General features: G+C 60.8%; 39 protein-coding genes and 3 pseudogenes (1 of these 42 running past the window's edge). 27 read left to right on the top strand and 15 right to left on the bottom strand.

Annotated features, from left to right (window positions below):
* Nucleotides 1–5: 5 nt before the first annotated feature.
* Nucleotides 6–164 carry a hypothetical protein gene (locus ABIC75_RS22120; RefSeq protein ID WP_354016131.1) on the top strand — a complete coding sequence of 53 codons (159 nt, stop codon included), beginning with the start codon at nucleotides 6–8 and terminating at the stop codon, nucleotides 162–164.
* Nucleotides 165–971: 807 nt separating this feature from the next.
* Here the strand turns inward: ABIC75_RS22120 and ABIC75_RS22125 are convergent.
* The 7 genes from ABIC75_RS22125 to ABIC75_RS22155 all read right to left on the bottom strand — a co-directional run bounded on the left by ABIC75_RS22125 (nucleotide 972) and on the right by ABIC75_RS22155 (nucleotide 8034).
* On the bottom strand, nucleotides 972–1487 hold the full coding sequence (locus ABIC75_RS22125; protein ID WP_354016064.1) for a fimbrial protein: 516 nt from the start codon (nucleotides 1485–1487) through the stop codon (nucleotides 972–974).
* Between the two features lie 93 nt (nucleotides 1488–1580).
* Nucleotides 1581–2105: a fimbrial protein gene (locus ABIC75_RS22130; protein ID WP_354016065.1), complete on the bottom strand. Its 525-nt coding sequence runs from the start codon at nucleotides 2103–2105 to the stop codon at nucleotides 1581–1583.
* Between the two features lie 10 nt (nucleotides 2106–2115).
* Nucleotides 2116–2592, bottom strand: coding sequence for a fimbrial protein (locus ABIC75_RS22135; protein WP_354016066.1), 477 nt, complete (start codon nucleotides 2590–2592; stop codon nucleotides 2116–2118).
* Nucleotides 2593–2623: 31 nt separating this feature from the next.
* A complete protein-coding gene (locus ABIC75_RS22140) occupies nucleotides 2624–3757 on the bottom strand; it encodes a fimbrial protein (protein ID WP_354016067.1) in 1134 nt (377 codons plus the stop codon).
* Nucleotides 3757–6549, bottom strand: coding sequence for a fimbria/pilus outer membrane usher protein (locus ABIC75_RS22145; RefSeq protein ID WP_354016068.1), 2793 nt, complete (start codon nucleotides 6547–6549; stop codon nucleotides 3757–3759). The genes ABIC75_RS22140 and ABIC75_RS22145 overlap by 1 nt, the downstream gene beginning before the upstream one ends.
* A gap of 89 nt (nucleotides 6550–6638) precedes the next feature.
* The gene (locus ABIC75_RS22150; protein ID WP_354016069.1) at nucleotides 6639–7388 is read right to left on the bottom strand and encodes a fimbrial biogenesis chaperone; all 750 of its coding nucleotides are present in this window, start codon (nucleotides 7386–7388) and stop codon (nucleotides 6639–6641) included.
* Nucleotides 7389–7461: 73 nt separating this feature from the next.
* Nucleotides 7462–8034 carry a fimbrial protein gene (locus ABIC75_RS22155; RefSeq protein ID WP_354016070.1) on the bottom strand — a complete coding sequence of 191 codons (573 nt, stop codon included), beginning with the start codon at nucleotides 8032–8034 and terminating at the stop codon, nucleotides 7462–7464.
* Nucleotides 8035–8403: 369 nt separating this feature from the next.
* Here ABIC75_RS22155 and ABIC75_RS22160 point away from each other — a divergent pair.
* Nucleotides 8404–9044 (top strand): annotated as a pseudogene (locus ABIC75_RS22160) (transposase); the annotation flags it as partial.
* A 303-nt stretch (nucleotides 9045–9347) separates the two neighbouring features.
* Here the strand turns inward: ABIC75_RS22160 and ABIC75_RS22165 are convergent.
* From ABIC75_RS22165 to ABIC75_RS22175, 3 genes and pseudogenes are all read right to left on the bottom strand, one after another.
* Nucleotides 9348–15530 carry an autotransporter outer membrane beta-barrel domain-containing protein gene (locus ABIC75_RS22165; RefSeq protein WP_354016071.1) on the bottom strand — a complete coding sequence of 2061 codons (6183 nt, stop codon included), beginning with the start codon at nucleotides 15528–15530 and terminating at the stop codon, nucleotides 9348–9350.
* Between the two features lie 193 nt (nucleotides 15531–15723).
* Nucleotides 15724–16095, bottom strand: a complete 372-nt coding sequence (locus ABIC75_RS22170) for a hypothetical protein (RefSeq protein ID WP_354016072.1) — start codon at nucleotides 16093–16095, stop codon at nucleotides 15724–15726.
* Between the two features lie 607 nt (nucleotides 16096–16702).
* Nucleotides 16703–16954: pseudogene (locus ABIC75_RS22175) on the bottom strand (transposase); the annotation flags it as partial.
* A 287-nt stretch (nucleotides 16955–17241) separates the two neighbouring features.
* On the opposite strand from ABIC75_RS22175, the gene ABIC75_RS22180 reads away from it, so the two are divergent.
* Nucleotides 17242–19185, top strand: coding sequence for a hypothetical protein (locus ABIC75_RS22180; RefSeq protein WP_354016074.1), 1944 nt, complete (start codon nucleotides 17242–17244; stop codon nucleotides 19183–19185).
* Between the two features lie 384 nt (nucleotides 19186–19569).
* Here the strand turns inward: ABIC75_RS22180 and tssM are convergent, their stop codons facing one another.
* From tssM to tssH, 5 genes are read right to left on the bottom strand one after another with little or no spacing between them, the layout of a single operon-like run.
* The gene (tssM, locus tag ABIC75_RS22185; protein WP_354016075.1) at nucleotides 19570–23262 is read right to left on the bottom strand and encodes a type VI secretion system membrane subunit TssM; all 3693 of its coding nucleotides are present in this window, start codon (nucleotides 23260–23262) and stop codon (nucleotides 19570–19572) included.
* Nucleotides 23259–24725 carry a type VI secretion system protein TssA gene (tssA, locus tag ABIC75_RS22190; protein ID WP_354016076.1) on the bottom strand — a complete coding sequence of 489 codons (1467 nt, stop codon included), beginning with the start codon at nucleotides 24723–24725 and terminating at the stop codon, nucleotides 23259–23261. Before tssA ends, tssM begins: the two co-directional genes overlap by 4 nt.
* Entirely contained in the window at nucleotides 24722–25420 is a 699-nt protein-coding gene (vasI, locus tag ABIC75_RS22195; protein ID WP_354016077.1) for a type VI secretion system-associated protein VasI, read from the bottom strand. Before vasI ends, tssA begins: the two co-directional genes overlap by 4 nt.
* The gene (locus ABIC75_RS22200; RefSeq protein WP_354016078.1) at nucleotides 25417–26976 is read right to left on the bottom strand and encodes a sigma-54 interaction domain-containing protein; all 1560 of its coding nucleotides are present in this window, start codon (nucleotides 26974–26976) and stop codon (nucleotides 25417–25419) included. The genes vasI and ABIC75_RS22200 overlap by 4 nt, the downstream gene beginning before the upstream one ends.
* Nucleotides 26977–26985: 9 nt before the next feature.
* Nucleotides 26986–29580, bottom strand: coding sequence for a type VI secretion system ATPase TssH (gene tssH / locus ABIC75_RS22205; RefSeq protein WP_354016079.1), 2595 nt, complete (start codon nucleotides 29578–29580; stop codon nucleotides 26986–26988).
* A gap of 467 nt (nucleotides 29581–30047) precedes the next feature.
* On the opposite strand from tssH, the gene tssB reads away from it, so the two are divergent.
* The 24 genes and pseudogenes from tssB to ABIC75_RS22325 form a co-directional block, all read left to right on the top strand.
* On the top strand, nucleotides 30048–30557 hold the full coding sequence (gene tssB / locus ABIC75_RS22210) for a type VI secretion system contractile sheath small subunit (RefSeq protein WP_354016080.1): 510 nt from the start codon (nucleotides 30048–30050) through the stop codon (nucleotides 30555–30557).
* A 64-nt stretch (nucleotides 30558–30621) separates the two neighbouring features.
* The gene (tssC, locus tag ABIC75_RS22215) at nucleotides 30622–32103 is read left to right on the top strand and encodes a type VI secretion system contractile sheath large subunit (RefSeq protein WP_354016081.1); all 1482 of its coding nucleotides are present in this window, start codon (nucleotides 30622–30624) and stop codon (nucleotides 32101–32103) included.
* A 12-nt stretch (nucleotides 32104–32115) separates the two neighbouring features.
* Nucleotides 32116–32544, top strand: coding sequence for a type VI secretion system baseplate subunit TssE (gene tssE / locus ABIC75_RS22220; protein ID WP_354016082.1), 429 nt, complete (start codon nucleotides 32116–32118; stop codon nucleotides 32542–32544).
* A gap of 21 nt (nucleotides 32545–32565) precedes the next feature.
* Nucleotides 32566–34335 carry a type VI secretion system baseplate subunit TssF gene (gene tssF, locus ABIC75_RS22225; protein WP_354016083.1) on the top strand — a complete coding sequence of 590 codons (1770 nt, stop codon included), beginning with the start codon at nucleotides 32566–32568 and terminating at the stop codon, nucleotides 34333–34335.
* A 5-nt stretch (nucleotides 34336–34340) separates the two neighbouring features.
* On the top strand, nucleotides 34341–35318 hold the full coding sequence (tssG, locus tag ABIC75_RS22230) for a type VI secretion system baseplate subunit TssG (RefSeq protein WP_354016084.1): 978 nt from the start codon (nucleotides 34341–34343) through the stop codon (nucleotides 35316–35318).
* Nucleotides 35315–36664: a type VI secretion system-associated FHA domain protein TagH gene (tagH, locus tag ABIC75_RS22235; protein WP_354016085.1), complete on the top strand. Its 1350-nt coding sequence runs from the start codon at nucleotides 35315–35317 to the stop codon at nucleotides 36662–36664. Before tssG ends, tagH begins: the two co-directional genes overlap by 4 nt.
* 35 nt (nucleotides 36665–36699) lie before the next feature.
* Nucleotides 36700–37779, top strand: a complete 1080-nt coding sequence (gene tssJ / locus ABIC75_RS22240) for a type VI secretion system lipoprotein TssJ (protein WP_354016086.1) — start codon at nucleotides 36700–36702, stop codon at nucleotides 37777–37779.
* Nucleotides 37776–39113 (top strand): type VI secretion system baseplate subunit TssK, encoded by a 1338-nt coding sequence (gene tssK / locus ABIC75_RS22245; RefSeq protein WP_354016087.1) that lies wholly within the window; start codon nucleotides 37776–37778, stop codon nucleotides 39111–39113. Before tssJ ends, tssK begins: the two co-directional genes overlap by 4 nt.
* 1 nt (nucleotide 39114) lies before the next feature.
* A complete protein-coding gene (icmH, locus tag ABIC75_RS22250) occupies nucleotides 39115–39939 on the top strand; it encodes a type IVB secretion system protein IcmH/DotU (RefSeq protein WP_354016088.1) in 825 nt (274 codons plus the stop codon).
* Nucleotides 39940–40298: 359 nt separating this feature from the next.
* Entirely contained in the window at nucleotides 40299–40817 is a 519-nt protein-coding gene (locus ABIC75_RS22255) for an Hcp family type VI secretion system effector (RefSeq protein WP_354016089.1), read from the top strand.
* A 96-nt stretch (nucleotides 40818–40913) separates the two neighbouring features.
* Nucleotides 40914–42998, top strand: coding sequence for a type VI secretion system Vgr family protein (locus tag ABIC75_RS22260; RefSeq protein ID WP_354016090.1), 2085 nt, complete (start codon nucleotides 40914–40916; stop codon nucleotides 42996–42998).
* Nucleotides 42995–43936 (top strand): hypothetical protein, encoded by a 942-nt coding sequence (locus ABIC75_RS22265; RefSeq protein ID WP_354016091.1) that lies wholly within the window; start codon nucleotides 42995–42997, stop codon nucleotides 43934–43936. Before ABIC75_RS22260 ends, ABIC75_RS22265 begins: the two co-directional genes overlap by 4 nt.
* The gene (locus ABIC75_RS22270; protein ID WP_354016092.1) at nucleotides 43933–47151 is read left to right on the top strand and encodes a T6SS effector BTH_I2691 family protein; all 3219 of its coding nucleotides are present in this window, start codon (nucleotides 43933–43935) and stop codon (nucleotides 47149–47151) included. Before ABIC75_RS22265 ends, ABIC75_RS22270 begins: the two co-directional genes overlap by 4 nt.
* The gene (locus ABIC75_RS22275; protein WP_354016093.1) at nucleotides 47151–47954 is read left to right on the top strand and encodes a DUF6708 domain-containing protein; all 804 of its coding nucleotides are present in this window, start codon (nucleotides 47151–47153) and stop codon (nucleotides 47952–47954) included. The genes ABIC75_RS22270 and ABIC75_RS22275 overlap by 1 nt, the downstream gene beginning before the upstream one ends.
* 80 nt (nucleotides 47955–48034) lie before the next feature.
* Complete coding sequence (locus tag ABIC75_RS22280; protein WP_354016094.1) at nucleotides 48035–48829, top strand: DUF6708 domain-containing protein; 795 nt, start codon at nucleotides 48035–48037, stop codon at nucleotides 48827–48829.
* A gap of 18 nt (nucleotides 48830–48847) precedes the next feature.
* Nucleotides 48848–49045, top strand: a complete 198-nt coding sequence (locus tag ABIC75_RS22285) for a hypothetical protein (RefSeq protein ID WP_354016095.1) — start codon at nucleotides 48848–48850, stop codon at nucleotides 49043–49045.
* Nucleotides 49045–49851: a DUF6708 domain-containing protein gene (locus ABIC75_RS22290; protein ID WP_354016096.1), complete on the top strand. Its 807-nt coding sequence runs from the start codon at nucleotides 49045–49047 to the stop codon at nucleotides 49849–49851. The genes ABIC75_RS22285 and ABIC75_RS22290 overlap by 1 nt, the downstream gene beginning before the upstream one ends.
* A gap of 129 nt (nucleotides 49852–49980) precedes the next feature.
* The gene (locus tag ABIC75_RS22295; RefSeq protein ID WP_354016097.1) at nucleotides 49981–50235 is read left to right on the top strand and encodes a PAAR domain-containing protein; all 255 of its coding nucleotides are present in this window, start codon (nucleotides 49981–49983) and stop codon (nucleotides 50233–50235) included.
* A gap of 31 nt (nucleotides 50236–50266) precedes the next feature.
* Complete coding sequence (locus tag ABIC75_RS22300) at nucleotides 50267–51778, top strand: type VI secretion system Vgr family protein (protein ID WP_354016098.1); 1512 nt, start codon at nucleotides 50267–50269, stop codon at nucleotides 51776–51778.
* Complete coding sequence (locus ABIC75_RS22305; protein WP_354016099.1) at nucleotides 51775–52722, top strand: DUF4123 domain-containing protein; 948 nt, start codon at nucleotides 51775–51777, stop codon at nucleotides 52720–52722. The genes ABIC75_RS22300 and ABIC75_RS22305 overlap by 4 nt, the downstream gene beginning before the upstream one ends.
* Before the next feature lie 8 nt (nucleotides 52723–52730).
* Entirely contained in the window at nucleotides 52731–55706 is a 2976-nt protein-coding gene (locus ABIC75_RS22310; protein ID WP_354016100.1) for a T6SS effector BTH_I2691 family protein, read from the top strand.
* A 15-nt stretch (nucleotides 55707–55721) separates the two neighbouring features.
* Nucleotides 55722–56684: a hypothetical protein gene (locus ABIC75_RS22315; protein WP_354016101.1), complete on the top strand. Its 963-nt coding sequence runs from the start codon at nucleotides 55722–55724 to the stop codon at nucleotides 56682–56684.
* A gap of 219 nt (nucleotides 56685–56903) precedes the next feature.
* Nucleotides 56904–57116 (top strand): annotated as a pseudogene (locus ABIC75_RS22320) (PAAR domain-containing protein); the annotation flags it as partial.
* Between the two features lie 14 nt (nucleotides 57117–57130).
* On the top strand, nucleotides 57131–57671 hold the beginning of the coding sequence (locus ABIC75_RS22325; protein ID WP_354016134.1) for a hypothetical protein. Its footprint extends 1535 nt past the window's final position; only the first 541 of its 2076 coding nucleotides appear in the window; its start codon is at nucleotides 57131–57133; its stop codon lies beyond the right edge, outside the window.

Below are 57671 nucleotides of genomic sequence, written 5' to 3' on the forward strand. Positions count from 1 at the left end.
ACGAGATTGCCCAGGGGCTGGGCATTTCCGTACGCACGGTGGAATCGCATCGGCACGCACTGATGACCCTGTTCCAGGCGCACAGCACGATCACCTTGCTGCGCGAAGCCGAACGGCGAGGGATGCTTCCGCTTCAGCCCGCGTGGCACCGAGGGGGAGCGTGAACAAGGCATCGCCATCAAGCTGCCGTTGGTCGCGCATCCACCTAAGCAGTACCCAGATCCCAGATGCCTTTCGGGATAACGCCTCGCCGGAAGCATACGTGGATCAGTCAAAAGTTACGGGACGCAGTCATCCGGACGGGAATTCACACATGACGAGAACGATTCCATTGGTGGACCAGCAGGGGCGCGCCTTTGAAGCCCGCATCGACATCCGTCATGAGAATTACGGTGTGGCTTGGAGCGCACGCTGCTGGGATAGCGGTTATCCCGTTGGCATGGTCACCGGCCAATCCGCCTCGGAGGCCGAGGTGGATACTGACGTGAGGGCAAGCGTTAGGGCCGCGGGCATCCATGGCCTTCGCAGGGACCACTAGGGATGCGCCCGCTCGCATAGACACCTGATGGTGTCTATGGAGGATCGGAAAATCTATGACCAACGAGTGTTTCATCGACCAGCTGAGGGGCGAAGCGGTCAAGCAGGTCAGCGAGCGTGGCTACCTCGCGGCCGAGGTGGCCGAATGGCGCGGTGTGCATGAGTCGGCACGGTAACTGCCGGAATGACTCCGTGGCGGAGACGTTCTTCCGCCGCCGATGGCGTGAGCGCGTGGTCGCGTCTATAACGTTCGCGAGGAGGCGCGCAGCGACATGCTCTGTTCGACTACATCGAGGCTTTCTACAGCCGGCAACGCCGCCAGGGACATCTGGCCGGCCTCGCGCCAATGGTGCTCGAGGCGGCCAAATCAACATCCAGCAGCTAACCGCCGACAGCAGCGAGAGCAGTCCACAACACCTCGGCGGAACGCGATGTCACTGGTAGCTCATCGTCACCACGGCCGCCGACTCGACCGTGCCCACGGTCACTAAGGTGCCTGCTGGGTGCCAGTAGGCCACCCTGAGTGGCAAGGTCGCCAGGGTTCCACTAACAGGCACCGTTCGCGCACTGTTTACGCCGTTGGCTCCAATCGTTTGGCCATCTGCCGATTGCAGCTCGATCGCCATGCCGGTGGCGGTCCCTGTGTTTTGGTAGCGCAGCGGATCGCTGATATCTGGCGTACCGCTGAACGTGAACGTTGCCTTCGAAAGGTCGGCCGTACACTGGGACACGGTCAACTGGAACGGCTTGAAACCCACGGCGCCGCTGGCTGGAACAGCCGTTAACGGGATGGGATCGAGAACGACCACGCTGTCAACGTCTGAAATGGACCACTGACAGGTACCGGAAACAATCTGGCCGGATAAATTGAAGGCGGTCTGCGCATGCAGGCCGCCGCACAGACTACTGAAAGCGAATGACGCGGCCAGTAGCCAATAAGGGGGCTTCATCGTGAGGCATTCCTGATTCAGTGATGGCCGTCGTTAGCGGTGGTCTCAAACATGTGGTCAACCAACGGCGCGAGGCCTGCCCCGCGCGCTCGATCAGTTGTAAGTGAATTGCGCGGTAATCGGCGTCTGCATCTTGCCTGGTGTTACCGACGCCGACGTCTGATAGAACCGGGCCTTGATGTAGTACGTATTGCCGACAGTGGCCAGCGTCCAGTTGGTCATGCCGGTATTGGGCACCAGGCGAGCCGGTGTGCCTGATGCCGTGGAAAGGTCGATGGCCACACCGGAGATATTGCCTTGGCCCGACACGGGAATTGCCTTGAAGAGTTGACTATTCGTCGCATCGGGGGTGCCATTGAACACCATGTGGATGGTGTTGATGTCCGCAGTACAGCCCGAGGCCGCCACGGGAATGTCGCTGGTCCACGGTGCGGTGTAGCCCATGCCGGTAAACGTCCATGCGCCGTAGGTGCCCAGGTCGGTATCCGGAATGGTGAAGCTGCACGTGCCCTGCTGGATAGTACCGGTGACATTGAAGGTCACCGACTGGGCGCCTACCGCCGATGCCATCGCGAGCAGTCCGGCGGCCATCCCGCCTTTGATGAGATTCGTCTTCATGCTGGCCGACTCAGTTGTAGGTAAATTGAACGGTGATAGGCGTCTTCGTCACCCCAGGTGTTACTGCCGACGTCTGCGAAAATCGAGCACTAATAGGGTAGGAGGTGGAACCGACACCCAACTGCCAGTCGATCGTCCCGTTTGGCGTGATGCGTGCCGTACCAGTCGAGAGCTCAATAGCGACGCCGGCAATATTGCCCTGACCGGCTACCGGCACCACCTTGAACAGCTGATTGTTCGTACTATCCGGCGTGCCGGTGAATTTCATATGGATGGTAGTGATGTCCGGTGTGCAGTTTGGTGCCGCCACGGTGCTCCAGACCCAGTATGTCTGGTAGCTGCCGGTAAAGGCCGCGGCTGGATACGTACCCAGATCAATATCCGGGATTGAGACTGCGCATGTACTGGTCACGAATTGGCCGGTAAAACGGATGGTCAGGTCGGATGCCCGGCCGCTCGCCATCGAACCAGCCAGCAGCACGGCCACACAGAAGCGTCGAAGAGTCATCGCGGCAGGCTCAAAGATAGGTCAGCGTGACGGTAGCCTGGCCATTGGCCTGGCCAGCAGTCGGCGTGCTCGTTGTCTGGTAATAGCGCGCCTGCAGGGTGAGTTGACGGTTGCTCCCAGTGGTCGAAGAAAGATTGGACAAAGACGATGGAGCGATTTTTGTGTTGTATTGAAGCGGATTGCCTTTGCCGTCGCCCATCTGAATGCCGATACCCGTCGCGCCGCCCGACTGAAGAGCCATCACGCCCGGGCTGCCCGACACAATGGACGTCGTCGGCGTCACGGAGTACTGAATCGAGTTGTTTGCCAACGAGTACCTAGTGGTGGTGGTCGGCGTGGTGGTCGTGTTAACGAACTGCCAACTCTGGCCAAAGAATGCCGGGCAGTTGTTCAGTGCGATGGGGACATTGATCCACTGGCCGATGGGGCCCACGCCCTTGAGTTCGGTCGTGTAATGCGTACCCAGGTCTACGGTCACGTCCGGCGTCGTGCAGGTGCCTGCCACGACGACGAGTGAGCCCGTGGCCGCCGCCGTGAATACCGGGGTGAAGTTGCCTGAAGATAGGCCTTGCTGAACCGTGGGAATCGATGTTGGGGTCAACGGGCCTGCGCCAAGGGGGCCGCTGGTCCTGACGAAACTGACCTCGACGGACTGCACAGTACTACCACCGTTGCCCCCAACTGGGCTGAAAGTATAGGTGCTGGCAGACGCGAAGGTTCCGGGATCGAAATTCGACTTGGGAAGGCCAAAAGGGCCACCGGCATTAGCTGACCAAAAATAAACGCCTATTCCAGAAACGCTGGTTTTATATAGCTTGGCCCCCAGTGGTGGCGTCCAGGAGCTATCTACGTTGAGCGTTCCGCCCAAATTGAATTGCCAGCTGTAGGCACCGGCACCACAGTTAAGTTGCATGGTTGGGTCGGCCCGATAGGACGCGCGATAGAGCTCGGTGCCTACAGGTACGTCCCGCCCGACCGTTATGGTGCCGGTCAAAGAAATAGAGCCATTGGTCGGAGTGGCTGGAGTGATGCGCGTACAATTCGCCCACACTGGCGCCGCGCCGACTATGAAGAGCCACAGCAGCAAGCCAAGTCTGGTGACAATGCCTCGGCGGCGAGGGTGTGATGCGATTTTAAAGGTCATTAGGATGCTCCTCGCACACGCGGCTCCGGGCCGCCAAGAGCGATTGACGGAAAGAACGCGGTACCGCCGTAGGCCCGCAGGGGCGACTGGCGATGCCATAGCGCGGACGTATGCGACGGCGCTTGATCGGTCGGCGCGGCGCTGATGCCGCCGGGCTGGCAAGGCGCCTGCAGATTTTCGTAGTCGTCCGACTTGGCCGGCTTCCTCGGCAGGTTGACCTGGATGCGGCAGCTGTCTGCCGGATCGTCACTCCAGCGCACGGTCACCACCCCCGATTGCGTGAGCCCGTTGACAAACAGACGGCCGGCCTGACCGGCGACACCGATGTTATTGCCTTGTTCGTCGAACACCTCCGCGCCGAACGGAACGGGACGGCCATCATGCAGGGCTGTATCGATAATCAGGGCACGCCCACTGACGGTGTCGTAATTCACCCGTACCACGGTGCCCGCACGCGGTGCGATGTCGTGGGAGGTGCTCTTGAACGTCACCCCGGCACCGGCGCCCTTGGGGTCGAGGGTGATGGTATTGAGTTCGTAAGGCGTCAGGTAAGGCACCAGCGCGTAACCATTGGTATCCACCGTGGCCCCCTGTGAGTTCTGCACCGTCGCGCCACGCGCCCCCGGTGCGTAGACGAGCCCCACGGTATCGCCCAGCGGCGGACCCCATGTGGCACCATCGCGGTGGAACACCACGCCACCCGACATGCCCCCGCCCAGCTGACGGTAGCCGGTGCCGTCGTTGAAGCCGCCGGCGAAGCGCGCAAAGCTGGCGTTGTACTGACCATTGAGGCTGACGGCGCTGTTGCCGTCGCCATGGGATAGCGAGGCGCCGTAATTGAAGCGGTTACTGTCACCGGCGGTGCCCGACAGCGACATCTGTTCGTTGGCGCCAGCCTGTTGCGAGTGGCTGTACAACGCATTGAGCGTCGGTGAATGCGCTGCCTTGCTCAGCGGCATGGTCATGCTGAAGAAAATGCGTGTGTCGCGCTGGGTCAGGCTGTTGTTTGGCAATAGGCCCGTCGTCTGGCCAGGAATGCTATTGAGCAGGCCGCCCACCGTGGACTGTTGCACGCTGTCACGGGTACGTTGAGCCGACAGGCTATAGCTGATATCACGCCACTGGTTGCTGTAGCCGGCGGAGAAATCGACCTGCCTACCCCGGTAATTCCAAAAGTTTCGCGCAGAACCGGTGATGAAAAGCTGGCCCGCGTGACTGCCCAGCGTCTGATTGACACTCAGATCAAGCCGGCTCTTGTCACGCTGCACGAAATTGGGACCGAACCCGCGCGCGGCCGCGTCACGCATGGCCACAGCACTCTGCAAGTCCACATAGCCACTGGTGGAATAGCGGTAGGCGGACACTGCGAAATTGGTCCCCGTATCGATGATGTTCTTGTTGTAGCCCAGGCGTGCGCTGATACCTTGGCTAGCAGACTGGCCTGGTGTCGAATTACGAGCCTGCGTGATGTCGGCAGAAAACGCACCGATGTCGGTATTGAATGCACTGCCGATCAAGGCAGCGCGGTACCCCGTAGCCAACGTCGCACCGCCATAAGCGGTGATCAAATTTGTGAGGCCGCGCTGATAGGTGCCCTGGACAACCCTGGGCTGATCGATGAAGTTGAGTTCATCGACTTTGCCCGCCGTGATACTCCAGCGCGATAGACCCGGGCGCAGCGACTGCGTCACCGCGGAGTAGGGAACGGAGAACTCCTTGATGCGGCCATCGGCTTCGGTCACGACGACGCTGAGATCACCGCCGTACCCGGTGGGATAGAGATCATCGATGACGAATGGACCGGGCGCCACATTGGCCTCATAGATGACGTAGCCACGCTGACGAATGGTGACCTTGGCATTGGTATCGGCCAAGCCGTGCACGATGGGCGCATAGCCGCGTAGCGACTGCGGCAGCATACGGTCGTCGCTGTACACGCGCGCGCCACGCACGCGCACGCTGTCGAACAGATCGCCTGGCGTAAACGTGTCACCCACCACCATCTGGGCGCGCCACGACAGGATGTCGTGCTGCGCATAGGTGGAAGCATTTTGATAATGGCTGTGGCCATCGCCGCTAACTGACAGGGAGCTAAGCTGATAGGCATGCCACGAGCCAAGATTGAGGCTGGCATTGAGGCCAAGGTAGCCGGTAGTCTGGGTGCTGCCATGGTTTTGCGTGCTATAGGCGTTGGCGTTGTAGCCGACGACCACGGCATTGATGCCCGGGTCCCATTGCGAGGGGTCCACATAGCCGCGCGCGGAACGCTGCAGATAGATCTGCGGCACCGACAACGACAAACTCTGGGTGGCGGCGTCGAAATCGACAGTGGCACCCGGGATGTAATCGCCAAGCGTGCCGCAGAACTTTCCATCGGGAAGGGGCTTTTTCGCCGGATTTGCTGCTAGGTCGGCAATTACCTTCTGCAGATCGATACCGTAGCGCTTGAGCGCAGCCGCGTCGAAACAGGGTTGCGAGTTGTCTGCGCCCGGTACGCTGGCGTACACGATGTCATCGTGCGCACGCCATTGTTTGTTCACGGTGATATCGCCACGGTACACACCCGGTGCGACATAGCCGCTCTTTTCAAAACGGGACAGATCGACCTTCGGCGCCATGCCGCTCGGAAAAAAACCAGCATCGAAACCGACGACGCCGTTTGATGGATCGGCCGATGGTGCGGCGGCATGCGCCCGCCCTGCCAGCAAGGCGGCAATCAACAGGCCCAGCAAATGGGGGCGAGGACACTCGAAAGCATTGCGTGACTTCGGTTTGGCGGGGCGCAAAGACATCCAGTCGATCTCTTAATAACGTATAGCGTGGCCTACCTCCCCTTGAGGCGAGTGAAGGACGAATAGAAGCCGGGACACGAGTGCGGGGCTCAGCCCGAGAGGGGCACTACCATCGGGGATAGCGCGCCGTAGTCGGTAATGACAGAGAACTCCACCTTGACATCGCCCGAGGGGCGCGCTGTGACATCCTTCAAAGGGAACGTGGTGGTGCCGCCAGGCGCCACCATGCCACCGCCCTGATCACCCATGCTCGTTTCGCCCGACTTGATGCCGACATGGGCAAAGTTCACGTAATAGGGCGTGGGGTTATTGACCTGGAGCGATAGACTCTTGCTATTGGCGTTGGGCAACAATTTCCAGGCAAGCTTGCCGGGTGCCGTTGCGACATCCCCCGGCAGACCGGCAGGACGGAAAAACAGCTTAATGCGCGTACGGAACGCAAACTGCAGCAGGTTGCGATCGTCACCGGGAGCTGGTGAGGGAGGCACTTCGAGCACATTGACCCAAAACAGACTTTCCTTGTCGGTGGGTAGCGGCTCTTTCATGTACAGAACGCGTACCGCCTGGCTTTTGCCTTGATCCAGGCGGAAGATCGGCGGCGTAATGGTAAAGGGGACTTTAGTCGTGTCAGGCGTCGACCTCTCGTCGCCGTTATCTAGCCATATCTGCACGAGCGCAGGCTTGGAGCCCTCATTCGAGAGCTTGACGGTGACTTCCTTTTCCTGGGCGGGATAGACCACACGCGTGCCGCCGATGACCACGCTGGCCTCGCTGCGCGCGGCGAAAACCCCGGCGACGGCAAACAAGCCTGCCATGGCATAGCGCAGTACGTTAGACATATAACACCTCGGAAGAATTCAGAGGCCCCAACGCCGGAAGCCGGCGCTGGGGCCTGATGATGCAGTAGCTAGATCAGTTGTAGGTCACGGCATAGACGACGCTGGTGTCCACCAGGCCCGGGGTCGCCGCGGCGGTGGCAAAGTACTGCGCACTCAGGTCAATGGTGGCCGTGTTGTTGACGATAGCCGGGCTCTGCACAGCGTTCGCCGGATCGTTCAGGACGATGGCGGTGCCTGTATTGTCGAGCACCTGCACCTGAGTGTTGCCGGCCTGGCCCACCAGGGCGTTCTTCAAGTTACCGGTGGTCGGGTCGACCTGCGGGCTGGAAGGCAGGAACGACATCGTCGCGACCTTGCCGTCCTGGCACGAGCCCTGGTTCGGACCACCAACGATGATCTGGAACGGCTTTTTGCCCGTCATGGAGCCGGCGCTCGGCAGCGCACTCACGGGAACCGGATCCAGGGCCACAATGAAATTGCCCTGGCCACCGTCAGTGCCCGCACCGCCGGTGATGGTGCAGGTTTCATCGGTCACCGCACCGGTGAAACGGATGGTACCGCCGTTCGAAGCCGGAGCCGCTGCGGCGGAGCCGGCAACGAGACCCAGGACAACGGCAAACGTGGACACAAGCTTGTTCTGCTTCATTTATTAAGTTCCTTCAGGAGTATTTTGATGCCCACCAATCGTGGCGAGGGAGCCTCACTATCGGCGTTATTGCATCAACCAATGGCGAGGGATGGGCGCGAAAGGCATTTCGACGACCAGAGCGTATGCTCAATCTCCTTTTGCAATTTAGGATCGGAGAAGCAATGGCGATATAGGACTCGACTCAATATTCGAAGGAATTTTTGAGCAGCGCGTTATGCAGCGACAAATGAGCCTAAGCGACGAGTTTTCACCGGAAAATAAACCTGAAAGAAGACCGGCATTCCAAGCTGATATGTCGCTTTCCCGTCATCTCACTTCACGCATAACTTGAGGTCTCCGGGCAAACCAGCGCCAAGGAGACCTATGATGTGCAAGAGCAAATTCACTTGAGAGCCAGAACGGTACGACGCTTAAACAGCGCTGAAGGCGGCCGGCACGTCAAGGAGGTATGCCGCGAGCTCGGCATTGCGGAGGCGACGTGCTACGCGTTGAAGTTCAAGCACGGCGGCATGCAAGCCTCAGGCGTGCAGCGGTTGCGCCGCATTGAAGCGGGCCACGCCAAGCTCAAGCGGATGTATGCCGAACTGGCGATGGAAAACCATGCACTGAAGGATCTCATCCCAAAGACGCTCTCGACCCGGCGCATAAGCGCCCCCCTGCCGCGGTTGATGAGTCAACACGGCTGGAGTCAGTGTCGGGCTTGCATGGCGATCGGCATGTCCCGATCGATGGTGCGTTATCGACGGCGAGCGGATCGAGACGACGAAGTCATCGCGCCTCTGTCAAGTTAGCTGAGTGCTTTTCCCGAGCGCGGTTTCGACAAGCTAGCGGATTCGACGCCGTGGCCTGGCGTGAAATCACATCAGGGTGTGGCGCGTGTATTGCGGATGCAGCTCAATCGACACCGGCCTGGCAAGAAGCGCGTGCCGAATCGACACCTTCGGCAATGGGTCGCCGACGAGCAGATCAACGACAGCTGGTCGATCGACTTCATGTCCGATGCGTTAGCTATCGCCGCGGCGTGCTCGATAGGTACATGTTTCGCATCCTCAACGAGGTGCACGAGCACATAGAACCGTGATTAGCCGGCTATAACCGCGAGATTCCCCACGACAGCTTCGTGGACGCACGCCCGCCGAATTTCGCAAGAGGTGTGCCGCGTGACCGGATGAAGGCTGGCGCATCTGGTGCACCCCTAACAGGGAACACGATGCACGGCGCAGCATGATTCGCTAGCCATTGACTATCTATAAAAATAATTGCTGCTCATATATATGAGGATGGGCAGAATTAGCCCGAATGTATTCCGGTCACCAGACGACTTTGACACCGGCCCGGCCACCGAAGCGATGGCCATTGTTGCCGTCGATCCCCTGATTGTAGTCAGCGGATATGAAGACCGACGTATTACGGGCCACTTTCGCCGACACGCCCAAGCCGAATTGCGCCCAGGAACCGCCCAGGTCCGTATCCATGGCCACGGCATCCAACCCGTCGAGCGCGGAGAATGTCGTGGTCGCCTTCGCATCGAACCCATGCCAGACATTGACTCGCGCCCAGGTGCTCAGCGTGTGGTCATCGTCCATCGTCCAGTTCCGCGTTGCTCGGGCGCCCACCCGGCCATACAGCGCGTTGGAGTCGTCGTACATCACCCGGCCGAAGCTATCGGCATCATTGCCCAGGCTGATACGTTGATAGACCAGTTGCGCCTGTGGCTCGATCACCCAATCGAGCCCCAAGGGGACCGGGTAGCCGCCTTCGATCGAGCCCGCGAAACCCCAGCCACTCGGATTGAGGGTTTGTCCGAGATCCGACCTGGCCCGGATCTGGCCATAACGTGTGCCCTGCACTACCGCATCAGCATACCAACCTGACGCGCCCTTGCGGGTCCAATAAGCTCCCAGCGAATAGCCATCCATCGAGACCGTGCCCGCATCCCCGCCGAGCACCGCCTGGACGGTGCTGTTGGTGTGTCCGAACGCTACATAGAAACCGGCGATGTCACGCGTACCGCTGTCATTCTGGGTCCGGTACAGATCGACGCCGCTCTGGAACCCCACCGTGTCGGCGTCATAGGACGGGCCGTGATCAACAAAGGCAGCGAAGCGTCCCAGGGCACCGCCATAGTCGTAGCGGACGTTGCCGGTCGATCCGAATATTCGACCCCATCCCGCCTTTGCAGGTTCGGCCAGACCGGCATCGGCGAAATCCTCGCCATTGCGATCATGATACGTGCCGAGCATCGCCAGTCCTAGACTGTTGACCAGTGCAGGTACTGCCATGTCCAGCGGGACCTCGACACGGTAATCCGGACGATCCACCTCGGGTACTTCCGGTGGCACGACCGGCGGCGGTTCGGTCGGCGGTACGATCGGAGGCTCCACGGGAAGGTCGACCGTGTTGCGCAGATACCAGTTCTGATCGTTGGGATTGCCGCCGACCGCGGGATCGCCGCCTTGCTTCAGCAGGTATTCGTAGGCGCCCACGGCGACTCGGTTGCCAAGGACGAAGGAACCCGCCGCAGTGGTCGCGCCATTGAGCGTGCTCACCACTTGGATACCGTCGTCCACTATCAGCGCGCCATCGCCCTGATAGTGGACCGTCAGCGTTGTGAGGCCCGACGCGCGGGCAGCACCTTGCCTGCCATCGACAACCAGCATGTCCGAGCCTGTATTGAGCACCGTGTCGATGATCAGCTGTCCGTTCTGGCCCACATAGTTGCCGACGATGGTCAGCCGATCTATCGCGCCCGAGGCGCCGTTGGTCAAATCGATGATGCCCGCGTTGTTCACGTTGGCCGGGGCGTTTGCCTGGGTCGACTGGATCATCGGGAACACGCCGGCACCGGCGTTCAGTCGACTGGTGGCATCGACGTTGACGGTCGATCCGCCCAGGCTCAGGTTATCGGCAAGGGCGAAATTCGTGCCCTTGTTCAAGTTGATGATTTCCCAACTTGGCCCGAGGTTCACTCCTTTCACCAGGTTGTCCGCGGCAAACGAACCTCCCCTGTAGGTGATGCCTTCCAGCGTCAACGCATCGCCCGCACCGGTGCCGCCGTCCAAGTGATAGGTGCCCGAGAGATCAACACCCGCGACCCTCAGGCTGTTACTGCCGCCATTACCCATCTCGATGCTGCCGTTGAGGCTGCCGCCGGTCCAGACGGCGGTGTTGGAGCCGCCCACCGCCTGGACGACGCCGGTGACGGCACCGCCCGCGAGATTGATCGCGTCGCTGCCGGCACTGCCGAGGATGGCGGTGCGCGTGACGTCGGGTGCGATGATCGTACCCTGGTTGGTGAAGCTCGTGCCGGTGCCATTGGCGAGGTCCACGACCGGCGCGACCGTGCTCGATGACGTCAGCACGCCGGTGTTGAGACTACTGCTCGCGGTGCCGGCGACCAGCGCGGCGCCGGCAGCAGCATCGTTCATGTGCACACTGGCGGCTGTCGTTACCGCGCCGCTGGTGCGGGCCATGATGCCCGTGGCGCCTGCCGCATTGCCGTTGATGATGTAGCCTGCGCCGAGGTCAAGGTTTCCGGTCGTGGCAGCCCCGGCCGCCGTCTGGAAGGCAAAACCGGTACCCGCACCCGAGGCGTTCACCGTCACGGTGGATGCCGGATCGAGCGACGTCGCCGTGCGGATACCGGCCCCGCTGCCTACATTGATCGTGGTGTTGGCAAGCGTGATCGCGGCGATCTCCGCCGCGTTCTCGATGCCGTTGCCGGCACCCAGGCTGGTCAGCGTCGCGCCGGTAGCGTTTAGACCGGTCGCGCCAGAGCCGACGAGGACCGTGTGCGCCGTGCCATTGGACACCAACGCACCACCCAGAACCCCGCCGCCGCCATCGTGCACATGTAGCGCCGCGACACCGTCGCTAGCCGTCAGGGTCGCGCTGTTGCGGACGAGGGAGTTGACGCCTTCCATGTCGATGCCGGTGCCGTTGGCCACGGTGATGGCTGCCTGGTTGTTCAGCACCCCACCCGACAGGACACGCACGCCGATAGCGCCCGCGCCCGTCATGGCGATCGCGCCCTGATTCACGAGAGTGGCCTGGTTCTGGCTGATGAAGGCTAGCGCACCCGGACCGGTCAACGTCATAGCGGCTTGATTGGTTAGCGTGGTCGCCGGATCTAACGCGCCGACCGCCGCGCCGGTCAGGTCATGTTTCTGGCCATCCGCCATACCGACCACGGCGTTGGCGCCCGGCAGTGTCACCGCCGTGCCGGCTGCGATGCTGCCCGTGGCGCCACCTTCGACGATGAGACCACGCGCGCCGGCGCCCGCGATGTTCAAAGCGCTGCCGTCCAGGGTCGCCCGGGCGCCGGGACCGGTCGAAACCACCGCCGCCGCCCCCTGCCCCGAGGCCGTGAGCGCCGTGGAAGTCGTCAGCGTCGCACCGTCCTCGATGCGAAACAGCGTGGCGCGTGTGGCACTTGCGTCGAGTGCCGTGGCGGAGCTGGCGACTGCAGAGCTTGCGCCTAGCGCGTGGAAGGCGATCTGGTCGGTGTTGCCGAACACCGGCGTGGCCGTGCCAGCGACCGTCACCAGTCCGCCGCCCAGCGCCTCCGCACCGATCGCACCCACGCCGGTAAGGTTCAGTGTCGAGCCCGTCTGCATGTTGGCCGTCGCCAGCGGCCCCTGCGCCACCACGCCACGTGTACGGTCGGCCGTGCTTCCGCCGTTCACGGTGATGGTGCCGCTGTTGTTGAGGGTGGTGGCCAACCCACCGGCAGGCCCATTTGCATCGATACCGATGCCACCATTGGTGATCGAGATAGCAGCCGTGTTACTCCCTGTCGCGCCCGTCTCCACCAGGATGCCGGTGGTGTGAGCGCCCGTGAAGGTGAGGTTGCCGGAGTTGGTCAGCTTGCCTTGGTTGCGCGCGATGTAACCGGTGACATTGTCTAGCGCCGAGCTCAGGGTGGCCGTGGACATGAGCGAGGTCGTCGGATCCGGAACGCCGATTGGGGCACCGGTGAGGTCGAACTTCTGGCCGTCGACGATGCCTGCGATGGAGCCGATGCCGGTCTGGTTGATGGTCGCCGTGCCCGCAATAGTACCGACGGCACCACCTTCGACCAGGACGCCGGTGGCGTTCGGGCCCGAAAGGTTGAGGGTCATGTTCCCGGAACTGAAAGTACTCGGCGCGCCGGTGATGTCGAAGGCCGTCGCCCCCTGCCCGGAAGCAGTGAACACGGAGCCGCCGGTGCCGCCACTGAAGACGCCGCCACTGTCGATGCGGAACAGCACCGAGTTTGTGGTGCTAACGTCCTGTGCCGCCGTGCCGGTGTTGTTGATGGTGGACCCGGCGCCGAAGATGAAATAGCCGATCTGGTTGGAGCCGCTAAGAAAATGGACGGTACCGGCGCCGGTGATGTTGACGTGCCCCCCGGAGCGCGCATGCACACCGATGGCGCCGGCGCCGCTGAGATTGACGCCACCGCTGAGGGTCGCGGTAGCACTGGCACCCTCCGCCCAGATGCCGTAGTTACGAAGACCCGTCGAACCCACGCCACCGGCCACATTGATCGTTCCTGACGAGGTCACGGCTGTGATGCCGGTAGCCAGGAGCTTGATGCCAATGCCATTAACGCCGTTGACGTTGATCGTGCCGGAATTGGTGACATTCGAGCTGTTGAGGAGGCTCATGCCGTCGTTCTCGGTCGGCGCCGCACTTGCCGCACCATTGACATTGATGACACCGCTGTTGATCACCCCGGTGTTGGATGCGCTCACCAGGATACCGCTACTGCCCTGGGTCAGAGTTCCGATCGTAATGGTGCCGGCATTGGTTGCAGTCCCCGTATTCAATACCGTCATACCTGATAGCGGGGTCACGTTGTTCACGATATCCGGAACCACCGCGCCACTTGCATATTGCGGCTGGCGTCCAAGATAGATCAGGCCGCCGGCAAGGTTGGTGAACTGCGCGCCCGTCGATAGGTTCACGCCGTCGGTACGCGTGTTCGCTCCACTCAAGGTTGGATCAACGGCACTGACGCCGACATTGATGGTTCCAGCGTTGGTTCCGGCAGCGCTGGAAATAAGTTGAATGCCCATGCTGCCCTGGCCGCCAACGTTGATGACAGCACCGGCATTGCTGGCGAAGGTTGCGCCTGCGCCGGTCGCAAAGCCCCCCGTATTGGCATTCAGCGTATTCGGCACGGGCGGGTCTACAGCACCGGTCAAGCCACTCAGAAAGCCTGCATTGAGTACGCCATTGTTGATTCCGTGACTGCCGGCCTGAATGACCATGCCGCCCTGAACGTCGGCCGTACCGCCCCGCTGGCTCGAAAGCTGGCCGTTGTTGATGATCGTGCCGCCATTCGTAGCGAGCATGCCACCGCTGGTAATGGGCGTCGTGTTGAAATTACTGACGGAGATGACATCCAGTCTTGCACCAGCTGCGATGATGCCCTGCGCGTTGGCGCCGTCGGCCTGAATAACGGCCCGCACGCCAACAGGCTGATAGGTTTCATCGGGCAGAGGCGGACCATTGGTATAGGTGATGGGGGTCGCCGCAGAGGTATATGCCCGTGCAAATTCGGTGTCGTACTGGGTCGGGTTCAATGCGCCAGTCTGCAACTGTGCAATCAGGAAGCTGTTGTATGCCTGCAGGTCGGCCGCGCTATTGACCGTGTGGCTGCTGCCGTCGAACGACGTGAACGTGCCCCGATAACTATAGAAAGCAAAAGGGGCTGATTGCACCGGACCGGGTCCTACTGCGTTGATCGCACCTTGCGTTTGTCCCATATAGACCCGGTTAGAGCCCTGCCAGATTATCGTGCTGGTAGCGGTGCCGGTGCCATCGGCATAGAACAAAGAAGTCTGTTTCGCCATGCCCATATTGATGTTGTTGGCCGCCGAGTCCGTCGACGCTGCCAAACTACCAATTTGGACATTCAGCGCACCGCCAGTCGCATCCACCTCGCCGATGCGGGTATTGATGTACTGACGCCCATTGGTGGGACCGTTAACTGAAACGGCATAGGGGCTTGCGATGGATGTCGCGTTGGTGTCAATGATGTTGGTATTGGCATAGACCGCAACCGTCCGAGTGCCGCCCGTAATCGGGTCGGGCACGGTTACGATCTGGGCCTTGGTGCCGGTGTTGATCACCAGCGAGGCGGGATTGGTGGGGTTGGCGTGCGGATCGGTAGTCAGCCCGTTGGCAAACAAAGTCGGAAGCGACTGTGTCATAGCACCCGTGATGCCCGGGGTGATCTGCGTTGCCGAGCCCTGCAGCGTCACTGTTGCGCCATTCGACACCACGGTCGAGCCTGCCAAGTTGTCATTTTGCGTCGGATCGAAAGCGGGCAGGAACACCGTCTGAGCGGCAGCACCATCGACCAGGCTCATGGTCGTAGCGATCGCCATCGCCAGTGCCGCGAGCTTGCCGCTTCGAGCATCTCCTGTGCATCTTTCGACGGCTTTCGGTACCAGGCTCCGGTTCTGGACTTCAGCATTCCGGACGAGAGAAAGAATCGTGTTCATCAGGAGTTATCCTTGAATGACGGGTCCTAAAACCCATTCGAGCCACGATTGTTCGAAAGTAACGCTGCTCCGTACCAGAGTAAGTGGCAGGGAGCCACGGCGCGGTGCCATCTGTTAGGTAACGCACTAAGCAAAGAATATTTATTGTGTCGAACGTGCCCGCCCCCGAAGGTCTACTACGCACGACGTCCGATCATCCGCGATCCAGGCCAGCCGGATTAGCGCTGTGGCAAATGTCGGCAACTCTATTGACGAATATGATCTGGATGTTGGCGCGACCCAACGCTGGATGCACAACACTAAGCACCTCGACGGGTGCCGCATGCCGTGCCTCGCCCCTCGCGCTCCAGCCATTGTCCTCCTCAAAACGAGTTTCCGACAGTAGATGCTGAGTCGAATCCACGGCGCGGAACGAGGTTGGCCCGGTAATCGATGTCAACGATACGTCAAAGAAGAACGCCACTGCCTCTCCGACGTGTAACTCCATCAGAACGACAACGTTGGAATGCAAGCGCATGTCGAGCAGTTTGGGCAGGTAAGCAGCCACAGAGAAGAGCTGCGGCATCTGGCGAGCAAGCAAGAGCGCGGCATCAAGTTGCGGTGCGATGGTGGACTAAGAATCTCACGCTCAATGCGGTCCAGGCCATGAAGAGCGTCTAAATCAGGGTTAGCTCAGTCCGCTCGTTTGCATCTCGTGTTTTGCCAGTCTGGAAACCAGCCGCACAAGGTTCCGAATCATTACGCAATGAGTCGCTTGCGGATTCTGTGGGCAGTGGGATGCGCTTGGCACGAAAAACGCCCCCTCACCTACCGCACCCAGGGGCTGAAAGTGCGGCAGGGAGGGGCCGGTTCCCCACAACTCAAACACAGACATCTCAGCTCAAGGGGGTGAAAACTGAGTGGCCTGCCGAAGCAGGATCACGGATGCTCGGCGTCGAAGTAATAGGATTCTCCCTATTTTTACGTCGAAAGGCGGGACCAGCGCTGCACAGCGGCACATGAGCCCGGACGAGCGCGCCTCCAAGGGACAGTCAGCCTGGCGGCTTCCAAGAAATCGAGGCTGCGTGATCGTCAAAGGAATGATCATCAATGGGGATGAAGGACGAACAAGTTGCGGCGATCATTGATGACGCGGTACTTCACTCGGGTTCTTTGGGGAAGTACCGTGCGGACCTTCTTACAAAGTCGCGCTCCTTTTCGACGCGCCGCAGCTGGGCACGCAGGCGAAGAATCTCGCTCTTTTCGTCATTCAACTCAGCGGCCTGTTGCTCCGTCTTGTCGGGCTTCATCGCCCTGACCCACTGATACAGGCTGTAGGTGGAAACGCCCAACCGGACGGCCACTTCGGCAACGGAGTGACCGCGACCGACCACTTGTCGGACAGCGTCTTCTTTGAATTCCACGGTAGACCACTGAGTGCTCATGGGGCTTCCTCCTATGCTCAAATCATAGGCTGAAAGCCCCGTTATCTCCGGGGCAGTCCCGCTTTCCGGAATGTCGCGCAACGAAGAAGTGGGACGAGTCAACAGCGCGCCAGCTTTACCCCATGAGAAAGACCGCGCCCCCTGATCAACACGGGCTATTGGAACTAGCAGAGTACGCGCCTGCAGCGCTACGTTCCGATTCACCCATCGTTTTCAGCGGTCTTTCCGGCCCATCCAGGCTGAAGCGCTTGGTGCGATCACCACCTCCCTCTTTTGGAGTAAAGCTCATGTCTGTTCCTAGCAGCGATATGCTCACTTTTTTTGCCCCTGCTAGCTCCCTAGCGGGATTCTGTGTCAACCAGGCCATTCGAAGTACCTGCTCGCTGGAGAATTTGTTTTTGGACCAGGTATGGCAAGCGTATGTTGCCAAGAGCATGGCGAACGCCCACCCGACGGCGGTGGAGTTCAACAACTTGATCTATGTTTTTTGGGCGACCCCTGCGTCCGACACGTCATCGGTGCAATACGCGACATACAACGGAACTACATGGTCCAGCCCCCAGGACTTTACGGGCCCTTCAACCCAACTGTCACCCTCCGCCGTCGTGTTCAACGGAGAGATCTATTTGTTCTATCAGGGGGCCAACATCGATGCGGTCACGAACCCGACTAACAACGGGATGCTCTACTACACTACCTACGGCAGCTCACAATCGCTGTATATCAATGAGGGGATCACGGGTTGTCCAGCGGCCATCGTGTTCAACAATGCAATATGGGTCTTCTTCCAGATCGGTACAAATGGTGGCCAGATCGGATTCGTGACCTCGTCGGATGGAAGCACCTGGTCGGGAATTACCCTGCTGTCCGACCCCTCGAACGTAGCCTCATCACCCACAGTCACTGTCCTTCCCTCCGCTAACAGCCCTTATGTGTTCTATGTGAACAATGTGTCCTCGGGATATGGCAACTTGGGTCTGATCTCGCTCAATGCCACGGGCGGCGAGGGGTTGAACATACCCAGCATCAGCCCGCAAGGGGTTGCACTTCGTGCAGCCCCATCACCCCTACCATATGCCTTCTACGACAGCACGAGCAGCACCATGTACGTATTCTATAAAGATGCCAGTCTCGGGACGGCCTACATCACCAGTACCGACGGAGGCAGCAACTGGTCCATTCCCGTGGGAATCAACACCTCGGGAATCAATACTTCGGGGCAAAATTCCGGCTTCCCCGCCGTGGCGACGGTCGGCGATCAGATCTATTGCGTGATGAACTACCAAAATCAGGTTTGGTACACCACCCTGATCCCGGACAGCTCAACGCCGGGGTACTCGGGTCGCGGCATGGCCACCGTGCCGAACGTCGGCCACGGGAACAATGGGCCGCTCGGGATAGCGGGGGCTCCCACTGTGTTCTACGCCAACGACACCCTGTTCTGCGTCTACTCAGCTGGAAGTAACGTCTATGTCCTTCCAGGCACGACGACGGATGGCTGGGGGGCGAATACGGTTGCCGCGAGTAACGGGTTTGTTAGTACGCCGGCATGCGGAGTGGCGTTCAACGGCCTGCTCTATTGCTTCTATACGAACAACAACGGAAATCTTGCATACACCACCTCGTCGGATAACGGGACCTCTTGGTCCAGCGAAAACGGCCTCACTGCCTGCTTATGGTGTGGCCCATCGGCGGTGGCCACCGCCGATATGCTGTATGTGTTTCATTCCTCCAACAGCAACAACGGTAACCTGTGGCTGTCGACCTGGAACACGTCCGGCCAATACAATGGGGATGCCAATGTCAGCGACATCTTGGCCCCGGGCTACACCTTCAATTCGTACAACCAGCCCTGTGCGTTTATCTTTAACGGACAGATCTACGTGGCTCTTGTTCCCAAAGAGAACAACACGATCATTATTGTTCCGTACCCCAACCCGAACTCCTCCTATGTGACCATCGAGGTTCCCAATGGAATGGGTCCTTGCACCTCTGTTGCGGTGACGGATTTGAACGGTTTGCTTTACCTCTTCTGGGGCAACGGCGGCCAGGTTTACTACATGAGCGTCGACAGTCCGATGGACCAGGAAGCGTGGCAGCTGGCGGAACAGAACCCCGTGCTCATGGGATATAGCTCCTTGCCCACGGTGCCTCCGCCGCAGGGCATGACGGCCCCCACGGCGCTGGCCCTCCAGTGCATGGCTTCTTTTGCGGACAACGGCCTAGTGTGATCCTAGGAACCACCGGCAGGCGGGGTTGAATCATCCATGTTCTGTCATCGAGGGGCGCCCGGAGACCGGACCTCCTAAGGGAGGCAACAGAAAGTCCTGCTTGACCTGGGGAAATCCAGAACGGGGGGAGTCCAGGGGGGGAGTCGGCCGCCCACAAGGCGGCCGACTCATTTTGGAGATGGCCGTTGAAGCCACCGCGCATTTCGTCCCCTGAGATGACCCTAGTTTGATGGACACCTTTGAAAGGGGACTGGACTGCCCCGGAGATCACGGCACTTCCGGCCTATGATTGCCATACGCACACACTCCTGACAGCGGTCGTTTCTTGCAAGCCATCCCATCAGGCTACGTGAAGCGTGGCCTGATGGGCCTTGAAGAGCACACTCAATCCGCCGCCGGTTTGACAGGTTCCTTGAGAGTTGGTGCGCTTGGGGAGACGGGAGCGGCCTCATCCCGCAACAGCGTGCGTGGTAGCGCGAAGTTACTGAAGATGCGCTGTGTGAATGGGTTGTTGGCTTTCTCGGCGGTCACGCGGTAGCGCATCGCGCCACCATCATCCGCGGTAAAGCTTAGATCGACTGTGGTGGGCGTAGTGCCGGTGAGCTGGGCTCGGCTCAGCAGACGGAACATGGACCAGGGGCCGCGGAACACGAGGCTGCTGCTGTTGCCGCTGCTGTTGACCAGGGTCACGCGACTATCGGTGCTGGTCCCCAGGCCGTTTGGCCATATCAAGCCCACGCTGTTGCTGGGACCGTGATCGTAGGAGATCAGCTGACCTTCGATACCGAGCACACTACTGCGGCGATTCGGCGTCAGGCCAAGCGGCGTCACGTTGAACTGCACGCTGAGCGCGCCGCGATTATTGAAGAACGCATCGCGGATGCGATTGGCCGCTTCAAGCTGGGTCAGCACATCGGTGCGTACCAGATAGCCACCGCGCCGCTCGGAGTACAACGCATCAAGGTTGTCCTCCAGGAACACCTTCAGGTACTTGTCGCGAAACTGTTGCAGCCTACCCTGGGGCCCGAAGAACGCTTCGAAATCCTCCTGCGAGGCATCCGAGGCGCTGGCCGGATTGAACGGGTAGCGCCCCGCCAGGTGTTCGCTATAGAAGCTGTACACATCGGTATCCCAGCGACGCTCCAGCTCGCGAAGCGCTTCAATCAGCAGGACCTGCGAGGATTCGTCGGCGATCTTCTTCACCTGTCCGTTCAACGGCTCCGGCAATCCGGCCGCCATGCGCTGCAAGATCCCGATGGGGTCCTGTCCCTTCAATGCAAAGCGATCCAGCATCATGGCTAGCGCCGCCTTGCCGTGATCGGGGCTGTCCTGCACGCTTTTCACCACATCGCGGACATTGCCGACAGCGGCCATGGTTTCATCCAGGTACGACGGCTTGTCGCCCTTGGCCACCAGCAGGTCGGTCAACGGAGCAAATGATCGGGCGACATCTGCAGCCAACTGGCGGTTCGCTGCCTCGTTGGCGGACGTGGGCGCCTTGACCTTGCCGTCGGCCGGCGTCGCCGGATTGAGCTGGGTATTGTCCCGCACCGTTTCCACCAGACGGCGCATCGGCGCCGCTGGGCTGGTGAGGCTTTCGAGGACCGCCACCGCCTCTCCAATGTCGTTGAAGTCCACGATGTCGAGCTTGTTGATGCCCTGACGCCAGTTTGCCATGTAGTCCGCGGCGTAAATGGTGCGCACCCGGCCCGCCAACGCCTGTTTGTCGGCGTCGGAGTAATCGATATGGTTGCGCTGGCCCAGCGTCCACTCGTCGATTATGGCCAGTTCGGTCACGTCCTGGCTGCGTGGTTCGAAGTAGTCGTGGAAGCCCCGGGCGGTGAGCAGCGCGTCGATCTGCGTGCCCGACACCTTGGCGTCGTCCGTCGTGCGAGTCCGATACACGATATCGAACGCCGGGCCGATCTCGCGGCGCAAGTCCAGCGGAGCATGCAGGGTTTCGTCCGCCTGTTGCTGCATGGTCATGTAGACGCGTTGCGGCATCGGGATCTGGCGCAGATCCTGCTGCACCTCCGTCACACGTTCGCGATACTGGGGTAGATCAGCGTCGGCATATTTCATGGCGTAGTCCAGGTGACGCATCAGGTCATTCTGCGTGGCGCCATCGCCGGGGAACGCCTTCTGCCAGTATTTGGCCATCCATTCTTCCACGATCGGCGCGCGGCGATTCAGGCGATCCTCGATCATCCGGTACACACGCAACGCGGCAAGTTCCTCGTTGCTGTTGCCAGGCGCATGGTTCATGGCATCGATAACGCCGCCGGCCAGTGCCGGAAGGAATCGCCGGGAAAGCAATTGCAAGTAGGCCTCGTCCACCTTGGGACCGATCTTGCGGCCCTGGTACAGACCCATGTCGGACATCACCGGCCAGGCGTTGCGATAATCACCATACACCGTCACCGCATCGCGGATCCGGTCCAGCGGCACCAGCAGGTTTTGTCCGGTGGGATCAGATGCGGTATCGACATGCTTGCCGCTGAAGTCCCGACTCTTGGCCAGCACGTTCAATGCCAGGTCGCGATTGAGCGTGTAGTAGTGGTACCAACCCGCCGTGATCAGCAGGCCTCCCAGCATGGCCACCCCCAGGTTGATCAGCAGCGCACGTTTCTTGTCAGCAATGACCTTGACGTTATCGCCGGCCAGCCCCGCCTCGGGGTAGATCACGCGCTGGAAAATATGCTGGGCAAAGTAAACCGTGCCACGCCCTGCCGACTGCGCCTTCGATACCACCGTTTCCAGATGGAACGCCTCGGCTGCTGCATCCACGAACGCATTATTCAGCAGCCCCTCCTGATAGACGGAAGAGAAGTACACGCCGCGCGGCAGTGCGGGCGCACCCGAGCGATCGCTGCCCAGCACGTCGGACAGGAAGCGAAGCAGGATGGGCAGCAGACCATCCAATTCGCGTGTAAGCGAGAACAAACCCTCGCGCTGCTCTCGTTCGAACGGCTCGCTTAGCGCATCGAACACCTGCTCGTTGACGCGGGCCACCATGGCGCCGTAGCGCTGGGATAGTTCTTCCATCCAGGCGTCGAAGTCCTTTACCGAGTCCAGCGTAAAGGTGAAACCGAAAATGTCCTCGCGCTTCGCGCGCGGCAGGCGCGAGAAAAACGTCCCGAAACCGTCGAGCTGATCGGCCTTGCTCAACACCACGTAAATGGGTGGACGCGTGCCCAGATGGGCACCCAGTTCGCTCAGGCGTGAGCGAAGAAGTGTGGCCTGCGCCTTGCGGTCGCTGGGCTTTTGATTGAGCAGCGCGATGAGGTCGATCACCAGCACCACGCCGTTCAGCGGGCGGCGGCTGCGGTTGCGGCCAAGCCAACCGATCAGGTGCTTCCACAAGCGCCTCTGCAAACCATCTGGCAGCTCTCGCTTGCCAGGTTTGTCCATGGCTTGCGTGCCCTCCGCTGTATTTGCCTCGGTAGCGGCAAGCTGGGCGCTCTCCTTCTCCAGGGCGAGATCATCCGCCTGGCTGATGATCTCGCCCGGCAAATCGATCAACACCGCCTGATCGCCCATCCACCAGTCGATGGCATAGGCCAGATCCGGATCGGCGTTACGGCCGCGCTGGGCCTTGGTGGTGCCCGTGAGATAGAAGTTCTGGTCGGAGCGATTGATGAAGCTCGTCTTGCCCGCGTCCTCGGTGCCCAGCACTATGTACCAAGGCAGCTTGTACAAGCCCTGGCGACCTGTCTGGCTCCCCTTCAGCACGGACAGGCTTTGATCGAGCCAGCGCTCTTGGGCCTCTACATACTTCAGGCCCTCGTCACGCTCAAGCGTGATCTTGTGATTTGCCTCCACTTCAAATGCTTTGTTGCGCTTGCGCAGAACCAAAGCCCAGGCCAGCGTGGGTACGATCAGCAGCAGCACGGTAAGCAAGACACGCACGGACAATGGAGCCAGCGGCTTCTTGTCGTGCCATTGCCAAAGGGGCCCGAGCCACCAAATGGCGATCAGGAGGAAAAAGACACCGAGGAGCAGCAGCATCGGTGTCGCTTGTTTGACGTGACGAAGCAGAGCAACGCCCCCGCTCCTGATAAAAGGCCAAATAGTCATGGTGATGTTGCTCCTTGATGCTTGCGTCCTTGCTCGCTCGCGACCTGTAACGGCAACTGGCGGGCCAAATGCTCATAGAGAGCGGGCTCCCAATGCTCGGCCGACGTGCTTTGCATGGCGCGGATAACGCTGGCGTAGAGGTCGTCTGCCAGCCACGTCAGCCCACGCGAAGCGAGCAGATCGGCGGCGATGACGGTGGCGTAGCAGCGCTGGCGTGGGGCGCTGTAGGTGGTCTGAAGGCCTTGCAGGCGACGCAGTACGACTTCGACGCCTTCGTTGTCGAGCTGCGTGACCAGCTCGTCGCGCAGATTGCCGTATTCCTGCAGGTTGGCGGCTTTTGCCGAGTCGGTGGCGCCACTGAGCCAGTTCAGAGTTTCACTATCGACGAAGGGCCGACCATCGTTGAAGCACAGCTCGGTCAGCGTGGGTATGCGTCGCACGAAGCGTTCGGTAGCGAGACGGATGGCGTCGGCCACTTCTTTCATTTCCAGTCGGGCCGCGATGCCGGCGGCGAGAAAGCTGCCGCGTATCCAGTACGGCGAGGACGCCACGCTCTTTTCCACGCGCTGCAATAGCACCGGGCTTACGACGTTGTTGCGCAGCGCCTCTTGATAGGTCTGAGCAATGTCAGCGGGCACGCCCATCAATTCGGTGCGCTGCTCACGACGTGCGGGCGGCGCGGCATGCAGATGGGCCCACAAGGCAAAGCGCCGCAGCTGGTAGCCGGCGGGGTCGTAGGCGTCCTGTTGGTTGATGAAATCGGCAACGGCGAGCAGGGAGCGGCGGTTGTCACGCTCTTCGCCCAGCTTGAGGTTGCTGGGTACGGTGAAGAACGCCTCGCTGATGGCCGTTCCGCCGGTTTGTCCCGGGGTGGGCGTGGGCGTGGCGGGCGCAGCTTCGGGAAAGCGCGCGGCGTCGGCTTGTTGCTGAAGTTTCGCTTCCAACTTCGCCAGCAAGGCGGCGTCGATCTGCGCCCCGGCGGCGTCTGCCTGTAGGCGATCCAGCGCCTGTTGTGCGGTCGCCTGCTGCTCCTTACTGAAGCTATGCGGATCAAGGGCTGGGAGCGCTTGCGTAAGGCGCTCTATCAGCAGGGCGACCATTTTGCGTTTGGCGAGATAGCCGGTAGCGCCGGGCTTGGGATAACTGGTTTCCCAATAGCGATTGACCAGGCCTGCCAGCACACTGATGGCCTCCGCCCATTGACGCCAGTTGCGCACACGCAGTCGCGCCGTCACCAGGTGACCGGCGACACGGAAGTGTTTGCATTGGCTGCCTAGGTATTGGCGCGAGGCTTCGTCGATGTAAGGCCAGTCCATGCGTGACTCATTCAAGCCGCCCAGCTTGATCATTTCCTGATCGATGCCCTGATAGGTTTCGTCTTCCTCGTCGAAATGGCCGGCGGGCTGCTGCGCGTCGATGGGCGCGAACAGGGCATCGAGATCCAGGGGAGCAAAGTCGATCACCAGTGACACGCCTCCCGCTGTTGACCGATGAGCTCGTGCAGATCGCTTGCGTCGAAGATCAAGCCGTCGAGTGGTGCATAGTCGCTTTCGGTTTGGAGCCGTCTGCCGCTGGGCAAGCGCTTGAGCGTGTCGATGGCGACCAGGCCGCGACCCGCATCGGCGATATTGCCCACGTCCAGCACTTGCCATGGCATGGCATCGGCGACGGGCGCATCGTCCATCCGCAGACGCATGCGTATGCGGTTGTGGGGGATGGACTGCGCCGTAATGAACTGGAGGCGCGTGATGCCGGACAGGCAGCTGATGGCCAGCAGTGGACGCGGCGTGCCGCCGCCCAGTGCCGGTGCGGAGATGACCATTTGCACGGCGCCGTTATCGCCTTCGCGTGAGCTTGAAAGCAAGAAGCGATGGTCGTCGGCCTTGCGCTGCGCTTCGTTGCTCTGGACCAACCTGGCGATGCGGGGCGTCGCAACGGTGCCTGCTTCCGCGGCGGTCGGCGGGGTGGCAGTGGATGCGGTGGCGGGCAAGGAGAGCGGGGTATGCGCCACGGTGTCGAAGCACGTCAGTCGCTCCACCGCGGACGCGATTTTCGTGCAGTCCGGTGTCTGGGGGGCGGCCGACTGGCTGGGGGCGTTGTCGCCGCGGCCGCACGCGGCCAGACCCAGCACGAGCAAGCACGGAATAAGTGATTTCATAGGGAATCCGTCTCCCGGTCCAGGTTCCATTTGCGGCATTTATAGGCCAGGGTGCGTTTGGGAATGCCCAGGCTCTGCGCGGCCTGACTGCGTGATCCGTTGAGCTGCCGGAGGCGGTCGCCGATCATCAAGCGTTCGAAGGTGTCCATGGCTTCGGTCAGATTGTGCATCGATAGAAGATCTTGCAGCGGGGCGCCGTCGCGCGTTGTCCGCATGTCAGCAGGCGTCGTCAGGGCCTGCATGGTCTCGACATGGATCGGCTTGCCTTGCCCGGTGCGCTCTGCGGCGGCAAGTACGAGATTGCGAAGTTCGCGCACGTTGCCGGGAAGGGTCTGGTTGCGTAGCCATGCCAATGCGGCGTCGGAAAACCCGGCAACGTGGGCGTGGCGCGCACGGTTGTGCTGAAGCAGCACATGCGTGGCGATGGCGGGGATGTCCTCGGCGCGCTCGCGCAGCGGCGTCAGGTGCAGCGATTGCTGCCGGATGCGGTAATAGAGGTCCTCACGGAACTGGCCTTCGCGAATGCGGCGCGACAAGGGCTGATGCGTGGCGCAGATAAGCCGGAAATCCGACTCGCGCTCCTTGGTGGCGCCAACGGGGCGATATTTCTTCTCGTTGAGGACGCGTAGCAGCGTCCCCTGCAAGGCGAGCGGCATGTCGCCGATTTCATCGAGAAACAGCGTGCCGCCATGGGCTTCCGCGACGAGTCCCGAGCGCGCCTGCGTGGCGCCCGTGAAAGCGCCGCGTGTGCTGCCGAACAATTCGGCTTCGATCAACTCGTTGGGAATGGCCGCGCAGTTGACGGGAACGAACGGACCGCCTCGCGCCGATGCCTGATGGATCAGCCAGGCGGCGTGATCCTTGCCTGTGCCGGTTTCGCCCGTGATAAGTATGGAGAGGGTGGAGTCGGCCAGTCGCAGCATCTCCTCGCGGATATGCCGGGTGACCGCGCTTTCGCCGACAAATTCAGAGGCGAGCAAACGCTCGGCGCGATGGTCGCCGCGATCGGCTTCTCGTTTGCGGTGCACCGTGCGCTCGTAGCGGATGCTCTGTTCGGTGCTGACCAGGTCGCTCAGGCGCGCGAACAGGCGTTCGTGCGTGTCCAGCAGTGCTTGCCAGAGCGGGGCCGCTTGCAATGCAAGCAACGCGCCGGAGACGCCGAAGAACACGAGTACGCCTGTCATTTCCTGGCGAGTATTCTTAAGCGGGAGCGCCAAAAGTGCCTGCGTGGATGGCCAGTGCGCGCGCAGGGCGTCAAAGCTCTCGCCAACGCTGACCAGACGGTTGATATCGTCTACCTGACATGGTCTCGCCGAGCTCAAGCAATAGACCACAGGGTTGTCCAGTTCACTGGTGTCGAGCACGGGCAGCGCCACGCTGGAGGGCACGCTGGCCAGAGGAAGCAGGCAGTCACCGGCGAGGTTGCGCCGGTAGCAGCAAGCCCCCTGCCATCTCCAGATGGGAACGATGTCGTCCAGAAAGGCCTGAGATAAGGCCTCTGGCTGCGTCGCCATAGCCATGGCACGGACGAGCTGGGCAACGGCAACGGCGTCCATGCGCTGCCCCTAATCCAGCGAAGCCGCAAAGGCAGCGCCGTTCCACGCCAGCAGCGGGCGCCCAAAGGCTTGGCCGGAGGCCATACGCTGCAGGACGGCGAGCGACAGCGGCGGTAGCAGCTCACCGTCGATGCAGGCATCCAACATGCGCGCACCGTTCTCATGACGCGTACAGCGCGTACGCAGCTCGTCGGTCGCACTGGCATCCACGACCAAGGTGGCGCCATAGCGTGTCGCGAACTGGGCGATCAGGCGCTGTATGCGGGTATCGATGATTTCGCCGAGAACGTTGTCGTCCAGGTAGCGATAGGGAACGACTTGCATGCGCGCGAGCAGGGCCGGCTTGAAGAAACGCATGATGCGCGAGCGTAGTGTGTCTTCATCCAGATCGCAGAGCGGACTATCCTGCTGGTCAAAACCGAGGTTGGAGGTGAGGAAGAACAGAATGTTCTTGCAATCGATCAAGCGGCCTTCGCCATCGGCGAGCTCACCTTTGTCAAAGGCCTGATAGAAGATGTTGAGTACCTCGGGGTGGGCTTTTTCAACCTCGTCCAGCAACACCACGGAGTAAGGGCGCTGGCGGATGGCCTCGGTAAGCAGGCCACCTTCGCCGTAACCGACATAACCGGGCGGCGCGCCGAGCAGGCGCGACACGGTGTGCTTTTCCTGGTACTCGGACATGTTGATGGTGGTGAGGAACTGCTTGCCCCCAAACAGCACGTCGGCGAGCGCCAGCGCGGTTTCCGTTTTGCCGACGCCACTGGGCCCGACGAGAAGAAAGGCGCCGAGCGGCGTACCGGGCCGCCGCAGATCGGCCATGGCCGTCAGCAGATGCTTATGGACGCGTTCGATAGCGGTGTCCTGTCCCTTGACGCGCTCCCTCAGCAACGCGGGCAAGGCGCTCAAACGCGCCATGCGATCACTGGTCATGGTGTTGGCGGGGATGCCCGTCCAGTCGGCAACGACCTGTGCGATCTGCTCCCGCCCCACATCGGGAAAGAGAAAAGCACCCTCGCGCTGAAGTTCTGCCAGTTGCGCCACTTTGGCGCTTAACGCGCCACGCGTGGCGCTCTCGTCATGAGCGCCGGCGAGCTCGTCGCCCTCGCCCGACGGCTGGCGCAGGGCGATGATCTCGTCAACTAGTTGCTTCTGCCGTTCCCAGTCGTGGCGGATCTTCCGGATTTGCTCGCCGATCTGGTCGCGCCGGGCTTCCAAGTCGTTGATGCGCTGCATTTCGATGGAACGACCGTAGCGAGCATCGCGCTGGAGAAGATCCATTTCGGCGACTATCTGCAGCTGCTCGTGTTCCAGAGACGACAGCCGACGCGGCGGTTCGGCCAGCGCCGTGGCAACACGGGCGCAGGCGGTGTCGAGTACGTCGATGGCCTTGTCCGGTAGCTGGCGTCCCGCCAAATAGCGGGCGGACAGTGTGGCCGCCGCCTGCAGCGCTTCATCCGCAATGATGACGTTGTGCGCCTGCTCATAGACCGTACGCAGGCCACGCAGAATGTGCACGGCCTGCTCCTGGCTGGGCTCATCCAGCTTGACCAGTTGGAAGCGCCGCGACAGGGCCGGATCTTTCTCGAAGTACTTTTTGTATTCCGACCAGGTGGTGGCGGCGATGGTGCGCAGCTCGCCGCGCGCGAGCGCCGGCTTGAGCAGGTTGGCCGCATCGCTGCCACCGGCGGCATTGCCAGCGCCGATGAGGGTGTGGGCCTCGTCGATAAAAAGAATGATGGAATGCGCCGACGACTTGACCTCGTCGATGACGGCTTTGAGCCGCTTCTCAAATTCGCCCTTGATGGCCGCGCCGGCCTGCAAGGCGCCGAGATCCAGCCCCCACAGGGCAACCTGTCGCAACGGTTCGGGTACGCGCGCTTGCACGATGCGCAAAGCGAGGCCCTCCACCACCGCGCTTTTTCCCACACCGGCGTCGCCCACCACGATGGGATTGTTTTTACGGCGACGGGACAGGATGTCGATCATCAGATCGATCTCGCTATCACGACAGAGCACTGGGTCGATACGGCCTTCGCGGGCCTGCGCCGTGAAATCATGACCGTACTTGGAAAGTACGGAATCCGCTTCGTCGATCGGCTGTGCCACATGTGTCGTCGATGCATCCGGTGATTCAGCCGAGCTGGCGAGCAGCGTGGCGAATTGTTTGCGGAGCGATTCCCGGTTGATGCCATCCAGCAGGTGTATGGCGGCAAGCGGCAGATAGCGGGCGGGGTTGAGCAGCGCCGCGAGCAACAGGGTGCCGCTGCGAATCATGTATTGCCCGAGCTCCAGCGAACCGAGCATCCACGCCTCCTGAAGCAGCTCCACGAGCAACGGGGAGAACGCTGGATACTGATCGCTGCCACCGCCCTGCTCCGGGAACGCGCTGGACAAGGCCTGTCGCGTGACGTCAACGTCCAGCCCGGCCTGGCGAAGCACAAGGCGAATATCGCTCAGGGGGTTGTCCAAAAGTTTGAACAACAGATGCGGCACCATCACTTCTGCGCCACGCTGGCTGATGCAAAGGCTGGCCGCCTCTTCAAGGCCATGCCGACACGTGGGGTTCAGCCGCTCGATAAGTGCCGGTAGATCAATTCTGATCATGCAGTTAAGACTCGTCCATTGATGTCTCGCTCACTCGCCCTTTTGAGTGCTGCCTTCGGACCGCACCGCAGCGGCGCAGCCGCTCGTGGGCATGCGCATTGGTTTTGTGTCCAACGAACTAGCTGAGCACTTTGGTCGATGCACATCCATAGGACAAAACTCATTTCGGCGCAGGATTTTCGCGTAACACCTGGCCATGGTCCGCCAGGCAATTCCCCTGGTGTTTTTAGGGCTCGTCTGATTGCTCAGCGCCACGTGCATTGGGTAGCGTGGTCTGCTGGAGCTCTATCGTTGTACTTCTTATTCGAGATGCTCGCGAACACGGATAGTCCTCATGCCAGCGTTGCTTTTTCGCCCTCCGAAAGGGCGGCGCTTTGCGCTCTTGGATGGGCAGGCACGACAACCGTGCGAATAACGGCTATAGAGGTGCTGAATCGTTTCTTTTGCAGTATCCACATGGAGTTGTTATGGCTAAGAAAGCAGGATCTGTCGCACCGCAGGAACGCATCAACATCAAGTACGTGCCCGCCACGGGGGACCAGCAGGCAGAGATGGAGCTGCCTCTGAAGCTTCTGGTTACCGGCGATTTCAAGGGCCATGGTGAGCAGAAAGCCCTGGAAGATCGCCAAGCCGTCCGGATCGATAAGGACACGTTCGACAGCGTGATGGCCGAAGCCAAGCTCAACCTCAAGATGGAAGTGCCTTCCGCGCTGGGCGATGGCGCCGAAGACGATACGCTCCATGTCGACCTGCAATTCAAGTCGATGAAGGACTTCAGCCCCGATGCCATCGCCAAGCAGGTTCCGGAACTGAGCAAGTTGCTGGATCTTCGCGAGGCTTTGGTGGCGCTCAAGGGGCCGCTCGGCAATGTGCCGGCGTTCCGCAAGCAACTGCAAACGCTGCTTTCCGACGAACAGGCGCGTGCCAAGTTGGCCAGCGAGCTCGACCTGGTCCTGCACCAGCCCACCAAATCCTGAGCGGTATCGGCCCGATCACTGAATCGTCTCGTACCGCATGACATTGCGTCGTTAAGGAAAACCCATGGCACAGAAGAACACCGCGGCCGCCACGGCCACCCCTGTTTCGTCCACGTCTGGTCTGCTGGACCAGATCATGGCGCAGACCCGCATTGAACCCAACCATGAAGGCTACGCCGTCGCCGAGCGTGGCGTGGCTGCCTTTATTGCGGAAATGCTGAAGACCGAAGAGCGCGAGCAGCCGGTGAACAAGCAGCTGGTCGACCAGATGATTGCCCAGGTCGATCGCAAGCTCAGCCAGCAGATGGATGCCATCCTTCACCAACCCGCACTTCAGGAACTGGAGTCGGCGTGGCGTTGCCTTCAGCTTCTGGTGGATCGCACCGATTTCCGCGAAAACATCAACATCGAGGTTCTCCACGTCACCAAGGACGAGCTGCTGGAGGATTTTGAAGGGTCCGCCGATATCACGCGCAGCGGCCTTTACAAGCATGTCTACACGGCCGGCTATGGTCAGTTCGGCGGCCAGCCCACTGCCAGCATCATCGGCAACTACACATTCGGCCCGTCCGCGCCCGACATCAAGCTGCTGAGCTACGTCGCTTCCGTGGGCGCGATGGCGCATGCGCCGTTCATCTCGGCGGCGGGCCCGGAGTTCTTCAACCTGAGCAACTTCCAGGACCTGCCCAACCTCAAGGAAGTGAAGGACATCTTCGAGGGGCCGCGCTTTACCAAATGGCGTGGCCTGCGCGAGTCCGAGGACGCGCGCTATCTCGGCCTGACCATGCCGCGCTTCCTGCTGCGCCAGCCGTACGACCCGCTCGAGAACCCGACCCGCAATTTTGTCTACCGCGAAGCCATTGACGGCGACCACGATAACTACCTGTGGGGCAACACGGCCTTCCTGATGGCCAGCCGCATCACGGAAAGCTTTGCCAAGTATCGTTGGTGTCCGAACATCATCGGCCCGCAATCCGGCGGCGCGGTGGACGATCTGCCCGTCCATCTGTATGAGTCGCTAGGCCAGTTGCAGGCCAAGATTCCAACGGAAGTGCTGGTGTCGGACCGCAAGGAGTTCGAGCTTTCCGAAGAGGGCTTCATCCCCCTCACCATGCGCAAGGACAGCGACAACGCGGCCTTCTTCTCCGCCAATTCGGTACAGAAGCCAAAGGTATTCGCCAAGACTGCGGAAGGACAGCAGGCGCAGACCAATTACAAGCTGGGCACGCAGCTGCCGTACATGTTCATCATCAATCGCCTGGCGCACTACATCAAGGTGTTGCAGCGCGAGCAGATCGGCAGCTGGAAGGAGCGTCAGGATCTGGAGCGCGAGCTCAACGGCTGGCTCAAGCAGTACATCGCAGACCAGGAGAATCCGTCCTCCGACGTACGTAGCCGCCGCCCGCTGCGCGCTGCTCACATCGAGGTGCAGGACGTCGCTGGCAACCCGGGCTGGTATCAGGTCTCGATGGCGGTGCGTCCGCACTTCAAGTACATGGGCGCCAACTTCGAGCTGTCGCTGGTGGGCCGGCTCGACCGCGAATAAGAGGACAGCGCCATGCCGAGGTCACCGGGACGGGGAAGTCTGTGGGAAAGGCTGGAACCGGATGCACTGCCTCAGCGTATGCGAACCCGGCAGCAGATGGCGGCCGAACGGATTCGTGCCATCAAGCATCATCTGCAATGGCTGCTCAACACCCGTCAGGGCTGCTCCCAGAGCAGCCCTGATCTGGGGTTGAGCGACTTCAATGATGCCGCTATCGGAAGCACGGACCTGGCGTTACGCGTTCGTCACGATATCGAACGCCTGGTGGCCAGGTATGAACCACGCGTGCTGGTGATAGGCGTACGGGCCTGCCCCGATCCTGACCAGCCGTTGGACCTCCATTTCCGTCTGGACTGCCTGGTTCGCGTTCACAACGCCGATGAGCAGGTCGAAATCGATCTGCTCATCCGTCATCAGGATCAGTCGGCACGCGTCGCCTAGCTAAAAGGAAAGCACAACCCCATGTCGTTACGACACAAGTTTCGCGAAGAAATGGACTATCTTCGCCGGCTTGGCCGCGAATTTGCCAAGGACAATCCGCAGCTGGCGCGATTCCTGGGTGACGAATCGGCCGATCCGGACGTCGAGCGTTTGCTCGAGGGCTTTGCTTTTCTCACGGCCAAACTGCGTCTTAAGATCGAAGATGATTTTCCCGAGCTGACGCATTCGTTGCTGCAACTGTTATGGCCAAACTATCTGAGGCCGCTGCCTAGCGCCACGATCGTGCGTTTCGACCCGGTGGACCGGGCCATCACGCAGCGACAGGAGATTCCTAAGGGAACGCGCATGCTGTCCCGGCCCGTGGATGGCGTGCAATGCGAATTCCGTACCTGTACGGATGTCGTGCTATACCCGTTTTGCCTTCGCGAGGTCAGCGATGCGCACACCCGCGAGAAGTCGATCGTGCGCATTGACCTGTCGACGACCACAGACAATGCGCTCCATACGTTCGACTGTGACCAGCTGGACTTCCATTTGAGCGGCGACGACGTCACTTCCAGGACGGTCTACCTCTGGTTGGCCAAGTACCTGGATGAAATCCACCTGGTGATAGATGGCGAGGTCCGCAAGATCGCGCCCCAGCAGGTGACGTTTCCGGGATTCCATCCCGAGGAGGCGCTGCTTCCTTATCCGCGTAATGTCTTTGACGGTTATCGGATCCTGCAGGAGTACTTCATTTTCCCGCGGCGATTTCACTTCTTCAGTCTCAAGGCGCTTCGTTCGACATGGCCCGCCAAGCCCGCTGCCGACATTCGCCTCGAGTTTCATTTCTCGCGACCGATGCCGGCCGATATTCGGCTGCGTACCAGCGACGTCTCGCTGTACTGCGCGCCGGCCGTCAATCTTTTCGCCCGCGATGCCGAGCCGATTCAGCTGGATGGCCAGGCCGTCGATCAGCGCCTGGTCCCCTCCTCTGGTCACAACCGCGAGGCCTACGAGATTTTCAGTGTCGATGCCGCCGAGAGCTATCAGCGACAAGCCAATGGCCAGCAGGGACATCGGCTGCGGACCTTTCATGCGTTTGAGTCGCTGCAGCACGAGATCGAGCACGCACAGGGGCGAACGGCGCTTTACTACCGCACGCGTATCGAGCAGGCGGTGAACGATGATGGCCTGGTCCATCGGATTGCCTTCGTCCGTGCCGATGAGACCGCCTATATCGGCCAGAGTGAAACGGTATCCCTGTCACTGACCTGCACCAATCGCGACTTGCCGTTGGCGCTTGGCGTGGGCGACATCTGCCTGACGACGCAGACCACGCCCACGTATGCGAGCTTCAGCAACATCACGCCGCCGACGCCCGCCTATCGCCCCGTGCTAGATGGGGAGCTGCTGTGGACCCTGATCTCCAATCTTTCGCTCAATTACCTGTCCTTGCTGTCGGCGGAGCCGTTGAAGGCGGTTGTTCGCGCATATGACTTCGCCGCGCTGCATGACATCCAGCATGCGCGCGCGACGCGCAAGCGCCTGGCCGGCGTGCAGGAAGCGGTGACGCGGCCTGCCGATGTGCTGATGAAGGGATTGCCCATACGCGGACTCAGGACGGAGCTTAAGCTCGATCAGTCGGCGTTTCCCTGCGAGGGCGACCTGTATCTCTTCGGTACGGTGTTGAGCCACTTCTTCGCGCTGTACGCCAGCATCAATTCGTTTCATCAACTCGACGTCATCAACGTCAGCAACAACGAAAGCTATCAATGGCCATGGCAGATCGGCAAGCAACCACAGATCTAGCCGACATGCTGCTGGCCAAGGCGAAGAATCATGACTTCTTTCGCCTGCTGGAGCAGCTGCACGGCTTGCATAGCGATGATCTTGAGGCGATCGATGCGGTCGAGCCGGAGCATCAGCGCATCCGTCTGAGCAGTTATGCCGGCCTGGGTTTTCCTGCGTCGGACATCATCCTTGCCGAACGCATGCCGGCGGACGCGCGCAGCGACTACCGGGTACAGGCCAGCTTCTTTGGCCTGCACGGCCCCGACTCTCCCTTGCCGAGCTATTACCTGGATCGCCTTGCCTACGAATATGGCCAAGGTGTGGGCGTCCGCCCGGCGTTTCTTGATTTCTTCAATCACCGCCTGCTGACGCTGCTGCATCAGGCATGGCGAAAGTATCGCTACTACGTTCGCTTTCAGCAGGAGGCCAAGGACGGCTTTTCGCGTTACGTCTTCGCCCTGATTGGCCTCAATGACGAGGAGTTGCGTGGGGCTACCCCCATTCCGTGGAGCCGCCTGCTCAGCTATGCCGGCCTGATCGCCAGTCGCAGCCGTTCGCCCTCCGTGGTGGCCGGCATCATTGCGCATTGCTTCGACCTGACCGCCGTCCGCATCCAGGAGTTTGAGCAACGGTACATGGACGTTCCGGAAACGCAACGCCTCTCCCTGGGGAAGCGCAACGGCATGTTGGGCGACAGCTTCGTGATCGGTGGCCGAGTTCGCACCCGGCACAGCAAGTTCACCATCGTTATTCCCGACCTGGATCAGGTGCGCTTTCGCCAGTTTCTTCCAAGCGGCGAAAACTTCGACCGTCTGCGCAAGCTGATCGACTTTCTGCTTCGCGACCCCTCCGCCTATGACCTGGAGCTGGGGCTGCGCCAGGAGGAAGTGCCGCCCTTCAACCTTGGCAAACGCAACGGCAGCCATCTTGGCTGGACCAGCTTTGTGGATCAAAAGGGCCTGCGCAAGTCATCCCGTGTTCGTATCAAGGTGCGCCTATGACCGTTACCGCTGTTCCGCGCCACGTGACGCTCGTGGTCAGCAACCCTCAGGCTCTTCAGCATGGCAGTACGCCACGACATCGTTTTGACCGCACGGGCGGCACGATCGGTAGTCGTGCCGCCAATTGGATTCTCGCGGATCGTCAGGATCGTATTGAACCCATCCATTGCGAAATCTGCGTGGAAGACGGTCACTTCTGTGCGGTGGATAGGTCAGGCCAGACGCATATCAATGGCGCTCACGCCCCCATCGGGCGAGGTGTTGGCGTGCGCCTTAGCGAAGGCGACACGCTGCTCGTCGGTCCTTATGTGCTGAGCGTACATCTTCATGACAACGACGATGCGCCGAGTGATCCGTCGACCTCCAGCGTGGATGAGCTATTCGGCGAACAAGGGAGCGATCTGCTCGACCCAGCCGACGAGACGTCTCGGGCATCGGCGATGCGGCCCCCCGTGCACGAGGGGTTGGCTGCTTTTCAGGCGTTGTCGACGCCGGATGCTGGTCGTTTGGACCTCGATCCTCTCCACGCCTTGGATGCCGCCGAAAGCAAAGCGGTACCGCCAACACCTGATCCGCTCGATCCCATCCATTACGGCCTGTCGCCAGCCAAACCACAGGCGGACCTGAGCGCCACTCGCTTCGAGGCAGTGTCCGGTGCGCCCCCTATTCATTTCGGAGAAATGCCCATGAACCAACAACGTATGGATGCGACAAAGGCCCAACACTGGATATCTGCGCAGCAGTCGAATGGCGGCGATCCACGCCAATGGGTGGCGCCCCTCTTCGAGGGGCTCGGTGTGTCGCTGAGTACGGTGGACGCTCAGACGGCCTACCGGCTGTTGCTGGAATGCGGCCAGGCGCTGCAGGCAACCCTGCAGGGACTCACTGCGCTGTACCGTGTGACCGCGGGGAGTGATGAGCGGCTGGCGCTACTTGGTCGGACGTTGCAGCCCATCGAGGACAATCCACTGCGGCTCAGTCTGAGTTACGAAGATACCGCGCGCGCGCTCTTCGGCAACGAACGCAGCGTCGTACACCTGTCGGCCAAGGCGGCGATGGAAGAGAGTCTGGCGCAGGTACGGCGTCATCAAGAGGCTATCGTGCAGGGCATCAGCGCCGGCCTGGATGCGCTGCTTCGCTCCTTCTCGCCGGACGCGTTGTTGCAGCGTTTCCAGCGCTATCAACCTGATCCGGCGCCGGCGCCCGACACGGACGACTGGGCATGGCGGATGTACACGCACTATTTCAACGAGCTGGCCTCTTCGCGGCAGATGGGTTTCGAAAAGCTGTTCTGGGAAGTGTTTGAACAAGCCTACGATCATGCGCTTCGCGCGGAGGCGCAATGAGGCTGTATCGCGCCTCCGCGCTGTTGCTGGCCGCCATGAGCGCGGCCAGCTGCAGCATGTTTCATCGAAAAGACGCCGATGCGCCGACCCAGGTGGCGCTGAGCCTCTACGCGGCGCCGAACGTCAACCCCAACCCCGATGCCCTGCCACCGGATACCTCCGCCCCTGTCATGCAGACGCCGGAGATGGCCGCGGTGACGGTCAATACCCAGACGAACGAAGGCCCTTACCTCGTCAATCTGAGCGGCACCAGCAAGGCGGAGCTGGCGGACAAGATGAAGGCGTTGCTCGATTATCTGCAAGCGCCGGAAGACGGTAAACCTGCGCCACAGACGTCGTTGAAGGTGACGCAGGCCCCGGATACGCCGGGCGTGGCGAGTCGTGCAACGCCGGCGGCAACAACAGCCACCGCTACCGCCGCGGTAGCCTCGGCTGTCCGTAGCTCGGCCGCAACGACGGCCACCGTTGCCCCTTACGTCCCCGGCGTGCCCGCAGGCATCGGCAAGATCGCCTCGGGCGTGGCGAGTATCTCCCCCGCTACCGCTCCCGCCGTTTCTGCACCATCGCCAAAAGCGGACGCCACTGCGCCGAAAGCGGCAGCACTGGGCATGCCTAGCGACGTGATGCAGGCAACGCAGGTGCCTGTTCCGCTGCGCTCCAGTAACGAGACGCACACCAGAGCCCCCGCCCTTGGACAGTACGCCGATGGCCCATCCGGCCTGTCCTCCACCCAGGCAAGCGCATACACCGCCATGGCGGGCACGCCGATTGCCTTCAAGATCCTGCAGCTGAAGGACGATTCGGTTTTTCTGAATGCCGATCACGATCTGCTGCTCAAGGATCTGAAGAAGACGCTGGGAAGTACCTACGTTGATGACGACGACTACGTGCTCCAGCCGGGCCAGTTCAAATACGTCGAGTTCAAGAAGATCGACAAGAACACCCGCTATATCGCCGTTTTCGCCAGCTTCCATGACCAGACCAGCGCGGTCTGGAAGCAAGTCGTGCGCGTCGAATCGGGCGGCTACAAATATTCGCTGCTGGTGATGTTTCAGAACATGGACGTCGGCATGGTCGATGAGAGCTATCGCCAGCCGCCAAGGAAGAAATCATGACGACAAGAAATCCGGTCATCTGGAGTGAGGGGCTGTTCGTCAAACCCCAGCACTTCCAGCAACAGCAGCGTGCGCTGGAATACCATGCCAATCAGCGCATCAACGGCATTAGTGAGCACCTTTACGGCTTCAGCGAGCTTGAGATCAACCAGGAGTACTTGAGTTTCGGCAAGATCGCCATCGTGCGTGCACGCGGCGTCATGCCCGACGGCAGCGTGTTCGATATCCCCAACGATCACGCGTCGCCCGTGCCGCTGGCCATCACCGATGCCTCCACGGCCAACCAGGTGGTTTATCTCACGCTGCCGTTGAGATCCGAGGGCGTGCTCGAAATCCAATGGCCCGATACCTATGCCTGTACACGTTACGCAGCGCGTACCGAAGAGGTCAAGGATACGCATAGCCAGGAAGGCGATTACGTCTCGATGGATGTCGCATCCCTCAACCTTCAGCTCACCTTGGAGCGCGACGACCGTAGTGCGTTCACCGGTATCGCGCTGTGCCGCATTCTGGATCGACGCCCGGACGGTAGCCTGATTCTGGACGAGGCATTTTATCCCACCAGTCTGTCGCTCAACGCGGTTCCGCCACTCCAGCGATTCCTTGGCGAAACGGCCGGCCTGATGCGCGAGCGTGCCAAAAACATCGCCGAGCGCATTGGCTCTCCGGGGCAATCGGGCGTGGCCGATGTCACCGACTTCAATCTGCTGCAGGTGCTCAACCGGCTGCATCCCTACTTTCTGCATTTATCCCGATTGCGCCACCTGCATCCAGAGCAACTGTATGTTGCCTTCAGCCAGGCATGCGGCGAACTGGTGACCTTCACCGACGAAGGCCGGCTCCCCCAAGAGTACCCGGCTTACCAGCATGACAGCCTGCGGGTATCGTTTCGCATGCTGGAAGAAACCCTGCGTCGTTCGCTCAGCACGGTGCTGCAGCCGCGCGCAGTCTCGTTGCCGATCGTGCGACAGCAATACGGCCTGCTTACCGCGGCGGTGCAGGATCGCGGCTTGCTGGCCAGCGCGGACTTCATTCTGGCCGTGCGCGCGCGCATGCCACTGGACAAGCTACGCCAGCAGTTCGTGCAGCAAGCGAAGATGGCGTCGATGGAGAAACTGAACGAACTCGTCAGTCTCCAGTTGCCGGGAATTCCGCTTAGCCCCCTGCCGGTGGCACCCCGTCATCTGCCATTCCATGCTGGCTTTACCTACTTCCAACTCGATCGCACGCACCCGAGCTGGCAGATGATGCGCGACACCGCTGGCTTCGGCTTCCACATTGCCGGCGATTTCCCCGAGCTCGAACTGCAATTCTGGGCCATCCGGAGCGAATGACATGACCGCCTCGAACACCGCACGCCATCGCGGCAGCTTTCTGCGTGCCACACCTCCTGCTGAGATCGCTCGGAAGCGGTATCTTAGCTATGAAACCATCAGTTCTATCGACAACGATGAGGACTTGGGCTTTTCGCTGCGGGGCCATGGCTACAACCCACTGGTGGATGCAGCCTTCCCGCTGTTTGGCCTGGTAATCCGTCTGCGACAGATGGATGAGTGCGAGGATGTCAAAACCTTGTATAGCGACGTACGCGACCAGATTGCCTCGATCGACGAAGAAGTACGCAAGCAGAGCTACGATGGCGCCACGCAACTTGCCTACCGCTATGCCTTGTGCTCGTTCGTCGACGAGGCCGTCATGCAGACGTCCTGGGGCTCCCACTCGCCATGGGCGGAACGCTCCCTGCTTAGCCACTATCACCAGGAAACGTGGGGCGGCGAGAAGTTCTTTACCGTCCTGTCACGCATGTTGATGGATCCGAAAAGGTACCGCGACGTGCTCGAGCTCAAGTACCTGTGCCTTTGTTTGGGATTCAAGGGAAAATACGGCGTACAGCACAACCAAGCCGAAGCCCTTCAGGGAATTATCCGGAAACTGCACGACGTGCTTCGCGACATGCGAGGAGAGACGCCCGAGCAGTTGACGGATGCGCAGGACCATGTCGCCGCCCGTCGCTACAACGTGGGTCGACAGCTGCCTTGGTGGACGCCCTGGCTGGCGGTGCTTGGCGCGCTGATCGTGGTTTACGGGCTGTATGCGATGAACCTTGATCACACGACAAACGAGGTGCTTCGCTCGCTGGACACCATGCTCAAGCGATAGATGAGGAAAACCCGCGGGCATCGCCGAACGCTCCATGCAAGTCTTGGAGAAACGGGGTGGCGGGCAATCCATTGCCCGATCGGGCAATCCATTGCTCGCTTCATTCTCAATAAAATCAATCGCCTGGAGATTGGTGGGCAATCCATTGCCCGATTCCCCCTTGAAAATCGGCCTTTTTTGCATTGGCTGCTCAAGCACCTGTTGCGAGGTGCCATAAGCTCTCTCGTAATGCCTTGATATAGCGTCACTTTGCCAGCTGCTCGACGCGTTGGCACAGCGATTGCCTATAGACCCCTGCCATCTCCACGGATGGCCCTCTCGGTCCACGCGGCCGTTCTCTCACGACAAAGGACTTTGTCATGCCAACACCCGCTTATATCAGCATCACCGGCAAGACCCAGGGCAATATCACCAAGGGCGCCTTCACCGCCGACTCCGTCGGCAACGTCTACGTGGAAGGCCACGAGGACCAGATCCTGGTCCAGGAAATCGAACACCGCGTCACCACCCCGACCGATCCGCAGAGCGGCCAGCCCTCCGGCCAGCGCGTGCACAAGCCGTTCGTGTTCACCTGCGCACTCAACAAGGCCGTACCGCTGATGTACCAGTCGCTGGCCTCCGGCGAAATGCTGCCCACCGTCGAAGTGCAGTGGTTCCGCACGTCGGTCGACGGCAAGCAGGAGCACTTCTTCACCACCCAGCTCGAAGACGCCACCATCGTGGACATCAACACCGTGCTGCCGCATGCGCAGGACACGACGAAGTCCGAGTTCACCCAGCTGATCAAGGTGGCCATGGCCTACCGCAAGATCACCTGGACCCACACCATCGCCGGCACCGAAGCCTCGGACGACTGGCGCAAGCCGATGGAAGGCTGAGCGTAAGCGATCGCCACGACCCGCCCTGCGGCGGGTCGTGGTGTCCTCAGGTTCAAGAGCCATCGAACGCCGTGTATCGGCACGCAAGGAAGCACCATGCCGCGTCAGTCGGATCTACGTTTTACCTTCGCCGCCACGCCCAGCGGCAACACCCAGCCGCCTGCGTTCGATGTCGTGAGCTTCGAGCTGCGCGAAGCGCTCTCCGAACCGTTCGTGCTGACGCTGGACTTAGCCAGCGCCGATCCGGCCGTGGACTTCGGCGCCGTGCTCGACCAGCCCTACCTGTTCACTCTATGGCGCGATGAGGAAGCGGTGCGCTACGTGCATGGCGTGGTGTCCTCCTTCGAGCAAGGCACCACCGGCCACCGTCGCACCCGCTACCGCGCCGTGGTGGAGCCGCTGCTGGCCCGTGCCGGCCTGCGCTCGGACTGGCGCATCTTCCAGCAGCAAACGGTGCCGCAGATCCTGCAAACCGTGCTCAAGCGCTCCGGCATCCTCGATACCGAGCAGGCGCTCACCCAGGAACACCTGCCGCGTGAGTACTGCGTGCAGCCCGGCGAGACCGACCTGGACTTCTTCCAGCGCCTGAGCGCGGAGGAAGGCCTGTACTACGCCTTCGACCACACCGCCCAGGGCCACCGGCTGGTCCAGGGCGACCTGCTCTATACCCACGGCGTCATCCAAGGCGGCCCGGTGACCTACAACGCCACCCCCGGCGGTGATCAAGCCGAGCCCTGCCTGCGATCCTTCCGCTATACCGAGCAAGTAAGAACGGCCTCGCAAACGCAGAAGGACTACACCTTCAAACACCCGCAGTACGGTCAAAGCCATACCAGCGATGGCAACAACCTCGACCATCAGGCACGCGACTACGAGCGCTACGACTACCCGGGGCGCTATAAGCGGGACGAAGCGGGCAAACCGTTCACGCAGACGCGCCTGCTGGCGCTGCGGCGGGATGCGCGACTCGCCACCGTCGAAGGCGATGATGCGCGATTAGTTCCCGGTTTCGCCTTCGACCTGGACGGCCATCCGCGCGAGGACTGGAACACCGGCTGGCGCACCGTGCGCATGGTGCACACCGGCACCCAAAGCACCAGCCAGGAAGAAGACGCCGCCGACGCTACGGTTGGCACGCACTACCACTTCGAAGCCCAGATCATCCCCGATCGCGTCGAGTGGAAAGCACCGCTCTATCCCAAGCCGCGCATCGATGGGCCGCAGATGGCCACCGTGGTCGGCCCCAAGAACGAAGAAATCTTCACGGACAACTACGGCCGCGTGAAGGTCCAGTTTCCGTGGGATCGCGAAGGCCAAAACGACGAACACAGCTCCTGCTGGATGCGCGTGAGCCAAAATTGGGCCGGTGCTGCCTGGGGCCATATGGCCATCCCGCGCATCGGGCAGGAAGTCATCGTCAGCTACGTCGATGGCGATCCAGACCAGCCGATCATTACGGGGCGTACGTACCCGGCCACCAACCCACCGCCGTACGACTTGCCGCGCCACAAGACGCGCATGACCATCAAAAGCCAGACCCACAAGGGCAAGGGCTTCAACGAACTGCGCTTCGAGGACGAGAAGGACCAGGAGGAAATCTACGTCCACGCGCAGAAAGACCAGAACATCGTCGTCAACCACGACGAAACCACGCGGGTCGGCCACGACCGCAAGGAAAACGTCGAGCACGACGAAACCATCAGCATCGGCCATGACCGCACCGAAAGTGTGGGCAACGACGAGCAGGTGACCATCGGCAAGGACCGCCGTCACCAGATCGGCCAGGATGCGGTCCTCACCATCGAGCGGAACCACACGATCAGCGTCGGCAAGGATCGCGTCGAAACCGTCGGCAATCACCGCAAGGACCAGACCACCGCCAATCACCTCATCGATGTGGGCGGCCATGTGGAGCAGACTGTGCAAGGCCATCACAAGCTCACGGCCGGCCAGAGCATCGAACGGCAGACGCAGCGGTATCAATTGCAGACCAGCGACCGCATTGTCATCCACGGGCCGGGCGGCACCATCACCATCGATGGCGGCGGCGTCACTCTGGAAGGGGTGCAAATCAAGCTGAAAGGTCCGATACAACAGTCGGGTGGCGGTGCCAACGGGTCGGCGTTTCACGCCTCGGTCGTTGAAGGCTTACTGGCCGACTGCACGGAAAAGAACCGATGAATGCCGGCATCGTTCAAGCCTTTGTCGATGATAAGCGTACCGCCGCTGATTACCTTTACGTGTTACTGGACCCTTTGGCCGAGTGCGGCGATGCACACTCCTTAGGGGTCGCTGCGCTCACGGAGCGTTTGGGCGACGATGCCATCGTACGCGTGCCGCGTGCGGACCTTGCCCACGACCCCGAGACCTTCCCTGCACTTGTCATGCTGGCTGCACCGGGTGTTGTCCCCGATGCCGATCTGTTGGCCGCGTTACACGCTTACGCCATGAGCGATGTCGACTACCGTAAGCGGTACGTCTGCGGCTGGCTCACGAGCCCCATGCCACCAGCGTCGATGGCCGCGCATCTGGCATCGCTTTGTCAATTCGCACCACAACCCAGCACGGAAAGGTTTATCCCCATTTTCGAGCCCCCCCGACTTGAACTACTGGCCGCCACCGTGCGCGGCGGGCTGGACGCATGGTTATGGCCCGTTCGCCACTGGCTCTATCCCAGTAGTTGGGGAAGTTTCGCCTTGTTCAACGGGAGTAACCACGCATCGACGGACTGGCCGGCGAGGGTGTACGACGTGCAACGCGAGGCGCCCACGGTGAGCCACGTACTGGCGGCGTGGCGCCGCGCTCAGCGCGATCGCCTGTCGTACGCACCCCGTCGCTGGCATGGCGATACCGTGCTGCCTCCACAAGCCGCCTCCGAAGCGTTCCGTATGATTCGCGATGCACGCAAGCGGGGGCTAAGGGATACGCAAGACATCGTGGTGTTATCGCTGCACCGCTTGGTCATCCACCCCAACTTACCCGAACACCCAAAGGTCCGCGACGCCATCAGGCAGACTGCTCGTGGCGAAGCCCCGTTATCCACCCTTTTCGATAGCTACGACGACCACGCATGGGCACGCATCGCCGCGTACCTCGACGCGCACAGGGATGAGCTATGAGCACCAGCCAGACACTAAGCACCGTTGCCGCGGAAACCAGCCCGCTGCCTCCGGGCGCATGCCGCGCCTGTGAACGCAAGGGCCTGCCCATCCTTCCGCTGCGGCAAGCCGTGCTGCCTGCCCACAAGGGCTTGGCCCAACACGGCACGCTGACAAACCCGGCTGTGCAGTCGTCTTTGCGCACGCTGCGTGAGGGTTACGTCTATGTGTTGCTCGATCAGAAACAATGGCAGGCCTACCAGGTCACCCCCGAGGGTTACCTACGCCAGTTCAATCCCTACGAAATGCCGCGCGCCAAGCCGCAGCCGCTGTCCAAGGCCTGCCTCACCGCCGGCCATGATCTGCGCGCCTCGTTTCTGAACATCGACACCCGCGCGCATAAGCAAGCGTGGATCGCCTTCGCGCAAGATCCGTGGCCGGCGTCCGTGCTCGATGCCTACAAGAGTGGCAAAACCCCGCGCGCCGATTATCGCCAGCGCTTTACCGTGGTCGACCTTGCCGCCCTCAAAGCGGACCCCGCGAAGACCCAGGCGCTCGCGCTGGAACATGCCCATCCGCTGGCCGGTCAGGTGGCCGAATACACCAGCGGCATCGACGATTTCGGCAGCATCCACGGCTGGTATCCACGCCAGCCACATGCACAGGCTATGCGCGACTACTTGCGCATCCTTGAAAAGCAGTACGGACTCACCAACGGCGTCGCCGGCATCATCCTGCCAGACCCGGTCGGTGTGGTGCGTGAGTTGAACAATCTGCGTCTCGCGCAAAGTACGCAACTGCAACGCTGGGCGGAAGGCCCCAAGAACCGCTACCAACACCTCACCTCACAGTGCTTGCTCGGCATTCGCACCTTGCTCGCCAAACGTGCGGATGATGCCGTCCCGGACAGCCCTACGCCCCTGCTCGATATCATGCCCAGCGAATCAGGCACGCCCCCGGTCTTTGGTGACCCAGCCAAGGAGCGTGCCGATGCTGTGCGCTATCAAACCGAGCAGACGATCGGGCGACTAGAAGGACGCTATAGCGAGTCCGCACGCAAAAGCTTCCAGGACGCTTACGACAAGGCTGTCGCCAACGCCCAAAAGATCATCGACGCTCACGCCAAGGATTGGGCCGCCGTCATTATCGCCAGCCCCGACTGGCGCCGCATTGTCGAACTGGACTATGCCGACGCGACACCGCGCTCCTTGTCGTGCCGCCTTCAAATGGTGTCGGACTGTCTAGCTGGCGGTATCACTGATGCACCACCGCCGCCTGCCAAGCCTGGTGAGAAAACGAGCGGCGAAGTGCTTGGCCCTAGTGGCAAGGTATGGCAGCAATTGTTGAGCGACCCCAAAAGCCCGGCGTACATCGCCCTACAAGGTCAACACACGGACCTCATCACAGCATTAACACCGTTGTTTGGCGCAGGCGCCATGCCCAATGATGCCGGCAAGAAATATTACGACACGCTCAAAGGCGTAGTGGGCAGTGAAGGCATCGCCAATTGGCGCGAGCATGTCACCGTCACAGCGGCCGATCACCTGATGGCCGCCATGCACGATGCGGCCAACCGGTTAGATAAGCAGTTGAGTGCCGGCGTCAAAGCGGCGCTGGACGCGCTCCATCAGGGCAGCGCATGGCTTTACGGCGGCGCACAGTGGACGCAGGTCAACGTGCAGTTGGCCATTGGCGAGTGCTTCGACATCCTTTCCGAGAACCTGCACGGCATGGTCGACTCGGCTAAGCAAGGCGCAGGGCGTCGCGTGCGCGCCATGGTGTTCAGCGGGCTGCTGGCCATTCCAAATCCTGTCGTGCGCAAAACGGTCATCCACGTCACCCTATGGGTCAGGGGTAGCGCCGAAGAAGTCCACAAGCAATGGCAATCCCTTGGTCAGGGCGCCAAAGCCGAAGCGAATGCCGTGTGGCGCGAGGTGTCGGCCGGCGCCAAGAACCTCGCGCCCGATGTCGCTCAAGTCATGAAGGGCTTTAAAGTCAGCGCCAGCGCAGCGCGCTCGTTTGCATCGCGCAGTTTTGCGAGCATGAAAAGCCTGTCCGTAGGCGGAGTGGATGGCGGCCTGTCACTCATCAGCCTGTATTTCCTGCAAGACAGCCTGAAAAGCAGCCTGGCTGACCTGGACACCAAGGTCGGCGCACGCCACCCCGAGGCTGTGGCGGCGTTCTATGGCGCGTCCGTGGGCATGATGGGCGGTGCGGCGGAAGTGGCAGGCCAAACGATCAAGGTGCCGGCCGAGGCTGTGAAAGCATTTGTGCTGCGCGCGGGAGCAGCGGACGCGCCTGCGCTGACGAAAGTGGTGGGGCTGGGAATGACCTTGGTGAAGGCGGGTGGCGTGATTGCGGCGGTGGGGGGGATTGCGGATGGGGCGGCGAATATCAGTGCTGTGGTACGAGTCGCAAAGGTTGGAGATGGATGGGCTGCTGGTGCTTATGCCGTAGCAGGTTTTCTTTCATTGGGGGGCGTATGGTTTAGTTCCATTGGAGCGCTTGAAGCCGGCGTCCTCTTCGGGCCACTAGGTATCGGTATTGCCTTAGGACTCGCAGCGTTCACGCTGGTTCAGGTCGCAAAAAGCAACGAATCTGATGCATTGGAACTTTGGGCGCGGCACAGTTGTTTCGGTAGCGATCCCAAGCATCGAAAGTGGGGGCTAACCGATAAGGACGGCAAGCCGGTCGAGGTAACAGACATTGCCGCGATCATGGACAGCGCCATCGCAGCCTTAAATGCCGCCGTGCTCGGCATGGATGTTGCGCTGGGCTTCGATAGTGCCAAACGTCTGATGGATAGCACCGCGCTTGCGACAGCAGACGTCGAAGTGCTTAAAAATACCGGCGGTATCGAATCCGGTACGGCGTTGAATTACCGAATCGTGCTGCCGGGATTCGATCCCAACTTGTCGCGCTATCGCTTTACGCTAGAGGTAAGCCGATTCGGGTTGCGCAAGGATGGCAGGCGTGAGCCAACCATCATCAAGCAAACGCTCGCCTCAGGGCAGGTTAACGATGAAGGCAGTATCGCCGAGCCAACCGCTATCCCGCGACCAGACTACACACTTCAAGAAGAAAAGAAGCCCACGGGTAAGGTGCCCGTTCTGAGCGGTAGCTATTGGCTTGATGCACACAATGGGTTTAAGGCAGCTACGCTGATCATTAGCTATTGGCCGGACAAAACAGATAAGAATGGCGTCGCAATCGTCGAGCTGACGGAGCTGGCGTAATGACGTCGCCCAAGCTCAATCCACCATGTGCGGGTTGGCAACAAGACCTTCCCGGGCCGAACGAGCCATTGGCCGAAGCACCTACGCTGCTTTGGTTGACGCCAACGTGCCTTGATAATGTTTATATGCAGCTATCTCGTAACACGTTAAGTGTCCGAGGTTTTTTGCTCGTTGGAGCATCGATGATGGCTCTCACCACTATCGCCTATGTCGCATTTGCCGTTTGGCTGCCACTTTCCATGGAAATGCTTGGGGATAGCTTGGCGGAAATCGCACTTTATGTGTCGATTCAAATCGTGATGACCGCATTTGGCGTGTGGTCTACGCTGGTCTTTTATCGCATAGACGCCTCCCCACCCCGAGACCTTCCGCTTCGTTTTAACCGCCTTCGCCGCAAGGTCTACGTCTACGGCTTTCACTCGGTTTGGTGGAACCCGTTTACGCGCTGGTACGTCACCACCGCCAGTTACCATTGGGACGATTTGCGTGCCGAGAAATGGAAGGTGCGCGGCGCCACCGCCAATGGCGCTTTGATCATCAAGGAGGGCGTGTCTATCGCCGTGGTCAAGCCCGGCACCAACGAAGTGATTGAGCGCTTCGACCTGAGTACACGCGCTGCCAATACCAGCAACGTGTGGGCTTACGTTTGTCATTACATGCAGCATGGCAGGGAGGGGCTCAACCCCAGCGAAGCCGAGCCACGTGATATGAACGACGTGCCGCCTTACAACCTCGCGCTACGCCTGGCGCCTAAGGTCGAGTGGCCCGCTGAGATGGATATCGAATCACGCAGTGCGCCGTGACCATGCCCGACCTTGACTATGCCAACGACGCGCCGACCACTTGAGAATGATGTTGCAATCGTCGAGCTGACGGAGTTGGCATGATGGTTGCGCCCAAGCTACACCCGCCATGCAAGGGATGGCAACGCGACTTGGCGGGACCCAACGAATCCGTTGAGGAAGGGCCGGAGCTGCTGTGGGCTGCGCCCAACTATGTGGACGAAGTCTACATGGAGCTATCGCGGAGGCGTCTCGTGCCATCGCGAAGCATGCTATTTTTGTTTGGATGCGGTGCGTGCATTGCTGTGATACTAGCGCTATCAACACTGGCCGAAGTGGTCAGTGATGTGGCGAGAACGGGCTTTCGTGAAGAGAGCGCCCTGATCTTTCCATTTCTCGCCCTTGCACTAACTGCAGGCGTGTCCGTCGCCCTGCTATGCCTCCGCACGGCGCTTACCCTGCCGCCCGATCAACCGATCCGCTTCAATCGTGCGCGCCGCAAGGTATACGTTTATCAGGTTCAAATGACTCAGAACCCCTATGAGCGTTGGCCCACCACAACCCGTAGTTACAACTGGGACGACCTGCGTGCAGAGGCTTGGAAACAACGGGGCGCGACACTAAACGGCGCTGCAGTATTCAGCGAAGGCGTTTCGCTGGCGGTGGTAAGGTCAGGCACCAACGAAGTCATTGAGCGCTTCCGTTTGGCTGGCTCCGTGCAAACGGCCATCTGGGCCTATATCTGCACATATATGCAGAAGGGGCCGCAGACGTTGAAGCCAAGCGATTACGCACCTATGGATGCTAACGACATCAGTAATGACCCCATCCTGCGCTGGGCGCCAAAAATCGAGTGGCCTGATGGCATGGATGCTGAGTCGCGTAGCGCGCCATGACACGATTACGCAATCGTCATGTCAACCACCATCGCCCGACCCGACTACACGTTGCAAGAAGAACGTAAACCATCCGCCGCATCTCCCGTGCTAAGCGGAAGCTACTGGCTGGACGCTGTGAATGGCATTCGATCCGTCACGCTCACCATCACCTACTGGCCGGATAAAACGGATGAAAGTGGCCTTGCCGCTGTCGAACTGACGGAGTTGGCGTAATGATGTCGCCCAAGCTCAATCCACCTTGCTCCGGCTGGCAGCAGGACCTTCCTGGGCCCAATGAGCCATTGGCCGAAGCACCTACGCTGCTTTGGTTGGTGCCAACGCACCTCAATGAAATATTCATGGAGTTGCCACGCAATACATTGAGTGTGCGTGGGCTGATGGTCTGGTTTGCGTGGCTCATGGGAGCCATCACTTTCGGCTATGTCGCATTTGCCGTATGGCTGCCACTTTCCATGGAAATGCTAGGGGATAGCCTTGCTGAAATCGCACTTTATGTGTCGATTCAAATCGTGATGACGGTATTTTGCGTGTGGTCTACGCTGCTCTTTTATCGCATAGACGCCTCCCCACCCCGAGACCTTCCGCTTCGTTTCAACCGCCTTCGCCGCAAGGTTTACGTCTACGGGTTCCACTCGGTTTGGTGGAACCCGTTTACACGCTGGTACGTCACCACCGCCAGTTACGATTGGGACGACTTGCGTGGCGAAAAATGGAAGGTACGCGGCGCCACCGCCAATGGTGGTTTGATCATCAAGGAAGGCGTGTCTATCGCGGTGGTCAAGCCCGGCACCAACGAAGTGATCGAGCGCTTCGACCTGAGTACACGCGCTGCCAATACCAGCAACGTGTGGGCTTACGTTTGTCATTACATGCAGCATGGCAGGGAGGGGCTCAGCCCCAGCGAAGCCGAGCCACGTGATATGAACGACGTGCCGCCTTACAACCTCGCGCTACGCCTGGCGCCTAAGGTCGAGTGGCCCGCTGAGATGGATATCGAATCACGCAGTGCGCCGATCTAAGTGAGAAAACACAGACTGTTCCGATGAATTGCCCTATCCATAAGCCGCTTCGACACCTATGCGTTGTTCTTCGGCCTATGACAACGGCGTGTACGGCACACCTCAATGCAACTAGGTAGGAGTTTTTGTATGCCCGCCATCGTTCTTATCGGCAACCGCCATGCCTGCCCCATCCACGGTGACGGCACCGTTACCACCGGCACGGCTGGCGTCACCGTCAACGGCCGCGCGGCCGCATGCATTGGCGACCACATCAGTTGCGGTGCCGTTATCACCACCGGCTCATCGTCCACGTTCGGTGGGCAAGGCATTGCCTATGTGGGGTGCCAGACCAGTCACGGCGGCACCTTGGTGGAAGGCGATGACAGCTGGCAGCTTGACTGATTGCACGCCATCGCAGGCGCCGCACCCTGTGATGGATCGGATCCCTGGTGCACACGCGTACACCGAACAGGTGCAAACGGCTTCGCAAACGCAGAAGGATTACACCTTCAAGCATCCGCAGTACGGCCAAGCCCAGCGCAGCGAGGGCGTCAACCTCGATCACCAGGCACGCGACTACGAACGCTACGACTACCCCGGCCGCTACAAACAAGACGAAGCCGGCAAGCCCTTTACCCAGACGCGCCTGCTGGCGCTGCGGCGGGATGCGCGGCTCGCCACCGTCGAAGGCGATGACGCGCGATTAGTTCCCGGTCTCGCCTTCGACCTGGACGGCCATCCGCGCGAGGATTGGAACACCGGCTGGCGCACCGTGCGCATGGTGCACACCGGCACCCAAAGCACCAGCCAGGAGGAAGACAGCGCCGACGCCACGGCCGGCACGCACTACCACTACGAAGCCCAGATCATCCCCGATCGCGTCGAGTGGAAAGCATCGCTCTATCCCAAGCCGCGCATCGATGGGCCGCAGATGGCCACCGTCGTCGGTCCCAAGAACGAAGAAATCTTCACGGACAACTACGGCCGTGTGAAGGTGCAGTTTCCGTGGGATCGCGAGGGCCAGAACGACGAGCACAGCTCGTGCTGGATACGGGTGAGTCAAAATTGGGCCGGTACCGCCTGGGGCCATATGGCGATCCCGCGCATCGGCCACGAAGTGATCGTCAGCTATGTGGATGGCGACTGCGACCAGCCGATTATCACGGGCCGTACGTACCCGGCCACCAACCCGCCGCCCTACGACTTGCCGCGCCATAAGACGCGCATGACCATCAAAAGCCAGACCCACAAGGGCAAGGGCTTCAACGAACTGCGCTTCGAGGACGAGAAGGACCAGGAGGAAATCTACGTCCACGCGCAGAAAGACCAGAACATCGTCGTCAATCACGACGAAACCACGCAGATCGGCCACGACCGCAAAGAAAACGTCGAGCACGACGAAACCATCAGCATCGGCCATGACCGCACTGAGACGGTGGGCAACGATGAGCAGGTGACCATCGGCAAGGATCGCCGTCACCAGATCGGCCAGGATGCCTTTCTCACCATCGAGCGGAACCACACCGTCAGTATCGGCAAGGATCGTGTCGAAACGGTGGGCAATCACCGGAAAGACCAGACCGCCGCCAACCACCTCATCGATGTGGGCGGCCATGTCGAACAGACGGTGCAGGGTCACCACAAACTCAGCGCGGGGCAAAGCATCGAGCGGCAGACGCAGCGGTATCAGTTGCAGTCCAGCGACCGCATTGTCATCCAGGGACCGGGTGGTGCCATCACCATCGACAGCAGCGGCGTCACCATCGAAGGCAGCATCATCAAGCTCAAGGGGCCGGTTCAGTCACAGGCGGCTGGCGCCGGCAATCCTTTTGCGATGAAGGGAACGCCGTCTTCCGGGAAACCGCTTGATCGGTTATGCGGCAGACAAGCGGATGGAAGTTGTCCGCTACCGGATTGCTCCTGCCAAAAGGGGCGTGTGGGATGACGACTGTTAGCGATACCGCTAACGCGGGCGTACCCGTCATGCTTGGGGCAAATCCATCCATAAAGGATCTTCCGAACACCTCCTTCACCTATCTGTTGCTGCATACACGGGTGCTGGAGGATTGGGCGTACCAACCCTCCCCACCGGATGCTTCGGAGCTGTCGGCAACGGCTCCCGGCGTGGTTGACCTGGTGCGCGCCGTCAGTCCACTCGCCATGCGACGCTGGCTATGGGATGGCTTAACGGAAGAGCCAGAGCGAGGACCGCTACTGGTCGACGCCACCGGCGACACCCCGCTACTGGAACATGCGTTGGCCCACTGGGCGCCCGTCGCCGGTGTGCTGTTTATCGGTGCGGCATGCGCCATGGACAGCATGCATCAGCATCTACAGAGTCTCACACACTTCACGATGCCGGATCAGGGGCAAGCCCAGTTTGGATTTATGCCCAGTCACCTGTCCGCCTGGCTGAACGCGCTCGACGCTCAGCATCGTCACGCATGGCTTGGACCCATGAGCCCCTTGCTGTGGCGAGAGAATCGAGGTCCGGCGCATCGTTGGTATCGCCTTGAGCAAACCACACCGGGTGCCACGCAAACCCGCCTCGACTGGCTGCAACTGCGCGCCGATGAACTGGCGGCTTTTGACCACCATGTGCGCGAACATTTCATCGCGGGCCTCGCCAGCGAACTGCTTGCTCTGCCGACCTACGGCATGCTGAGCACAGCGGAGGCCCAAAGCCATGTGCGGGAAACACTGGCCGAAGCCGCCAAGCTCAACATCAATGCCGATGAGGATTTCCGCGCTTGCGTTCTCCTGCTCGCGCGTCATCCCGCATTGCAGGCCGACCCTACGGCGCAAGCCCTGCTTAACGACCTCAGCCAATCGCCCGCCGCGCGCCTGCGCGCCGTGGCGGCCCTGGTGAACGAAAAGGACCTCCTATGACTAGCTCCATGGCCGGTGGCGCCACCTCTTCCCCGTCGTGCAGCTCGCGCATCCCCATCGTTCCGGTGCGTTATGCCGTGCTGCCTGGCGATCCGGGGGCAAAGCCTTATGCCTATGCGGCTTCGGGCTACGCCCTGGATCAAGGTTTGCCAACGCTTAAAGAAGCCACGTACACGTTACGCGCCCTGCGGCCCGGCTATGTTTACGTGTACATGAGCGGCCCTCAAGGCGAAAAGCTGGTTATCCACGAGTACGACGGTCAAGGCAAATACCGCGAACTCACGTATACCGGACTGGAGAACTACCACAAACGCGACGCCTATCATGAAGGCGGTGCGTCCTACTGGGTTTGGGCCGATACCTGCCCCGATACCGCCAAGGACGTGTGGATCGGCTACAGCACCCATTTGTGGACCAATGCCATCACCACCAAAGTGATGGCCAATAAATCGTGGCGCCAGCGCTTGATGCAGCCGCTGGATATGCACGAGCTGACCAATGGCGAAAAGAAACCATCCTCCCAGAAGCACGTGCTGCCAGCCTCGGCACTGAGCACCTGGGTGGAGGATTACAAGCCCAAGGCGCAGCGTGTGCCCCTGGCATGGAGCGCCTGCTTCAGCCAGGACGAGCTGCCCCTGCAAGTCATTCTGGCTCAGGCCGCCAATTACCCCAGCACCCAGCCGCGCGTGCCGGTGGCGGTGGCGCTATACGACGCAGAAGGGCTCACGCTTGAGCTTGGGCTGACCGTGGCAGCCCGGCGGCACCAGGCACTGGATCTGAAAAACGCCCTGCTCGCACCCACGGCCAAGAGCGATAGCGCCGGATTGCCCGCGTGCATGCGGCTGGACGTGGAGAAAGTGCAGCCGGCGAGTGCCGACTTTCTACGCAAAAATACCGTCGCCCTGCTGCTCGACCAGACCCTGCGCGGCATGTACAAAGGCGGCAACACCCCAACCAGCCGCGACCCCGATGCGCTTGCCAAGCTGCGCGGCGAAAGCAGCCGCGCGCAGCCTGCCGGGCGGCGCGCTTCCAGCGACAGCGAACGGACGTACGACGTACTTACCGACAACGAGTTGTCACCGGATGGCGCGCGCTTCGCCAAGCGGATAGACGAGGCCGCGTACAAAAAATTCCTGGCCGAGCGCGACGCGGCGGACCAACAGCTCAAGGGGCTGCTCGAGCGTCTGGCGGCGGCGTGCGCCAACCAGGATGCATGGTTAGCCACCGCCGAAATCGCCAACCTGGAGAAGCCCTACAGTCTGGCCGCCGCCTTCTCTTCCTACGATCGCGAGCACAAGGTTTCAGCCCAGGGGCTGGAGCAAACCATCGCCCTGTGCATCCACAACATGGGCAACTGTCTGTTGGGCCAGGATGGCAAAGACCCGCGCTACAAGCGCCTGGAAAACTGGGTAGACGACAAGGGCAGTCCCATCTACATGGGCTTGGCCGCCTACAACCCGTTCAAGCTGGCGATTGAGCAGCTCAAGCAGAAAGACGACGTCAAAGGGACGCTGTTGAGCGCCAGTGCCACCGTCATCAACGAGTTGCGCGCGAAATTCGAAGACGTTAGTGGCGCCACTGACCTGATCGCCGAAACGACCACTACGGTACTCATGAAGCGGTTGAAGGGCCAAACGCGCTGGGACAAGAGCCGCAACCTGCGCCAACGGGTTCAGGCCGCCGCGACCGAAGCCGAGATGCAAGACGTCCTGGGACTACTGGCCGCGCGGTACGGCGTTACCGACCATCTCCCCGCCGCCGAGGCCAAATTCACCAACGAAGTACAAGCCCTTATTGACTCGGGCATGGCACGCGCCGTGGAGAACAAGAAAACGGTTCAAGTGGCGACCAGCTCGCGTACGGTCACGTTGACCGAAACCAAAACCGTCGTCGTTCGCCCCACCCTGGCCGGCTGGGGCAAGACCGGCACCCTGGGGGCACTCAACTTCGCCGTGCTGTATTTCAACTACGTCAATTTGATGAGCACCTATAAGGACATCACCAGCCACTACAGCAACGAGAACGCGACCAACCTCGCCTCAGCCATTTTCGGCACGATGGGCTCGCTGGGTGCGGCCATGGTCAGTGTGCGCGTGGTCCAGGTGGGCATCTTGTCTACGATAGCGACTCGCCTGCCGGGCGTTGGCTATCAGCTGGCTGTAAAGAGTTTTCTCAGTAGTGTTGCCTTTACTCGCGCGATGGGATATCCGGCAATTGCGCTGGGACTACTGACAGATGGCATGAAAGCCTCGCGCCTGGGGCGAGGAGGCAATGTGGAAGCTGCTGGCTACACCGCTGGCGGCGGTCTTGCCATGGCTATAGGTGGCTTTGCCTTGACCGAGGGCCTGATTGGCTTTGCCGGTGGCGTTGCCTGGATTCCAGTAGTGGGCTGGGGCGCAGCCGCCGTAGCTCTCGTCGGAGCCGCGCTGATTGGCACCGCCTTGTGGCTGTACGGCAAGGCCGATGCGGCAAACAACCGTCCGATGGAACTGTGGGTCACGCGCAGCGTATTCGGCAACCGCATGGGCGATGACAGCAGCCGAAACGAAGCCGACTACCGACCCCGAACCTTTGTCAATCTCAGCGAAGAGCTGCAGGGTTGGTACCAGGCGTGTTTCGGGCCCGTGCTGCTCAATGCGGAAGCCGCCAAGCAACTGGGTTGGACTGGAGTGGACTCCACCTTTGAGCACAACTGGCTCGAAGCCAATGCCGCCGAGTTCACCGTGTTGTTGCCCGGCTACATCCTGGGTCAAAGCTTGTGGGACTACGAGATAAGCGTGCCGCCTCGCCCTGGCGAGCGTCTGCCGCTCGCCGTCTACCGCGACGCCGTGCCAAATCAGCGCATCACGCCTCATGGCTTGCTCGTGCACTACCGCCGTGCCATCACCACCGGCAATAACCTGCAATTACGTTTGACCTATCGTCCCAATCAGGGCCTGAGCGAGGCGGCGGAAGTCGCGGCCAGCTTTGTGTTTGGCGGCTGATCAAGGAGGCGAAGCATGGCAACACCACAAACGATCTGGACACCGCAATCGCCGGCCACCGGTGCTAAGCCAAGGATTGGAGATCAGTACGTTGGTATGGGGCGACAGGTGCTTTGCCTGCGTCGGCCTTATCTAGAAGTATCTGTGCTGATGGCGAAGATGCTTATAGCATCGATCATTGGTATGACAGTTTTTTTTTCGTACCTGCAATGGACGTTACCGGCGCGCCCACCAGAATTTGGCCCACCTGACGCCTGGGACGCTTGGCTTAAATTTTTTTTCTACTTCGGACCAGCCATTTGCTTTGGCCCCTTTCTCACGTTAAACCTTCGCCGCCTAAAGATGTCCCATATCTACTTCAATCGATACACCCAGCATGTGTATGGTAAAGAGGGTGCACAGTCGTACGAGGGTGATTGGAAAGGCATTCATGCCAGCCCGACATCCTTCGTGGATGCCAGCAACGTCGGCGCTGTCACGCGTTTTCGCCTGGAAATGCTAGTACCCGGCGTGCGCCCCATGCCGCCGCACCGCTTCTGGCAAAAGCGCCTTCCTCCAGGCATGTTTCTCGTACGCCTGATGAGCAATGCCGACGCGGATCCGCGTACCGAATTTGTCGCCGAGGTCTGGGAGTACATCCGCACCTTCATGGCCCACGGCCCTGACACGCTACCCATTCCCGCCGAGCCCAACTGGTGGATGCTGCCGCTGCACCGCGTGGTGCTTACACCGCGCGAGGCGTGGCGCCATTACGCGCCCTGGTTCACCGGCGAGCCCGGTGAGCATCAAGGCAAAAGCTGGTTTAACCTTCCGTTCTGGGCACTGCTGTTTCCGCTCACCCTGTCGACATCGCTGTGCTGGTGGGCCTTTTGCTGCGTCGTGGGCATTCGGCCTCTGCTGCCACCGCCGGAAGCGATGGAAGGCGAGAGCGGGCCCTTGGTCACCATCGAGATGGCGCAACAGGGCATGCGGCCCTAGCCACTGAATGGATATGGCCCCCACCTGGGATTACCACAGGTTCGACACAAGCATCGCGGCGTTCACCGTGTTGTTGTCCGGCTATTCCGCATCGTTCCAAAGACTCCGCACCTGATGCCGCCGAATCTCGCTGATGTATTGCAAGTACAGAACCGACGCTGACGGGCAACTCGCCAACGAGACACCCCTAGCGATGACATTTCCAAACTGGAGACATTCATGCCCTCCATTGTTCTCGTCGGTCACCGCCACTCCTGCCCCATTCACGGTGACGGCACCGTTACCACCGGCACGGCTGGCGTCACCGTCAACGGCCGTGCGGCCGCGTGTATCGGCGACCACGTCAGTTGTGGCGCCGTTATCACCACCGGCGCATCGTCCACGTTCGGCGGGCAAGGCATCGCCTATGTAGGATGCCAGACCAGTCACAGCGGCACGTTGATGGCATGTACGTGGGTGGCTCCACGCCCACCAGTCGCAACCCGAACCAGCTCGCTGCGTTGCGCGGTGAATCGCACAGCGCTCTATCGGCCACCGAAAGCGAGCTGCAGTACGAAGTACTTACCGACAAGAACTTGTCCCCCGGTGGCGCGCGCTTGGCTAAACGTATCGACATGGCCAAGTACAAGGCTTTTCTCGCCGAGCGCGACAAGGCCGACCAGCAATTGAGGCAGCTATTACAACGCATGGATGCCGCCTGCGCTAACCACGATGCATGGCTGGCTACAGCCGAGGCGGCCCACGCGGAGGAGTCACACGCCATTGCCGCTGCCCTCACCGCGTATGATCGTGACCACATCATCGCAGCCCAGGGACTCGAGCAGTCAATTGCCCTGCTCATGCACGGTATGGGCTACCCCTTGCCCGGACGTCACGACAAAGACCCGCGCTTCGCTCGCCTCCAGACCTGGGTGACTAATGCCAACAGTCCACTGGCCATGGCCGTGGCCGCTTACAACCCATTCAAGGACAGGGCTGACGCTGTCG

It is taken from the genome of Dyella japonica (genome assembly GCF_040545895.1).
Lineage (GTDB): Bacteria > Pseudomonadota > Gammaproteobacteria > Xanthomonadales > Rhodanobacteraceae > Dyella > Dyella japonica_D.

Bases quoted from the DNA above. Each gene is read 5' to 3' on its own strand.
- tssM (WP_354016075.1), bottom strand. From the start codon at position 23,262: ATGACTATTTGGCCTTTTATCAGGAGCGGGGGCGTTGCTCTGCTTCGT.
- ABIC75_RS22200 (WP_354016078.1), bottom strand. From the start codon at position 26,976: ATGGACGCCGTTGCCGTTGCCCAGCTCGTCCGTGCCATGGCTATGGCG.
- tssE (WP_354016082.1), top strand. From the start codon at position 32,116: ATGCCGAGGTCACCGGGACGGGGAAGTCTGTGGGAAAGGCTGGAACCG.
- tssJ (WP_354016086.1), top strand. From the start codon at position 36,700: ATGAGCGCGGCCAGCTGCAGCATGTTTCATCGAAAAGACGCCGATGCG.
- ABIC75_RS22260 (WP_354016090.1), top strand. From the start codon at position 40,914: ATGCCGCGTCAGTCGGATCTACGTTTTACCTTCGCCGCCACGCCCAGC.
- ABIC75_RS22140 (WP_354016067.1), bottom strand. From the start codon at position 3,757: ATGACCTTTAAAATCGCATCACACCCTCGCCGCCGAGGCATTGTCACC.
- vasI (WP_354016077.1), bottom strand. From the start codon at position 25,420: ATGAAATCACTTATTCCGTGCTTGCTCGTGCTGGGTCTGGCCGCGTGC.
- ABIC75_RS22130 (WP_354016065.1), bottom strand. From the start codon at position 2,105: ATGAAGACGAATCTCATCAAAGGCGGGATGGCCGCCGGACTGCTCGCG.
- tssK (WP_354016087.1), top strand. From the start codon at position 37,776: ATGACGACAAGAAATCCGGTCATCTGGAGTGAGGGGCTGTTCGTCAAA.
- ABIC75_RS22285 (WP_354016095.1), top strand. From the start codon at position 48,848: ATGTCAACCACCATCGCCCGACCCGACTACACGTTGCAAGAAGAACGT.
- ABIC75_RS22315 (WP_354016101.1), top strand. From the start codon at position 55,722: ATGGCAACACCACAAACGATCTGGACACCGCAATCGCCGGCCACCGGT.
- tssH (WP_354016079.1), bottom strand. From the start codon at position 29,580: ATGATCAGAATTGATCTACCGGCACTTATCGAGCGGCTGAACCCCACG.
- ABIC75_RS22180 (WP_354016074.1), top strand. From the start codon at position 17,242: ATGTCTGTTCCTAGCAGCGATATGCTCACTTTTTTTGCCCCTGCTAGC.
- ABIC75_RS22125 (WP_354016064.1), bottom strand. From the start codon at position 1,487: ATGAAGCCCCCTTATTGGCTACTGGCCGCGTCATTCGCTTTCAGTAGT.
- ABIC75_RS22170 (WP_354016072.1), bottom strand. From the start codon at position 16,095: ATGCCGCAGCTCTTCTCTGTGGCTGCTTACCTGCCCAAACTGCTCGAC.
- tssF (WP_354016083.1), top strand. From the start codon at position 32,566: ATGTCGTTACGACACAAGTTTCGCGAAGAAATGGACTATCTTCGCCGG.
- ABIC75_RS22150 (WP_354016069.1), bottom strand. From the start codon at position 7,388: ATGTCTAACGTACTGCGCTATGCCATGGCAGGCTTGTTTGCCGTCGCC.
- tssC (WP_354016081.1), top strand. From the start codon at position 30,622: ATGGCACAGAAGAACACCGCGGCCGCCACGGCCACCCCTGTTTCGTCC.
- ABIC75_RS22300 (WP_354016098.1), top strand. From the start codon at position 50,267: ATGGATCGGATCCCTGGTGCACACGCGTACACCGAACAGGTGCAAACG.
- ABIC75_RS22255 (WP_354016089.1), top strand. From the start codon at position 40,299: ATGCCAACACCCGCTTATATCAGCATCACCGGCAAGACCCAGGGCAAT.
- icmH (WP_354016088.1), top strand. From the start codon at position 39,115: ATGACCGCCTCGAACACCGCACGCCATCGCGGCAGCTTTCTGCGTGCC.
- ABIC75_RS22310 (WP_354016100.1), top strand. From the start codon at position 52,731: ATGGCCGGTGGCGCCACCTCTTCCCCGTCGTGCAGCTCGCGCATCCCC.
- ABIC75_RS22270 (WP_354016092.1), top strand. From the start codon at position 43,933: ATGAGCACCAGCCAGACACTAAGCACCGTTGCCGCGGAAACCAGCCCG.
- ABIC75_RS22275 (WP_354016093.1), top strand. From the start codon at position 47,151: ATGACGTCGCCCAAGCTCAATCCACCATGTGCGGGTTGGCAACAAGAC.
- ABIC75_RS22155 (WP_354016070.1), bottom strand. From the start codon at position 8,034: ATGAAGCAGAACAAGCTTGTGTCCACGTTTGCCGTTGTCCTGGGTCTC.
- ABIC75_RS22305 (WP_354016099.1), top strand. From the start codon at position 51,775: ATGACGACTGTTAGCGATACCGCTAACGCGGGCGTACCCGTCATGCTT.
- tagH (WP_354016085.1), top strand. From the start codon at position 35,315: ATGACCGTTACCGCTGTTCCGCGCCACGTGACGCTCGTGGTCAGCAAC.
- ABIC75_RS22165 (WP_354016071.1), bottom strand. From the start codon at position 15,530: ATGAACACGATTCTTTCTCTCGTCCGGAATGCTGAAGTCCAGAACCGG.
- ABIC75_RS22145 (WP_354016068.1), bottom strand. From the start codon at position 6,549: ATGTCTTTGCGCCCCGCCAAACCGAAGTCACGCAATGCTTTCGAGTGT.
- tssB (WP_354016080.1), top strand. From the start codon at position 30,048: ATGGCTAAGAAAGCAGGATCTGTCGCACCGCAGGAACGCATCAACATC.
- ABIC75_RS22265 (WP_354016091.1), top strand. From the start codon at position 42,995: ATGAATGCCGGCATCGTTCAAGCCTTTGTCGATGATAAGCGTACCGCC.
- ABIC75_RS22280 (WP_354016094.1), top strand. From the start codon at position 48,035: ATGATGGTTGCGCCCAAGCTACACCCGCCATGCAAGGGATGGCAACGC.
- tssG (WP_354016084.1), top strand. From the start codon at position 34,341: ATGCTGCTGGCCAAGGCGAAGAATCATGACTTCTTTCGCCTGCTGGAG.
- ABIC75_RS22295 (WP_354016097.1), top strand. From the start codon at position 49,981: ATGCCCGCCATCGTTCTTATCGGCAACCGCCATGCCTGCCCCATCCAC.
- ABIC75_RS22290 (WP_354016096.1), top strand. From the start codon at position 49,045: ATGATGTCGCCCAAGCTCAATCCACCTTGCTCCGGCTGGCAGCAGGAC.